Annotated in this window: 57 protein-coding genes (1 of these 57 only partly in view); 14 read left to right on the top strand and 43 right to left on the bottom strand. The window is 71.8% G+C overall.

The window, feature by feature from the left end; all coding sequences use genetic code 11:
• On the bottom strand, positions 1-744 hold the 5' portion of the coding sequence (locus ACFHWU_RS19745) for a helix-turn-helix transcriptional regulator (RefSeq protein ID WP_416591232.1). It extends 540 nt beyond the left edge of the window; only the first 744 of its 1,284 coding nucleotides appear in the window; its start codon is at positions 742-744; its stop codon lies beyond the left edge, outside the window.
• A 508-nt stretch (positions 745-1,252) separates the two neighbouring features.
• Between ACFHWU_RS19745 and ACFHWU_RS19740 the strand changes: the two genes are divergently transcribed.
• Together ACFHWU_RS19740 and ACFHWU_RS19735 are read left to right on the top strand one after the other, a co-directional pair.
• Entirely contained in the window at positions 1,253-1,453 is a 201-nt protein-coding gene (locus ACFHWU_RS19740) for a hypothetical protein (protein ID WP_416552702.1), read from the top strand.
• The gene (locus tag ACFHWU_RS19735; protein WP_416591231.1) at positions 1,450-1,848 is read left to right on the top strand and encodes a rhodanese-like domain-containing protein; all 399 of its coding nucleotides are present in this window, start codon (positions 1,450-1,452) and stop codon (positions 1,846-1,848) included. Before ACFHWU_RS19740 ends, ACFHWU_RS19735 begins: the two co-directional genes overlap by 4 nt.
• A gap of 23 nt (positions 1,849-1,871) precedes the next feature.
• Here the strand turns inward: ACFHWU_RS19735 and egtD are convergent, their stop codons facing one another.
• From egtD to ACFHWU_RS19715, 4 genes are read right to left on the bottom strand one after another with little or no spacing between them, the layout of a single operon-like run.
• Complete coding sequence (gene egtD / locus ACFHWU_RS19730) at positions 1,872-2,834, bottom strand: L-histidine N(alpha)-methyltransferase (RefSeq protein WP_416591230.1); 963 nt, start codon at positions 2,832-2,834, stop codon at positions 1,872-1,874.
• Positions 2,813-3,565, bottom strand: a complete 753-nt coding sequence (gene egtC, locus ACFHWU_RS19725; protein ID WP_416591229.1) for an ergothioneine biosynthesis protein EgtC — start codon at positions 3,563-3,565, stop codon at positions 2,813-2,815. The genes egtD and egtC overlap by 22 nt, the downstream gene beginning before the upstream one ends.
• Positions 3,565-4,890 (bottom strand): ergothioneine biosynthesis protein EgtB, encoded by a 1,326-nt coding sequence (egtB, locus tag ACFHWU_RS19720; protein WP_416591228.1) that lies wholly within the window; start codon positions 4,888-4,890, stop codon positions 3,565-3,567. Before egtB ends, egtC begins: the two co-directional genes overlap by 1 nt.
• Positions 4,887-6,230: a glutamate-cysteine ligase family protein gene (locus tag ACFHWU_RS19715; protein ID WP_416591227.1), complete on the bottom strand. Its 1,344-nt coding sequence runs from the start codon at positions 6,228-6,230 to the stop codon at positions 4,887-4,889. Before ACFHWU_RS19715 ends, egtB begins: the two co-directional genes overlap by 4 nt.
• Positions 6,231-6,456: 226 nt before the next feature.
• On the opposite strand from ACFHWU_RS19715, the gene ACFHWU_RS19710 reads away from it, so the two are divergent.
• The gene (locus ACFHWU_RS19710; RefSeq protein ID WP_416591226.1) at positions 6,457-6,705 is read left to right on the top strand and encodes a hypothetical protein; all 249 of its coding nucleotides are present in this window, start codon (positions 6,457-6,459) and stop codon (positions 6,703-6,705) included.
• Between the two features lie 81 nt (positions 6,706-6,786).
• On the opposite strand, the gene ACFHWU_RS19705 is transcribed toward ACFHWU_RS19710, so the two are convergent.
• On the bottom strand, positions 6,787-7,479 hold the full coding sequence (locus tag ACFHWU_RS19705) for an SDR family NAD(P)-dependent oxidoreductase (protein WP_416591225.1): 693 nt from the start codon (positions 7,477-7,479) through the stop codon (positions 6,787-6,789).
• Positions 7,480-7,556: 77 nt separating this feature from the next.
• Between ACFHWU_RS19705 and ACFHWU_RS19700 the strand changes: the two genes are divergently transcribed.
• The 3 genes from ACFHWU_RS19700 to ACFHWU_RS19690 all read left to right on the top strand — a co-directional run bounded on the left by ACFHWU_RS19700 (position 7,557) and on the right by ACFHWU_RS19690 (position 9,108).
• Positions 7,557-8,006: a MarR family winged helix-turn-helix transcriptional regulator gene (locus ACFHWU_RS19700; protein ID WP_416591224.1), complete on the top strand. Its 450-nt coding sequence runs from the start codon at positions 7,557-7,559 to the stop codon at positions 8,004-8,006.
• 26 nt (positions 8,007-8,032) lie between these two features.
• Positions 8,033-8,812, top strand: coding sequence for an aminoglycoside N(3)-acetyltransferase (locus ACFHWU_RS19695; RefSeq protein WP_416591223.1), 780 nt, complete (start codon positions 8,033-8,035; stop codon positions 8,810-8,812).
• Between the two features lie 134 nt (positions 8,813-8,946).
• Positions 8,947-9,108 carry an aspartyl/asparaginyl beta-hydroxylase domain-containing protein gene (locus tag ACFHWU_RS19690; protein ID WP_416591222.1) on the top strand — a complete coding sequence of 54 codons (162 nt, stop codon included), beginning with the start codon at positions 8,947-8,949 and terminating at the stop codon, positions 9,106-9,108.
• A 157-nt stretch (positions 9,109-9,265) separates the two neighbouring features.
• Here ACFHWU_RS19690 and ACFHWU_RS19685 read toward each other — a convergent pair whose 3' ends face one another.
• The 6 genes from ACFHWU_RS19685 to ACFHWU_RS19660 form a co-directional block, all read right to left on the bottom strand.
• A complete protein-coding gene (locus tag ACFHWU_RS19685; protein ID WP_416591221.1) occupies positions 9,266-9,466 on the bottom strand; it encodes a DUF397 domain-containing protein in 201 nt (66 codons plus the stop codon).
• Positions 9,453-10,226: a helix-turn-helix domain-containing protein gene (locus ACFHWU_RS19680; RefSeq protein ID WP_416591220.1), complete on the bottom strand. Its 774-nt coding sequence runs from the start codon at positions 10,224-10,226 to the stop codon at positions 9,453-9,455. The genes ACFHWU_RS19685 and ACFHWU_RS19680 overlap by 14 nt, the downstream gene beginning before the upstream one ends.
• Positions 10,227-10,450: 224 nt before the next feature.
• Positions 10,451-11,344: a VOC family protein gene (locus ACFHWU_RS19675; RefSeq protein ID WP_281551083.1), complete on the bottom strand. Its 894-nt coding sequence runs from the start codon at positions 11,342-11,344 to the stop codon at positions 10,451-10,453.
• A gap of 21 nt (positions 11,345-11,365) precedes the next feature.
• On the bottom strand, positions 11,366-11,671 hold the full coding sequence (locus ACFHWU_RS19670) for a Dabb family protein (protein WP_416591219.1): 306 nt from the start codon (positions 11,669-11,671) through the stop codon (positions 11,366-11,368).
• 14 nt (positions 11,672-11,685) lie between these two features.
• Positions 11,686-12,207, bottom strand: coding sequence for an aromatic-ring-hydroxylating dioxygenase subunit beta (locus ACFHWU_RS19665; protein WP_416552607.1), 522 nt, complete (start codon positions 12,205-12,207; stop codon positions 11,686-11,688).
• Positions 12,208-12,211: 4 nt separating this feature from the next.
• On the bottom strand, positions 12,212-13,639 hold the full coding sequence (locus ACFHWU_RS19660; protein WP_416591218.1) for an aromatic ring-hydroxylating oxygenase subunit alpha: 1,428 nt from the start codon (positions 13,637-13,639) through the stop codon (positions 12,212-12,214).
• Between the two features lie 277 nt (positions 13,640-13,916).
• Here ACFHWU_RS19660 and ACFHWU_RS19655 point away from each other — a divergent pair, with 277 nt between their 5' ends.
• Entirely contained in the window at positions 13,917-15,023 is a 1,107-nt protein-coding gene (locus tag ACFHWU_RS19655; protein WP_416552603.1) for an acetamidase/formamidase family protein, read from the top strand.
• A 125-nt stretch (positions 15,024-15,148) separates the two neighbouring features.
• Here the strand turns inward: ACFHWU_RS19655 and ACFHWU_RS19650 are convergent, their stop codons facing one another.
• From ACFHWU_RS19650 to fdxA, 7 genes are read right to left on the bottom strand one after another with little or no spacing between them, the layout of a single operon-like run.
• Positions 15,149-16,063, bottom strand: coding sequence for a ribokinase (locus ACFHWU_RS19650; protein WP_416552601.1), 915 nt, complete (start codon positions 16,061-16,063; stop codon positions 15,149-15,151).
• A gap of 4 nt (positions 16,064-16,067) precedes the next feature.
• Positions 16,068-16,448 carry a cupin domain-containing protein gene (locus tag ACFHWU_RS19645; RefSeq protein WP_416591217.1) on the bottom strand — a complete coding sequence of 127 codons (381 nt, stop codon included), beginning with the start codon at positions 16,446-16,448 and terminating at the stop codon, positions 16,068-16,070.
• A gap of 25 nt (positions 16,449-16,473) precedes the next feature.
• Positions 16,474-17,271 (bottom strand): aldolase/citrate lyase family protein, encoded by a 798-nt coding sequence (locus ACFHWU_RS19640; protein ID WP_416552597.1) that lies wholly within the window; start codon positions 17,269-17,271, stop codon positions 16,474-16,476.
• A 12-nt stretch (positions 17,272-17,283) separates the two neighbouring features.
• Complete coding sequence (locus ACFHWU_RS19635) at positions 17,284-18,471, bottom strand: hypothetical protein (protein ID WP_416591216.1); 1,188 nt, start codon at positions 18,469-18,471, stop codon at positions 17,284-17,286.
• On the bottom strand, positions 18,471-19,403 hold the full coding sequence (locus tag ACFHWU_RS19630; RefSeq protein ID WP_416591215.1) for a fumarylacetoacetate hydrolase family protein: 933 nt from the start codon (positions 19,401-19,403) through the stop codon (positions 18,471-18,473). Before ACFHWU_RS19630 ends, ACFHWU_RS19635 begins: the two co-directional genes overlap by 1 nt.
• Positions 19,400-20,380 carry an NAD(P)/FAD-dependent oxidoreductase gene (locus ACFHWU_RS19625; protein ID WP_416552591.1) on the bottom strand — a complete coding sequence of 327 codons (981 nt, stop codon included), beginning with the start codon at positions 20,378-20,380 and terminating at the stop codon, positions 19,400-19,402. Before ACFHWU_RS19625 ends, ACFHWU_RS19630 begins: the two co-directional genes overlap by 4 nt.
• Positions 20,377-20,691, bottom strand: a complete 315-nt coding sequence (gene fdxA, locus ACFHWU_RS19620) for a ferredoxin (protein ID WP_416552589.1) — start codon at positions 20,689-20,691, stop codon at positions 20,377-20,379. Before fdxA ends, ACFHWU_RS19625 begins: the two co-directional genes overlap by 4 nt.
• 183 nt (positions 20,692-20,874) lie before the next feature.
• Between fdxA and ACFHWU_RS19615 the strand changes: the two genes are divergently transcribed.
• Both ACFHWU_RS19615 and ACFHWU_RS19610 read left to right on the top strand, forming a co-directional pair.
• A complete protein-coding gene (locus ACFHWU_RS19615) occupies positions 20,875-22,188 on the top strand; it encodes a hypothetical protein (protein ID WP_416552587.1) in 1,314 nt (437 codons plus the stop codon).
• A gap of 101 nt (positions 22,189-22,289) precedes the next feature.
• Positions 22,290-23,150, top strand: a complete 861-nt coding sequence (locus tag ACFHWU_RS19610) for an IclR family transcriptional regulator (RefSeq protein ID WP_416552585.1) — start codon at positions 22,290-22,292, stop codon at positions 23,148-23,150.
• Here ACFHWU_RS19610 and ACFHWU_RS19605 read toward each other — a convergent pair.
• Genes ACFHWU_RS19605 through ACFHWU_RS19595 form a run of 3 tightly spaced genes read right to left on the bottom strand, consistent with a single transcriptional unit; the run spans position 23,147 to position 24,810 of the window.
• The gene (locus ACFHWU_RS19605; protein WP_416552583.1) at positions 23,147-23,926 is read right to left on the bottom strand and encodes an IclR family transcriptional regulator; all 780 of its coding nucleotides are present in this window, start codon (positions 23,924-23,926) and stop codon (positions 23,147-23,149) included. The two genes, ACFHWU_RS19610 and ACFHWU_RS19605, sit on opposite strands and share 4 nt — an antisense overlap.
• Before the next feature lie 36 nt (positions 23,927-23,962).
• Positions 23,963-24,373: an ester cyclase gene (locus ACFHWU_RS19600; protein ID WP_416591214.1), complete on the bottom strand. Its 411-nt coding sequence runs from the start codon at positions 24,371-24,373 to the stop codon at positions 23,963-23,965.
• A complete protein-coding gene (locus ACFHWU_RS19595; protein WP_278170800.1) occupies positions 24,361-24,810 on the bottom strand; it encodes a VOC family protein in 450 nt (149 codons plus the stop codon). The genes ACFHWU_RS19600 and ACFHWU_RS19595 overlap by 13 nt, the downstream gene beginning before the upstream one ends.
• 167 nt (positions 24,811-24,977) lie before the next feature.
• Here ACFHWU_RS19595 and ACFHWU_RS19590 point away from each other — a divergent pair, with 167 nt between their 5' ends.
• Positions 24,978-26,006, top strand: a complete 1,029-nt coding sequence (locus tag ACFHWU_RS19590) for an aldo/keto reductase (RefSeq protein ID WP_416552579.1) — start codon at positions 24,978-24,980, stop codon at positions 26,004-26,006.
• A gap of 19 nt (positions 26,007-26,025) precedes the next feature.
• On the opposite strand, the gene ACFHWU_RS19585 is transcribed toward ACFHWU_RS19590, so the two are convergent.
• A complete protein-coding gene (locus ACFHWU_RS19585) occupies positions 26,026-27,063 on the bottom strand; it encodes a sodium:calcium antiporter (RefSeq protein ID WP_416552577.1) in 1,038 nt (345 codons plus the stop codon).
• Between the two features lie 174 nt (positions 27,064-27,237).
• Here ACFHWU_RS19585 and ACFHWU_RS19580 point away from each other — a divergent pair, with 174 nt between their 5' ends.
• The gene (locus ACFHWU_RS19580) at positions 27,238-27,756 is read left to right on the top strand and encodes a DUF421 domain-containing protein (protein ID WP_416552762.1); all 519 of its coding nucleotides are present in this window, start codon (positions 27,238-27,240) and stop codon (positions 27,754-27,756) included.
• Positions 27,757-27,799: 43 nt separating this feature from the next.
• Here ACFHWU_RS19580 and ACFHWU_RS19575 read toward each other — a convergent pair whose 3' ends face one another.
• From ACFHWU_RS19575 to ACFHWU_RS19540, 8 genes are all read right to left on the bottom strand, one after another.
• Positions 27,800-28,714: an ABC transporter permease gene (locus ACFHWU_RS19575; RefSeq protein WP_416552575.1), complete on the bottom strand. Its 915-nt coding sequence runs from the start codon at positions 28,712-28,714 to the stop codon at positions 27,800-27,802.
• Complete coding sequence (locus ACFHWU_RS19570; RefSeq protein ID WP_416591213.1) at positions 28,711-30,009, bottom strand: ABC transporter permease; 1,299 nt, start codon at positions 30,007-30,009, stop codon at positions 28,711-28,713. Before ACFHWU_RS19570 ends, ACFHWU_RS19575 begins: the two co-directional genes overlap by 4 nt.
• Positions 30,009-31,607 carry an ABC transporter ATP-binding protein gene (locus tag ACFHWU_RS19565; RefSeq protein WP_416552571.1) on the bottom strand — a complete coding sequence of 533 codons (1,599 nt, stop codon included), beginning with the start codon at positions 31,605-31,607 and terminating at the stop codon, positions 30,009-30,011. The genes ACFHWU_RS19570 and ACFHWU_RS19565 overlap by 1 nt, the downstream gene beginning before the upstream one ends.
• A gap of 49 nt (positions 31,608-31,656) precedes the next feature.
• Positions 31,657-32,736: a BMP family ABC transporter substrate-binding protein gene (locus ACFHWU_RS19560; protein ID WP_416552569.1), complete on the bottom strand. Its 1,080-nt coding sequence runs from the start codon at positions 32,734-32,736 to the stop codon at positions 31,657-31,659.
• Positions 32,737-32,747: 11 nt separating this feature from the next.
• Positions 32,748-34,226 (bottom strand): amidohydrolase family protein, encoded by a 1,479-nt coding sequence (locus ACFHWU_RS19555; protein WP_416552567.1) that lies wholly within the window; start codon positions 34,224-34,226, stop codon positions 32,748-32,750.
• Positions 34,223-35,242, bottom strand: coding sequence for a zinc-binding dehydrogenase (locus tag ACFHWU_RS19550; protein ID WP_416567887.1), 1,020 nt, complete (start codon positions 35,240-35,242; stop codon positions 34,223-34,225). Before ACFHWU_RS19550 ends, ACFHWU_RS19555 begins: the two co-directional genes overlap by 4 nt.
• Positions 35,243-35,432: 190 nt before the next feature.
• Positions 35,433-36,611, bottom strand: coding sequence for a PucR family transcriptional regulator (locus ACFHWU_RS19545; protein ID WP_416552563.1), 1,179 nt, complete (start codon positions 36,609-36,611; stop codon positions 35,433-35,435).
• A complete protein-coding gene (locus ACFHWU_RS19540) occupies positions 36,608-38,077 on the bottom strand; it encodes an aldehyde dehydrogenase family protein (protein WP_416591212.1) in 1,470 nt (489 codons plus the stop codon). The genes ACFHWU_RS19545 and ACFHWU_RS19540 overlap by 4 nt, the downstream gene beginning before the upstream one ends.
• Positions 38,078-38,152: 75 nt before the next feature.
• Between ACFHWU_RS19540 and ACFHWU_RS19535 the strand changes: the two genes are divergently transcribed.
• Both ACFHWU_RS19535 and ACFHWU_RS19530 read left to right on the top strand, forming a co-directional pair.
• Positions 38,153-39,235 carry an NAD(P)-dependent alcohol dehydrogenase gene (locus ACFHWU_RS19535; protein ID WP_416591211.1) on the top strand — a complete coding sequence of 361 codons (1,083 nt, stop codon included), beginning with the start codon at positions 38,153-38,155 and terminating at the stop codon, positions 39,233-39,235.
• A 125-nt stretch (positions 39,236-39,360) separates the two neighbouring features.
• Complete coding sequence (locus tag ACFHWU_RS19530) at positions 39,361-41,607, top strand: cytochrome P450 (protein WP_416591210.1); 2,247 nt, start codon at positions 39,361-39,363, stop codon at positions 41,605-41,607.
• A gap of 60 nt (positions 41,608-41,667) precedes the next feature.
• Here ACFHWU_RS19530 and ACFHWU_RS19525 read toward each other — a convergent pair whose 3' ends face one another.
• The 3 genes from ACFHWU_RS19525 to ACFHWU_RS19515 all read right to left on the bottom strand — a co-directional run bounded on the left by ACFHWU_RS19525 (position 41,668) and on the right by ACFHWU_RS19515 (position 43,545).
• Positions 41,668-42,081 carry a hypothetical protein gene (locus ACFHWU_RS19525; RefSeq protein ID WP_416552555.1) on the bottom strand — a complete coding sequence of 138 codons (414 nt, stop codon included), beginning with the start codon at positions 42,079-42,081 and terminating at the stop codon, positions 41,668-41,670.
• 98 nt (positions 42,082-42,179) lie between these two features.
• Complete coding sequence (locus ACFHWU_RS19520) at positions 42,180-43,250, bottom strand: TauD/TfdA family dioxygenase (RefSeq protein WP_416552553.1); 1,071 nt, start codon at positions 43,248-43,250, stop codon at positions 42,180-42,182.
• 169 nt (positions 43,251-43,419) lie between these two features.
• On the bottom strand, positions 43,420-43,545 hold the full coding sequence (locus ACFHWU_RS19515; RefSeq protein ID WP_255500449.1) for a hypothetical protein: 126 nt from the start codon (positions 43,543-43,545) through the stop codon (positions 43,420-43,422).
• Positions 43,546-43,940: 395 nt separating this feature from the next.
• Here ACFHWU_RS19515 and ACFHWU_RS19510 point away from each other — a divergent pair, with 395 nt between their 5' ends.
• The gene (locus ACFHWU_RS19510) at positions 43,941-45,974 is read left to right on the top strand and encodes a cellulose binding domain-containing protein (RefSeq protein ID WP_416591209.1); all 2,034 of its coding nucleotides are present in this window, start codon (positions 43,941-43,943) and stop codon (positions 45,972-45,974) included.
• A 76-nt stretch (positions 45,975-46,050) separates the two neighbouring features.
• Here the strand turns inward: ACFHWU_RS19510 and ACFHWU_RS19505 are convergent, their stop codons facing one another.
• The 9 genes from ACFHWU_RS19505 to ACFHWU_RS19465 form a co-directional block, all read right to left on the bottom strand.
• The gene (locus ACFHWU_RS19505; protein WP_416567883.1) at positions 46,051-47,676 is read right to left on the bottom strand and encodes an amidohydrolase; all 1,626 of its coding nucleotides are present in this window, start codon (positions 47,674-47,676) and stop codon (positions 46,051-46,053) included.
• The gene (locus tag ACFHWU_RS19500) at positions 47,673-49,634 is read right to left on the bottom strand and encodes an FAD-dependent oxidoreductase (RefSeq protein ID WP_416591208.1); all 1,962 of its coding nucleotides are present in this window, start codon (positions 49,632-49,634) and stop codon (positions 47,673-47,675) included. Before ACFHWU_RS19500 ends, ACFHWU_RS19505 begins: the two co-directional genes overlap by 4 nt.
• Complete coding sequence (locus ACFHWU_RS19495; RefSeq protein WP_416591207.1) at positions 49,634-51,199, bottom strand: gamma-glutamyltransferase; 1,566 nt, start codon at positions 51,197-51,199, stop codon at positions 49,634-49,636. The genes ACFHWU_RS19500 and ACFHWU_RS19495 overlap by 1 nt, the downstream gene beginning before the upstream one ends.
• Positions 51,200-51,204: 5 nt before the next feature.
• Positions 51,205-51,837 carry a cyclase family protein gene (locus ACFHWU_RS19490; RefSeq protein WP_416552543.1) on the bottom strand — a complete coding sequence of 211 codons (633 nt, stop codon included), beginning with the start codon at positions 51,835-51,837 and terminating at the stop codon, positions 51,205-51,207.
• Between the two features lie 44 nt (positions 51,838-51,881).
• The gene (locus ACFHWU_RS19485) at positions 51,882-52,694 is read right to left on the bottom strand and encodes a creatininase family protein (protein ID WP_416552541.1); all 813 of its coding nucleotides are present in this window, start codon (positions 52,692-52,694) and stop codon (positions 51,882-51,884) included.
• A 56-nt stretch (positions 52,695-52,750) separates the two neighbouring features.
• Positions 52,751-53,206 (bottom strand): hypothetical protein, encoded by a 456-nt coding sequence (locus ACFHWU_RS19480; protein WP_416552539.1) that lies wholly within the window; start codon positions 53,204-53,206, stop codon positions 52,751-52,753.
• On the bottom strand, positions 53,203-53,967 hold the full coding sequence (locus tag ACFHWU_RS19475; protein WP_416552537.1) for an amidohydrolase family protein: 765 nt from the start codon (positions 53,965-53,967) through the stop codon (positions 53,203-53,205). Before ACFHWU_RS19475 ends, ACFHWU_RS19480 begins: the two co-directional genes overlap by 4 nt.
• Complete coding sequence (locus tag ACFHWU_RS19470) at positions 53,964-54,971, bottom strand: ABC transporter ATP-binding protein (protein WP_416552535.1); 1,008 nt, start codon at positions 54,969-54,971, stop codon at positions 53,964-53,966. Before ACFHWU_RS19470 ends, ACFHWU_RS19475 begins: the two co-directional genes overlap by 4 nt.
• The coding region (locus ACFHWU_RS19465) for an ABC transporter ATP-binding protein (RefSeq protein WP_416591206.1) at positions 54,968-56,061 on the bottom strand (1,094 nt) is incomplete at its 5' end. The genes ACFHWU_RS19470 and ACFHWU_RS19465, both read right to left, overlap by 4 nt.

Genomic DNA, 56,061 nt, shown 5'->3' with positions numbered 1-56,061 from the left:
CTGCAGAGACTCGACCGGCCGCACCTCCCTGACCAGCATCGCCATGACCACCATGGCGTGGACCTCAAGGTGCGGATCGTCGCGCAGTCGGGCGCGGACGATCGCTTCCTGCAGGTAGCGGCGCGACTCGGCACGCCGCTCCGCGTCCAGCGCCAGCCAGCCGATCCAGGCTTCCAGGTCGCCGAGGTTGCTCTGCAGCGCGTCGCCGACCTGCCGTGGATAGGTGGCCTGCCGCTCCCAGCGGGTCAGCCGGCGGTGCATGGCGATGGCAACGTCGCAGAGGCTGCCGCCGCCGGCCGCCGCGTCGGCCCGCTCAAGGCTCGCGATGGTGGCCGACACCTGCTGCAGGTGCTCCATGCTCAGGTGCTGCGGCACATCGGGAGCGGTGACCCAGTCTCGCAGCGGGGTGGCGATGCCCAGGCCCGCCAGAGCGGCATTGATCGTGAAAGCACGCCGGTCCGTAAGATCACCTCCATTGTCGTCCCCCGATGTAACGGTACCGCCCCAATCGCCAATGTCCAGAGATCGATTTTCCGGCTCCCCGGCGAGCAGGGCGTCAAGCTCGTCGAACGAAGTGCCGAGCGCTTCCGCGAGTTGTGCTCGGGTATACGGTTGTGGCTCGGCCTTACCCCGCTCCCACCGGGCAACGGTGGTGCGGTCGACCTGCAGACGCTCGGCCAGCCCTTCCTGGCTGAAGCCGGCCGCCCTGCGCCTCCTGATGAAACCGTCTCGCCGTCCGGTCAACTGGACGCCCTCCCGTCGCGGCCCGTGTCCACGGTGAACACCAGTAACGCAGATCAGAGAGATCAATTCAACGGGCTGTGGACAACTCGCACTTGTCATCTTTCGTGGAGGTTCCACCCTTCCTCTTGACCTCAACGGTCTTGCTTTCTCGTTGGTCCGGTCGCGTGAAAGGCTGCAGGAGTACCGGTAGCAGCCACGGCGACCGGAGCGGGAAGCGGGTGGCAGGCGTACCCGGGGGCCGTCGGCGAGTTCGTCATGCTGGACGACGGTCGGCGGGCGACGCCCGTCCCGGTGCCGCCCCCGCCACCGAGGCCATGGAAGAGGCCCGGCTGCGGCTGTCCGGTCGGCTGGACCGACGCCGCTCCTAGCAGGCGGTCGACGTCGTCGTGGCCCGGCATCCGATGCTGCGTACGGTGTTCCCGGCCGGGGCACCCCGGCTGTTGAAGGAGCTGGTCACCCCGTTCGGCCACTCCGGGTTCGTCTGCCGGACACGGTGGCGTCCTGCCAGGTGGAGTCGTTGCTGCAGGCGGACCGGCCGGACCTGCCGCTGGTGCACGGCCCGGTGGAGCCGGAGCTGGCCGCCGCATACTGGTCGGCGGGGCTGGCGGCGGCCCCGCTGCATCTGGACGGCACCACCGTCGCCGACCTGGTCGACGGCCGGATGCGGCAAGTCAAAAGGACAGACGTGACGACGGAGGAGCCACAGTGACCCCGGAACCCGGCATCGACATACTGCTCGACCAGGTCCGCGGTCGCCTCGACCGGGTCGACGCCCGGACCGCCTACCAGGCCCAGCAGGACGGCAGGGCCGTGCTGGTCGACATCCGTCCGGCCGCTCAACGCGCAGAGTACGGCGGAATTCCCGGGGCGTACGTGATCGAACGCAACGTGCTTGAGTGGCGCCTCGACCCGCACAGCGCGGCGCGGCTCGACGTGGCCGACACCCCGCAGCTGTGGCCGATCGTCGTCTGCCAGGAGGGGTACGCGTCGTCGCTGGCCGCCGCGTCGCTGCAGGACACCGGCCTGCCGTTGGCCACCGACCTGGCCGGTGGCTTCGCGGCCTGGCGGGCCGCCGGGCTTCCGGTGCTCGCCCAGCCGGGCTGAGCGACCACCGGTCAGCAGCTGCGTCAGTGGCTGCGGGACAGGCTGATCGCGAAGCGGCCGGCCGGGTCGGTCCACCAGTGGGTCAGCTCGAAACCGGCGGCGGCCAGCTCGGCGGTAACCCCGGCCCGGCGGAACTTCGCCGACACCTCGGTCCGGATCTCCTCGCCGGCGGTGAAGCTCACCGGCAGGTCGAGATCGGCCACGTACACCTGCGTGTCCCGGTCGGCACGCAGCCGCATTTCGATCCACTCCCGGTCGGTGTCCCAGAGCGCGACGTGCCGGAACGCCGCCGGGTCGAAGCCGGCGCCGAGCTGCTGGTTCAGTACGCGCAGCACGTTACGGTTGAACTCGCCGGTCACCCCCTGGCTGTCGTCGTAGGCGGCGACCAGGGTGGCCGGGTCCTTGACCAGGTCGGTGCCGAGCAGCAGCCAGCCGCCGGCGCCGAGCGCCCCGCGCAGCGCGGCCAGGAACTCGGCACGTTCGTCCGGCACCAGGTTGCCGATGGTGCCGCCGAGGAACGCGACGAGCCGGTCGTCGCCGGCCGGGATCCGCCCGAGGTGGCGGGTGAAGTCGCCGACGATCGCGTGCACCGGCAGACCCGGGTAGTCCCGGTCGATGGCGGTGGCGGCGTCGCGCAGTGCCGCCTCGGAGACGTCCAGCGGCACGAACAGGTCGAGGCTGCCCTGCCGGCGCAGCGCGTCGAGCAGCAGCCGGGTCTTCTCCGACGAACCGGAGCCGAGCTCGACCAGGGTCCGGGCCCGGGTGACGGCGGCGATGTCGTCGGCGTGGGCAGCCAACGCGGCCCGCTCGGCCCGGGTCGGGTAGTACTCCGGCAGGGTGGTGATGCGTTCGAACAGTTCGCTGCCGTACTTGTCGTAGAACCACTTCGGGGGCAGCCATTTCGGGTCGGCGGTGAGTCCGGCGCGGGCGTCGGTCCGCAGCGCGTGCCGCTGGTCGGCGTCGGTCAGCTCGATGTCGATCCGCACAGATCCTCCACGGTGTAGGTGTGCCGGTCGGCGACGACGAGCCGGCGGTCGGCGACCGGGCGCCAGGCCGGGTCGTCGTCGGACGGTTCGGAGGCGATGATCAGCCGCTCCGGCCCGGCGAGGACGGACAGGGAATGGCCGACGGCGCTGGCCCAGGCCCGTTCGCCGTCGGTGAGCAGCAGGTTGAGCCGGGACGCCGGGGCGGCGGCCAGGACGCCGGTGACGGTGTCGGTGATCGCCGTACCCGGGTCGGCGCCGGACCGCAGCCGGTGCCGCAGCAGCGCCCACAGCAGCGCCGAGTCGGTCGGCGCGTCGAGGGTGAGCAAATCGGTCACCGGCAGGGCGGCGGCCAGGACGGCGACGCTGTCCGGCCAGCCGGCCACCACCCCGTTGTGGCTGAACAGCCAGCTTCCGTCGGTGAACGGCGCGCAGGCCGTCTCGGCGAACGGCATCCCGGGGGTAGCCGAGCGGACCGCGGCCAGCACCGCGCCGGCGGCGGTGGCCCGACCCAGCTCGACCAGGCCGGGATCGGCCCAGATCGGCCCGGCCCGCCGGTAGCGGACCGGACCGGTCGGGGTGTACCAGCCGACGCCGAAACCGTCGACGTTGACCGTGCCGCCGCCGCGCATGTCCCGGGGCGCCCAGGACTGGCGGTACAGGCCGTACGGCGGCTCGACCAGCAGCTGCGTCAGGCTGACCGGCGGGCCAAGGTAGAGCTGGTGGCGGCACACTAGGCGGTCTCGCCGGGGTGCGGGTCACGAGCGGTGCGGAAACCGCTGAAGATCTGCCGCCGGATCGGGTAGTCCCAGTTGCGGAAGGTGCCCCGGCAGGCGGCACGGTCGGTGCCGAACGAACCGCCGCGCAGCACCCGGTAGTCGCGGCCGAAGAAGACCTCCGAGTATTCACGGTACGGGAACGCCGCGAAGCCGGGATAGCCGGTGAACCAGGTGCCGGTCCATTCCCACACGTCGCCGATCAGCTGGTGCACGCCGGCCGGTGACGCGCCGGCCGGGTAGGCGCCGACCGGTGCCGGGTGCAGGTGCCGCTGGCCCAGGTTGGCGTGCTCGGGGCCGGGGTCGTCGTCGCCCCACGGGTAGCGGCGGGACCGGCCGGTCACCGGGTCGAACCGGGCCGCCTTTTCCCATTCGGCTTCGGTGGGCAGCCGGCGGCCGGCCCAACTGGCGTACGCCTGCGCCTCGTACCAGCCGACGTGCACCACCGGCTCGTCGGGCACGATCGCCGACCGCCGGCCGAACCGGGTGTAGCTGCCGTCACCGTGCCAGTGCGCCGGCCCGCTGAGCCGGGCCTGCAGCCGGTGGGCCCAGCCCTCGGTGCTCCACCACCGCTCGTCGTGGTAGCCGCCGTCGTCGATGAACTGCTGGTACCGGGCGTTGCTGACCGGCGCGCGGTCGATGAAGAAGGCGGGTACGTCGACGGTGTGCGCCGGGCGTTCGTTGTCCAGCGCCCACGGCTCGGTGGAGGTGCCCATGGTGAACGGTCCGGCCGGGATCAGCGCCTCACCCTCGACGGGTCCGGCCGTGGCTGGCGGCGTCGGCGCGCCGGTGAGCACCGGCGGGCCGGCCCGCAGCTGGTGGGTGGCGAGCATCGTCTCGTCGTGCTGCTGCTCGTGCTGCACGATCATGCCGAAGGCGAAGCCCTGCTCGACCAGCCGGCGGCCGTCGAACGTCACCGTGTCGAGCAGGTCGAGGACCTTGTCCCGGACGGTACGGGTGTACGCGCGCGCCTCGGTCGGGTCCAGCAGCGGCAACGCCGGACGGTCGGCGCGGGCGTGTCTGAACGCGTCGTACAGGTGGTCGATGTCGGCACGGACCGGTTCCCGGCCGCCGACGTCGCGGACCAGCCACAGCTCCTCCTGGTTGCCGATGTGCGCCAGGTCCCAGATCAGGGGCGACATCAGCCGGGAGTGCTGCCGGACGAGGTCGTCGTCGTCGACCGGGTCGGTCAGGGCGCTGCTGCGCCGCCGGGCCCGGTCGAGGTCGGCGGCGAGCGCGGTACGCAGGTCGGACACGGTGGGGTCGTAGGCTGTCTCGGTCACCTGGTTCCTCCCCAGGGGTAGGTTCGCTGGTGCAGCCGTCGGCGCAGGGCGCGCACCACGGTGCTGGTCGTCTCGTCGGGCAGGCCGGTGTCGGTCAGGCGTTCGCAGGCCAGCTCGGCCAGCGAGTGGGCGGCCGCCGCGACGACCGGATCGGCGAGCCCGTCGCGGGCGGCGGGCAGCCAGCGGTCGGCCGCGTCCATCACCGTCGACGTCGCGGTCCGCAGGGTCTCGTCGCGGGCGAACAGCGCGGCCAGCACCGCCGCCGGGACGATCCACTCGCCGTCCGGCTGCGCGTCGAGGTAGCGCAGCTCCAGGTAGCCACGCGGGCGGACCGGCGGAAACATGGTGCTCAGATGCAGGTCGAGGTCGGCGTAGGTCGGCGGTCGGGGCGTGCCTGTGCGGATCCACTCGCCGAAGGTCGCCGGCCCCGGCAGCCGCCAGCCGGTGGGCTCGTCGACGAACAGCGGTGGCGTGTCCAGCACCCGCCGGGTCCAGTCGGCGACCGGGTCGGCCGGCCGCACGCCGGCGGTCGGGTCGGCCGGTGCGGCGGTGCGGACCGGGTCGAGGGTCAGCCAGGTCGCCATCCGGCTCGACGCCCAGCCGGTGCGCCGGCCGGCCCGCGTCGGCGAGTTGGCGAACAGGGCGATCAGCGGCGGACCGAGCAGGTGCGCCGCCGACCAGCGCAGCGAGAGCTGTCGATCGCTCCCGGTGTCCAGGCAGACCTGCAGGCCGGCGGTGCCGCACATCATGTCGGCACCGGCCCGGCCCTGCCGGGCGAACGCCGCCGCCATCGCCGTGTAGCGGCGGTTGCGCAGAATCTGCCGGGGCGGCCGGAACGGATCGCATCCGGTGCGACCGAGTCGCAGGCCGGCCCGGTCGAGTCGGCGGGTCAGCGCGACGACGTCGGCCGACGCGACCTGGTGCAACGTGGTGAGGGATTCCGTCGGCGGGGTGGAGATCTCCACCTGCCCGCCGGGTTCGACCGTTACCAGTCCGCCGTGTGGGAGCGGGTCGTGCGGGCTGGTGGGGCGTAGTGTCCGCGGGGCGTGGCCACCGAGGGCAGTCGCGAGGTCGGCGGGGTCGAGAGGTCTGGCGGGTTGGTCTCGGTAGTGAACGGTCCATTCGAGTTCGACGCCGATCCGCCGGGGTGGGCCGGTCTTGAAGCAGATCCGGGTGATGTAGCCGGCGGCGGCGGTCGGATCGACGATGGCGGTACTGGCCGGGACGTCGGCCACGACGCTCGGACCGGCCGACTCCGCAGACTCGGCGGTCACCGGTAGCACGTCGGGCGGATGGGCGGATGGCGGATGGGCGGATGGCGGATGGGGAGCCTTGGTCATCTCGTCTCCTCCAGTGAATGATCGATCGCGGGTAGCGATCGATCTTCGCTACCGTATCGTCACCGTCCGACATTTGCCGAGACACCGGCGGTCTGCGGGGCAGGCGGCGGGAGACGTTTCCTCTTCCGCAATCCGGCGGTCACCTGCGGATTCGCCTCACCCAGGGGGCATGATCGCCGCCGGACAGGGTACCGGCACGGTCGGCGCCGACCGGAGGGGAGCCAACGTGACCGACGGGGCAAGGACCGATGATGACCAGGTGGTGATGCGGGCGGCCCGGGCCGCCCACGCCCACGCCGACGCGACCACCCAGACCGCCCGGTTCCTGGACCGGGTCGGCGCGGTCCCCGACCCGGCGGTGATCGCCGAGTACGCGGCGCTGCTGGCCCGGGAGGAGTCGACCCGCGACGAGCGGGCCGACGCGCTCCGCGACGCCGGGCTGGACGTGCCGAGCCTGGACACCGACGCGGCGTGACGCCATCCTGATCAGCGCTGCCGCACGGTGGTCGAGCACGCCGCTGTGAAGTTCAGCGACGGTACGCGTCCCGGCGGTGATCTACGTCGAGGACATGTACCTCGCGGTGCTTGTCGTCGGGGCCGTCTCGGGGGTGCAGATGCGGCCGGTTGAGGTCTTCTCCGACTCGGCCGCGACCGCCTTCGGACCGAGGAATGGGGCGTTCAAGGCCTTGTCGGTGAGGGTGAACCCGGGACGGACGATGTTCGTCAGGATGCCGTGCCGGGCTTCCCGCACGGCGAGCACTCGCGCGGCGGTCTCGAGCGCCCCCTTCGCCGTGGCGTAGGCGAGCGGGCCAGCCATGGGTTGCTCGACGATGTCTGTCGACACGGCGACGATGCGTCCCCAGCCGGCGGCGCGCATGGCCGGTAGGGCCGCGTCGATCAGCGCCACGGGGCCGACCGTGTTGACGGCCAGCGACGTGGTGAGGCCGCCGATTTCATCGGCGTCGAAGGCGGGCCACTGTACGGCGTTGGCGACCAGGACGGAGATCGGCCCGAGCCGCGTGGTGACCTGCTCGACGACGCCCTGCGCGGCGGCGAGGTCGCCGTGGTCCAGGTGGACGGGGCAGGCGTCGCCGCCGGCCTGCGCGATGGCGTTGACGACCTCTGCGGCGGCGGCGCGGTTGGTGTGCCAGGACACCGCCACGGAGGCTCCTTCGGCGGCCAGATGCCGGGCGGCGGCGCCGGAAGCGCCGGTGACCAGGGCGACCTTGTTCAACAGACCGGTTTCCATCACAACTCCATAGCCGGCTATAAGTTAGCCGACCATGAAGCATGATCGGGCCGTTCGTCAACTCGTACACTCTCCAGGTGGAACTCTCGGACGTCCTGGCGACCAACAAAGCCCTGGTCAAGGTGGCCAAGCTGTACCGGAGCGCGCAGGCCGACGTACTGGCCGGGCTCGCCCTGCACCCGGGGCAGGACGTCCTACTGTGGATCCTCGGGCAGGAGCCCGACGGCCTGACGGTCTCCGAGGTCGCCGCCCGGCTCGGCGTGGAGCAGCCGACGGTGACGCGCAGCCTCAGCCGTCTCGAACACGGCGGCTGGTTCGTCCGGGAATCCGTCCCGGGCGACCGGCGCCTCACCCGAATCGTGCTGACCGACAAGGGCCGGACCGGCATTTCGCAGATCGAAGCGGCTTGGCGCACCCTCGCCGAGACCGCGACCGCCGGAATGGCCGACGATCAACGAACGACCTTGGTCGAACTGCTCGACAAGGTACGCGGGAACCTGCGCACCCTCGCCGCCGAAACCGACTGAGGTACGGTCAGCCGATCGACACCACCATGCCGCACACGCGCGCCGCGCTCGCCGACGACCTGACCTCACTCGGGATACGACGCGGGTCGGTACTGCTCGTGCACTCGTCACTCAAGGCGCTCGGCTGGGTCTGCGGCGGCCCGGTCACGGTGGTCCAGGCGCTGCTCGACGCGCTGGGTCCGAACGGCACGCTGGTGGTGCCGACCCACACGCCGGACAACACCGACCCCGCCAGCTGGCGCAACCCGCCCGTACCGGAGTCGTGGTGGCCGGTGATCCGCACCCACACGCCCGGATTCGATCCTGCGGTGACGCCGAGCCGCCGGATGGGTGCCATCGTGGAGACCACTCGTACCTGGCCGGGCGTGCGACGCAGCGACCACCCGCAGGTGTCGTTCGCGGCGCTCGGCCCGCTCGCCGACGCTGTGGTGGGCGGGCACCGACTCGACGAGATGCTGGGCGAACACTCCCCCGTCGGCGCCGTCTACCGACTCGACGGCGACGTGCTGCTGCTGGGCGTCGGGCATCACAGCAACACCTCGTTGCACCTGGCCGAATACCGGCTGCCGGATCCGCCGCGCAAGCAGGAAGGCGCGGCCGTACGCACTCCGGCCGGCCGCGCCTGGACACACTGGCAGGACGTCGCCACCGACGAAAGCGACTTCGACCAGGTGGGTGCCGCTTTCGAGACCACCGGCGGCGTGTCGATCGGGCAGGTCGGCGCGGCCGAATGCCGGCTGATGCGCCAACGCCCGCTGGTCGACTTCGCCGTGGATTGGCTCGCCGCCCATCGGACGACCCGCTAGCCACAGCGTCGGCCGCTGACCGATCGTCGCGTTGGCGACGCGTCAGCCGTGGGTCCAACGCGAGGGTACGGGGAGGACTGGAGCGTCTACGCACTTGTCGCCTTCGGGGAACGGATCGCGGACGCGCTCGAAGCGTGACCTTTGTCTTCGACGACACCGTCACCCATAAGGCGTGGAACCACGGCACCAGCGACCGCGTCGTGCTTCTGTTTGACTTCGCCCGTCCCGGCTACGATGACATGCCGCAGGACGTCAGCGTCACCTCGACGTCGAACCGGCCGGCTGGTCGCCCATAAGTTCATGGCGGTCGCGTCGCAAGCCGGAGTTGTATTCCGCGAACGACAATATGGTTTCCGGCGAGCATCCATCGGAGATCCATGAGGGCGCAGCTAAGGAACCCCGGTCACCTAGCGCGGGTGGCCGGGGTTCCCGGGGGACGTTGCTGGAAGCGGGTCAGGGGGTGGCGCTGGTGTCCTTGGTCGACGCGACGAACGACGACCAGGCGGCCGGGCCGAAGGTCAACGTACCGCCGGCACGGTCCTTGGTGTCGCGCACCAGGACCCGACCGGGAAGGTTGTCGGCCACCTCGACACAGCTGTTTCCGCCGTTGGCCGATCGGCTGGACTTCCGCCAGCGCGGTTCACTTGCGCTCATCGATCATCCTCAGCATCAGATCCCGGGACTGCACCACCGGCAGCGCGAGTCCGTCCACGGATTCCCAGGCTAGTTCCAGCTCGGTCACATCGCCATGGCTGGACACCACGGTGCCCTTCAACTGATTGTCCAGGTAGCCGCAGCGCCGGCCGTCCGGCAGGTTGGCGATCACGAACGCGCCGCCGAGACCGAGGTGTAGCCCGGCGTCGTCCGGCAGCACCCGGATTTTGACCGACGGACGGTGGCCGAGGTCCACCAGGTGGCCCAGTTGCTTCGTCATCACCTCGCGGGGGCCACGGCTGAGGGCGAACTCGTTGACGATCGCCGAGATCACCACCGGGTTGTCCCGGCCCAGCGTCGCGGCCTGTCGCTCCAGCCGGGTGCGCACCAGGTCGTCGACGCGCCCGTCGTTCATCGTGGAGGTCGCCAACACCGCCCGCATGTAGCCCTCGGTCTGGAGCAGTCCGGGGACGAGCAGCGGCTCGTAGCTGCGCAGCAGCAGCGCCCGTCGCTCGTGCTCGACCCACGGACGCATCCACGGGTAGCGGTCCTCCCGTGCCTCGGCCGACAACTTGGCGAACTTGTCATCGGTGCCGAACACCCGGTCCAGGTTGGTGGCGGTGTCGGCCTGCGGGATGTGCCGCCCCGACTCGAATCCCGCGATGAGCGACTTGGACACCCGCAGCGCGGCACCAAGCTGGCTCTGATTCATCCCCCCGGCGATGCGAAGTCGCCGGATCTCGACGCTAAGTTCACTCACGTTGGATCACCCCGGTGTCGTGATGTGGTGGTTGTCCGCCGGGGGCCATCTTCCACTGATCGGGACAGATAGTCCAGGATGGAACAGAAACTCGTGCAGATTCCTTAGCTGTGCAGAAATTCCAACGGTCGAATTGATCAACAAAGCAGATGCCGTCGAACCACGAGAAAACGACCCCCGGGGGGATGATCCCCGAGGGTCGTTCACCTTTCGTACGATGATGATCAGAAACGGCCCCAGTCGTCGGCGGCCGGGCGCCACACGTCGATGTTGCGCGGGTCGACGGCCATCCGCCGGGCCCGGTGCGTGGCGTGCTCCTCCGGGGTGAACACCCGGTGCCGGTCACACAGCTCGTAGCGCGGCCCGTGCTTCGGGTCGTGCATGTAGAACGCGATCGACGTCGACGCCGAGTGGTTGACCAGGTCGGAGGCGATCGGCACCTTCTTGTACTGGGCCCGCGCGCGGCCGCGCATCACATGGTCGAAGCTCTTCATCTTGAAGCACAGGTGCGCGACGTAGAACTCCTTGTTGCGCTGCAGCGCCAGGCTGTGGTGGTAGCGGTCCTCGCAGCGCAGGAAGACGGTGACGTCGCCGACGTAGTCGCTGGGCAGGAAGCCCAGCACCTTGGTGTAGAAGTCGAGCGACTCCTCGTACTTGTCGGTGGCCAGGAACGGGTGCACCAGGTCGACCGGGCGCAGCTCGATCAACGGCGGTTCGGCGTACTCGACGAACTCGGTGAACAGTTCGACGATCAGCCCGTTGGGATCGCGTACGGCGAATCCGCGCTGACACAGGCCCTTCATCCGCTCGTGCAGTTCAAGCACCTCGTGGCCGGCGGCGACGACCCGCTCCCGCAGGTCGTCGAGGACCTCGTCGGACTCGACGCTGAACCCGACCGCGGTGGTCCACGACTCGGTGCGGTGCGGCGCGGCGATCAGCTCGATGCTGTGGTGCTCGATGTCGGCGCGCAGGAACGCGTACTCGTCGTCGTGCTGCTCCAACTGCAGCCCGACGTGGTACTGCAGGAACTCGATGGAGGCGGCCAGATCCGGCACCTCGATCCGGGCGTACTCCATGCCGTAGGGCCCGCGACGGCGGGTGGCGGCCTCGGTGGACATCTGCGACCCCTTCATGGTGAATTACGCGTCCCCGGCGGTGGGGAGGCTGACGATGACCTGGCGTTGCACGACCGGGCGCCAGCGTTCCCGGACGAACCGCTCGTGCGACTCGCTGTGCAGGTAGTCGAGCAGGTCCTGCTCGGTGGCGAACTCCACGACGAAGCCGTGCGTCATGGTGGTGTCCCGGGTGCTGACGTTGACCCCGCTGCGCCAGTTGCGCATCGCCGGGTACTTGCTCGGGAAGGTGTCCAGCTCGGCGAGGACCGACTCGGCGACACCGGGCGGCAGGTCGTCGCGGAACTTGAACGCCAGCATGTGGGTGATCACGACGGCGGACCCTTCTACAGGATGAAGCTGAGTCGGGCGCCGGGGTCCATCGACTCCATCACCGGGATGGAGCGGCGAACCCGGAAACGCAGGCCGTCGTCGTCGACCTTGAGCACGTGCTCGTAGCGGCCCACGTAGGTGTAGGCGCCGCCGTCGCGGTAGCGGTGGATGAGAAAGTTGGCGCTGATCCACACCGTCTCCGCGCCGGCCTCCAGCAGGATCACGTTGGAGACCATCCGGTGGGTACGTGAGTGCGGGTTCTCGGCGTGCGCCTTGCGGCTCTTGAGCCGCTTCACCCGGGCCCGGATCAGGTCGTAGTCGTCGCAGACGAAGAACCCGGCGGTGGTGGCGTCCCAGCCGGCCCAGTCGGTGGTCGGCACCTCCATCCGGCCGTCCGGCTCGAACATGGTGAACCACTCGTCGAGGCGCCACTCGTCGAGCAGCTGCGCCTCCCGGTAGAGGAAGTCCTCCACATCGGCCCGGGTCACCTCACGGGCCCCCACGTTGAGCACTGCTCCGCTGGTCGTCGCGGACATCGGGTCACTCCTTCCCGCTGGTGGTGGGCGCGGCGGAGCCGGCGGTGGCTGCGGATCCGGCGGCGAGGACGGTGGACGGGCCGGGGGCGCCGGGGTCGGCCGGCGGGTCACCGGCGACGGCGGTGGTCGCCCCGACCCGGTCGGCCCAGTGCCGCCAGAAGCTGCGCATCGCACCCTCGTCGATGGATCGGCCCTGGTTGCCCTGCTTCTCGTTGGCCATGCCGCGGGACATGTCGGACCAGTCGTGGGCCGGGTCGGCCGAGTCGGCGGTGGCGACGATGCCGCGCTGCACCGCCTCGTACGCCTCGATGTCGTCCGGGGTGGCCAGGCCGCCGGGGCCGACGAAGCTGACCATGGTCTTGATCCGCAGCGCCCGGACCGACTCCGGCTCACCGGTCTCGACGAACTGCCAGGCCCGCACGTCGGTACGGTCCGGGGCGACCGGTTCAAGCTGGCGGATGGTCAGCGCTTCCAGGTCGAACAGCAGCAGGTTCGGGAAGACGAAGAGGATCCGGCTGGCGTCGGCGATCTCGGCGGCGAGCTCCGGCCCGAGCCGGGCGATCATCTCGTTGCGCTTGGCGACGGTACGGGCCTTCTCCTCGTCGCCGAAGCGCGGCTCCCAGACCATGCCGATCCGGCCGTTGTGGCCGGTGAGCACCAGCAGCCCGTGTCCGCCGCCGAGGTCGTAGGCGTACTGGTCGTCGTCGGTGACCGCGAAGCCGGTCTCCCGCAGGTAGCCGACGAAGGTGTTGTGGGTCGGCGCGAAGTGGTAGCCGTCCATGGCGTTCTCGACGGCGAGCTTCCAGTTGCCCTTGACGCTGTAGAGCTGCACGCCGGGCAGGGTCTGCATGCCGTGCGCGCCGATCTTGGCGGTCAGCGACATGTAGTGCGCGGCCGGGCCGAGGTGGGTGAGCAGATCGGGCACGTCGGGGTCGAACGCGACGAAGACGAAGCCCTCGTGGATCTGCAGCCGGGGCACCTGGCGCAGCCGCATCGACTCGCGGAAGCCGGGGTCGTCGGGGTAGCTCTCGTCGCCGGGCAGCGCGGCCAGGTCACCGGAGTTGCTGAACGCCCAGGCGTGGTAGAAGCACTGGAAGAACTTGGTGTTGCCCTCGTTGTGCCGGCACAGGATGGTGCCGCGGTGGGTGCAGGCGTTGAGGAAGACCTTGACCTCGCCGGCGGAGTCGCGGCAGAAGATCAGCGGCCGGCCGCCGAGGGTGCGGGTCTTGAAGTCGCCGGCGTTGGGGATCTCGGTCTCGTGGCCGAGATAGAGCCAGGTGTGGCCCCAGATCTTGGCGATCTCGTCGCGGAACACACCCGGGTCGCGGTACGCCGAGCGGTGCACCCGGAAGCGCATCGCCTCCCAGTCCTCGTCGATCAGCGCGCCACCGTCGGCTCCGCCGAGCGGTCGCACCGGCGTCTGCTGCGTCATCACCCCACCGCCCTCTTTCGTCCCGTCCGCCCGCCTCGGCGGCGCTACGTCATGCGAGACAGTGTCTCGCACTCCGATGCTGCTATCAGAGCCCTCCACCTGTCAAGAGCAGGGCATCTTCCGTGATCGGGTTACTCACTGTTAACAGGGGAGCAACACGTTCCTGCGGGTTCGCCGGAAAAGATCCGGTCATCCACCCGTCACCCCCGGCCCACCAGCGGCACGCACCGCCGCGCGCCCTGCGCCCGCCGGCCGGGTACCCCTTCCGGAGGAACCGATGCTCCAGCCGCACCAGGGACCGATCGCCGGCGCCCACTACCTGCCGACCACCCCCGAGACCTGCCTGTGGGGCCGGCTGCCCAACCGCGGCCACGCCCCGGTGCTACGGGTGCGCTCCGGCGAGACCGTGACCATCGACACCCTCAGCCACGAAGGCATCCTCGAAGACCAGGGCCGCGACCCGGTGGGCTACCTCAAGCAGTACGACGTACCCGCCGATCAGGTCCTCACCGACTCCCGCGACCTGGCCGCCTCCGACATCGCCCACGACTACGACGACGACGGCCCGCACGTGGTCACCGGCCCGATCACCGTCGACGGCGCACAGCCCGGCGACCTGCTCCGGGTCGACGTGCTCGACCTCACGATCCGGGCCCCGTACGGCTTTGTCAGCAGCCGGCACGGCTACGGCGCGCTGCCCGGCGAGTTCCCGCTCACCCCGGTCGACACCGGGCCCGACAGCGACCCCCGCGCCTACGGCAGCGTCTGCCACTTCACCGAGGTCGTCTCCAGCGGCGGCCGGCTCTACGGCGTACTGCCGTTCGGTGCCGGCCGGGCCGCCCGGTTTCCGCTCGCGCCGTTCCTCGGCCTGATGGGGGTCGCCGTCGACACCGACGAGATGGTGCACTCGGTGCCGCCCGGCGGGCACGGCGGCAACCTGGACATCAACGAACTGCAGGTCGGCTCCAGCCTCTACCTGCCGGTGCAACTGCCCGGTGCCGGCTTCTACGCCGGTGACCCGCACTACGCCCAGGGCGACGGCGAGGTGGCGCTCACCGCGCTGGAGGCACCGCTGCGGGCCACTTTGCGGCTAAGCGTCATCCCGGCGGCGCAGGCCGCCCTGCTGGTCGGCGCCGGGGAGGCCCCGCTGGCCGAGACCGACACCCACTGGATCCCGGTCGGCCTGGACGCCGACCTGAACGAGGCGATGCGCCGGGCGGTCCGGGCCGCGGTCAACTTCCTCGCCCGCACCCGGGGCATGCCCCGCGACACCGCCCTGGCCTACCTGAGCGCCGCCGCAGACTTCGAGGTCAGCCAGGTCGTCGACGCGGTCAAGGGCGTGCACTGCCTGATCCGCAAGGCCGACTTCCCGCCCCAGAACTGACCATACCTGCGCGTCGCGGCACCTCGGCACTCCCGTCCGTGACGTATGGTCGGCGCGCTCTGTTCCGACGCCGACCGGGGTCACCGGCGCCGACCGGCTACCAAAGACCGACCAGGGCTGGCCACCTAGCCGACGGCGAGCACCTCGGCCCGGCGTGGGGCACTGGCCATCGCACCTGGCCGGGTGACCGTCACCGCCGCCGCCCGGCTCGCCCAGCGGGCCGCGTCGTCGATCGCCGCACCGTCGAGCAGCGCGTCGGCCAGCGCCGCGCAGAACGTGTCCCCGGCACCGGTGGCGTCCACCGCGTCGACCTGCTCGGCCGGCACGACATGCTCCCGGTCGGCGGTCACCACCAGGGCACCGTCGACGCCGAGGGTCACCACCACCGGCCCCCGGGTGCGCAGCGACCGGGCCATCGCGGCCAGCGCGGCGACATCGCCGGTCCCGCCACCGGACACCGACGAGTCGGCACCGGCCAGCGCCGTGAGTTCACCCCGGTTGGGCACCAGCACGTCGACCCGGGCCAGCGTCGCCGCGTCGATCGGCCGGGCCGGTGCCGGGTTCACCACGACCAGGCCGCGGGCGGCGGCCACCGCTGCGGCCACCACCGCCGCGTCGACCTCCTGCTGCAGCAGTACGGCCGCGGCGTCGCCGACCAGGTCGGCGTACGGCCGCAGGTGCTCCGGGGCGAGCCACATGTTGGCCCCGGAACTGACCGCGATGGTGCTGTCGCCGTCGGCGGTGACCAGCACGATCGCCTGCCCGGTGGGGCGGGGTGCGCGCAGCACCGCCGAGGTGTCGACGCCTTCGGCGGACAGCAGCCCGGTCAGCCACTCCCCCTCGGGGTCTTCGCCGACCGCGCCGACCATGGCCACCGACCGGCCCAGTCGGGCGGCGGCCACCGCCTGGTTGGCGCCCTTGCCGCCGCCGGCCCGGGAATGGTCGGCGGCGCTGAGCACCGTCTGCCCGGCGGCGGGCAGTTCGTCGAGGGGCACCACCACGTCGACGTTGAGGCTGCCCACCACCACGATGTCGGTCATCGGCTCACCCCTGAGCGGTGGCGGGACGCCAGGCGTGCGCCAGGAAGTCGGCGCGCGGCGGGGCGAACACGTCCAGGTTGATACACGGCCCTTCGGTCGGCTCGACGTAGTGCTCGGCGCCACGCGGCACCAGCAGCATCGACCCCGCGCTCATGTCGTGCGGCACCCCGTCTACGTAGTAGTTGCATCGGCCGCCGAGGATCATCACCAGCTGGTCGAAGTCGTCGTGCGTGTGCGGGTTGAGGTCCATCCCGACGGCGAGTTCGTGCCAGGCGAGCACCACCTCGTCGGTGGCGTACACCTTGCGTCGCACGCCGGGGCGTACGTCGGTGGCAGGGATGTCGTCCCAGTTGACCGAGGTGCGGTAGAGCTGCGGGTTCAGCACGTCCGAACTCCCTTCGAGGGCTGGCTCAATTGTCGGTGGCGAGATGGCGCAGGCCGGCACCGAGCAACTGCAGGTCGGAGCCGGCGACCAGGTAGCCGGCCCCGGCCAGTCCGTACCGGCGCAGTGTCTGGTCGGTCGCGGCCGGTGCCCACCCACCCAGGGTGGCCCCGGCGGCGCGGGCGGCGTCGGCGATCTCACCGACCCGGCGCAGCAGCGGTGCCTGGTCGTCGGTGGTGGCCAGGCCGAGGCTGACCGCCAGGTCGGTGGTGCCGGCGAACGCCACGTCGACGCTGGAGCTGCCGTCCGGGCCGGTCAGCAGGTCGGGCAGCGGGTTGTCGGTGTCGGCGGTCTCGATCTGGGCGACCAGCAGCGGCGGGTCGGCTGCCTCGGCGGCCAGGTAGGCGTCCAGCCCGCCGGACCCGTAGCCGGCGGCCGGGTGGGCGAGGCTGATGCTGCGCCGGCCGACCGGCGCGTACCGCACGGCGGCGTGCAGCGCGGCGACCTGCGCGCGGGCGCGTACGGTGGACAGCTGAACCCCGGCGGCTCCGGCCTCCAGCAGCCGGTTGACCTGCGCCGGGTCGACCGCTGCCAGCCGGACCAGGGCCGGCAGGCCGAGCAGTGCGGCGTGCCGCAGCTGCCCGGCGGCGGTCCGCTCGTCCAACCCGGAGTGCTCCAGGTCGACCACGACGAAGTCGAAGCCGGCCTGGGCGGCCAGCTCGACCGCGTCGGTGCCGGGCAGTTTCAGGAAGGTGCCGACCACCCGCCGGCCGCGCCGCAGCCGCTCGCGCAGCGCGGCCCGGCCGGTGTGCACCCCGGTGCGCATCAGTGTCCGCCCTCAGCTGGCCCGGCCGGCGGCACCGGCCTGGTCGGCGGGCAGGCCACGCCACGGTACGGTCGGCACCCGCTCGCCGGCCAGCAGCACCACTTCCGGCTCCAGCCGGGGGGCGGTGATCTGGTTGCCGGCCGCGTCGGGCAGCACCGCCTCGTCGGCGTCGGCGAGCACGGTGACGTGCGCCGGGCCGCCTTCGACGAGGCTGCCGTAGCCTTCGGCGTACAGGCCGGTGAGCCGGGCCGGGGCGCTGGTCACCCGGGGCACGATCTGCTCCATGGTCATGCCCAGCGCGCGCAGCTTGGCCATGCTGGTGACCAGGTCGAACACCGGGCCGCGCCAGTTGCGGGCCGAGGTGTCCGAGGTGATCACGTCCGGGTAGAAGCCCTGCGCGATCGCCGGTTCGGCCACCTTGAAGCTGAGGTTGCTCTTGCCGTGCGCCGACTCGAACAGCACACCGCGCTCACGGGCGGCGTACACCTCGGGCAGCACGGTGCCGTCGGCCAGGATGCCGTACGGCTTGCCGGTGTAGCAGTGCGCGACGACGTCGCCGGGGCGCAGCATCTCCAGCACGGCCGGCAACGGCTCCGGGGTCTCCCCGATGTGGATCATCAACGGCAGGCCGGCCTCGGCGGACAGCTCCAGCGAACGCTTGAGCAGCGGCCGCCAGTTGTGCCCGACGACGTCCTCGGAGAGCCGGATCTTGAAGCCGCGGACCCGGTGCGGGTTGGCGGCGGCGACCGCGAGCGCGTCCTCGGGGACCAGGGTGTCCGGGTTCATCAGCTCGCCGAACCGGAAGTCGATCAGCCCGAGCACGCTGACGTTGAGGAAGTTGACCAGCCGCAGCTTCGCCGGGGCGGCGACGTACCGCTCGAAGGCGGCGAAGGTGGACGCGCCGACGGTGCCGGCGTCGCAGGCGGCGACGACGCCCCGGTGCAGGTGCGCCTCGTCCGGCGGGGCACCCACCTTGGACACCTCGGCGAAGATGTGGGTGTGTCCCTCGACCAGGCCGGGCAGCACGTACCGGCCGGCGCAGTCGACCACCTCGCGGGCGTCGGCGGCCAGGCCGGGGGCGATGCGGGCGATCCGGTCGCCGGTCACCGCGACGTCGGCGACCTGGCTGGCGCCGGTGGCGGAGTCGAAGACCTCACCGCCGGCCAGCACCAGGTCGTACCGGGAAGGATTCTCAGTCATCAGTCAGCGGACTTTCTGTGCGAAGGAGGGGACGGCGCCACCGCGTCGAGGGTTTCATCGGAGGTCTCAGCGGGATCACCGTCGGGGGTTTCAGCGCAGAACCGGGTACGCAGCGGCAGCACCCCGCCGACCGAGACCTCGACCAGGTCGCCGGGGCGCAGGAAGCAGCCCCGGTCCTGGCCGGTGCCGGCCGGGGTACCGGTGAGCACCACGTCGCCCGGTTCCAGGACCACGTACCGGGTGATCCAGGCGAGCAGCTGCGGCACCGGGAAGATCAGGTCGGCGATGGTGGCCTGCTGGCGCACCTCACCGTTGACGGTGGTCCGCACCTCGATGGCGTCGCGGTCGGCGACGGCGGCGATGTCCAGCACCGACGTGCCCAGCGCGCCGAATCCGGGGAAGCTCTTGGCCAGCGTCGGGTTGGCCGAGGCGGTCATCACGTCCCGGGCGGTCAGGTCGTTTGCGGCGGTGATCGCGGCGACGTGCGACCAGGCCTGGTCGGCCGGCGTACGGTGCATCCGGGCCCCGATGACCAGCGCGATCTCGCCTTCGTAGTCGGGTTGGGCGCTGATCGAGCTGGGCAGCGCCACGGTGGCGTCCGGGCCGGAGCCGGCGCTGGCCGACTTGAGGTAGAGCACCGGTTCGGTGGGGACGGCCCGGCCGGCTGCCCGCGCCTTGCAGTGGTAGTTGAGGCCGACTCCCCACACCGCCCTGGTACTGCCCAGCGGGGCGACCAGCTCGGCGGTGACGCTGGCCAGCGGCAGCCGGTCGCGGGCCGGGGCGTCGGCGGCCGGGGTCAGGCCGGCACCGGCCCGCAGCAGCTCGGCGACGTCGCGGTACGGCAGGTCGAGCAGCTCGGCGGTGCCGTCGCCGCAGATCCGGGCCAGACCGCGCCGGGTGGCGAGCAGTTGCAGTCCGGTCGGGGCGCTCACGCGGCGTCCGAGGAGTGGCCGGGCACGGTGCTCAGCGCCGGGTTGACCAGCGGTGCCAGGTTGTTGACGGCGGCGGCGGCCTCGCCGAAGCCGACCGAGATCAGCCGCACCTTGCCCGGGTAGTCGGTGACGTCCCCGGCGGCGTAGACCCGGGGCAGGTTGGTCCGCATCGACCGGTCCACGGTGATGTGCCGTTTGGTCATCTCCAGCCCCCACTGCTGCATCGGGCCGAGGTCGGCGATGAAGCCGAGGGCGGCCACCACCGCCTGGGCGGGCAGCTCCTCGCGCCCGTCGCCGCGTACCTCGCTGATCGTGACGGAGGTGAGCTGCGGGTCGCCGGCGATGCCGCTGACCTCGTACGGGGTGACCACCCGAACGGTGGAGGCGTGCAACTGCTCGACGCTGCGTTCGTGGGCGCGGAACTGCGGCCGGCGGTGCACCAGGGTGACGTTGGCGGCGTACGGCTCCAGGGCCAGCGCCCAGTCGACGGCGGAGTCGCCGCCGCCGACCACGACGACCTGCTGTCCGGCGAGTTCTTCCAGCCGGGGCACGAAGTAGCGCAGTCCACGGCCGAGGTAGTCGCTGCCGACCGGCAGCTCGCGCGGGGTGAAGGTGCCGATCCCGGCGGTCAGCAGGACCGCCCTGGCGCGTACCCGGCTGCCGGTGTCGGTGCCGATCTGCACGTGGTCGGTGGCGTTGGTCAGCTCCACGGCGCTCTCGCCCAGCAGGAAGGTGGGTTTGGCGGTGGCGGCCTGGGTGAGCAGGTCGTCGACGAGCTGCTGGCCTTTGATCGCTGGCAGGCCGGCGATGTCGTAGATGTCCTTCTCAGGATAGAGAGCGGCGATCTGTCCGCCCGGTTCGGGCAGCGAGTCGATGATCGCAACGCTCATCCCACGGAAGCCGGCGTAGTAGGCGGCGTACAGGCCGGCCGGGCCGGCGCCGATGATGGCCAGGTCGACGTCGTGTTCGGCGGTCATGAGTCGGTGCTCCCGGCGACGGCCGGGTGGTCGCGACCGACCCGGCCGATCTTGCGTGCGCCGCCGGGGGCGCCGAGATCGCTGAAGAACTCGGCGTTGATCGGGCCGAAATGTGCCTGGTCGGCCGGCAGGTCGTCCAGGTGGAAGATCGAGGTGACCGGGCAGACCGGTTCGCACCGGCCGCACTCGACGCACTCGTCGGGGTTGATGTACATCATCCGGTCGCCCTCGTAGATGCAGTCCACGGGGCATTCCTCGACGCAGGAGCGGTCCTGTACGTCCACGCATTCGTCGGTGACCACGTAGGTCATCGGTCCTCCCGCATCAGTGGGCCTCTCGCCGTTCTGCTCGCGCCTCGCGCCTCTGCGACCTGCGGTTATCTGGTTGGACAGCGGCGTCGTTGATGTGACGTCACGCTAGAGACCCCACCCTGGCTATGTCAACATGCGAGACGTCATCTTGGATAACTGTCACGGGAGTGATGGGATGAGGCGATGAGCGAGGACCGGATCGTTGACGCCCTGACGGTGCTGACCGCCGGGCCGACCCCGTACGGGCAGGAGCTGGCCACCGCCGAGCGGCTGGCCGGCTGGGGCGCTGCCCGCCGACCGGAGCTGACCTGGCAGGTCGACCGGCTGCCGGCGACCACCGAGCTGCCGTGCAGCGCCAATCTCGTGGTCACCGCCGGCCACGGCGACGCGCCCGAGCTGCTGATCTGCTCCCACCTGGACACCTCGCTCACCGGCGACCCGGACTTCGACGAACCGGTGACCGGCTCGTCCGGTCCAGCTGGCGGACTACACCGTTCACTCGGGCCGGGCGGCGACACCCTGGTCGACGGTTTCGGCCTCGGGGTCGCCCGCGCCGCCGCAGCGACCGCGCTGGTCGGTTTCATCGCGGCCGCCGAGGCGCTACGGGCGGCCGACCGGCCGCACCGGCTGACCCTGCTGCTGGCCGCCGCCGGGACCCACCGGTACCACCTGTCGCACCAGCGCGGGGATGCCGGCGCCGTGACCCGGCAGCAGCCCGGCGGTGTCGCCCGGCACCTGGACCGGCATCCGCTGCCGGCTGCGGCGGTACTGGCCAAGACCAGCCCGCCGGGCGTGCTTACCGCCGAACCGGGCGCCCTCTACCTGCGGGTACGGCTGACCAGCCGGTTCCATCCGGTGCTGGCCCGCGAGCACGCGGTGCCGCCCGGCGGTCTGATCACTCATCTCGGCGTGGTGATCGAGGCACTGGAGGCCTTCCGGCGACGACACCTGGCTGCCCGGGCCGATCCGGCCGCTGCGGTCGGCGCCGAGGTCGGCATCGGTGCGGTACGCGCCGGCCAGCCGGCCAAGCCGGATCTGCTGCCGGGCCGGCTCGACGTGCACCTGTACCTGGTGACGGTGCCCGGTGACGATCCGGCACTGATCCGCGACGAGGTGCAGGCCGCCGTCACCGCCGCGACCGTCGGCACCCCGCTGGCCGAGTGCCTGGTCTCGGTGGACGGGCAGCTGGTTCACCCGGCTGCGGCGACGGCACCGGACGCGTCGATCGCCCGGCACGCGTACGACGCCTGGACGGCGGCGTACGGTGAACAGCCGCGTCCGGTCCTCGGCTGGACCGGTTCGACCGACGGGGTGGTGCTGCGCGGTCGGGGCGTGCCGACGGTACGGCTGGGACCGCCCGGCCGGGGTGCCGATCCCGCCGATCCCCGACGGGACCGGTACGCGCTGGCCGATCTGCGGACGTTCGCCGGCATTTATGCGGACATCGCGATACGGCACACCGGCACCATCGACAGCACAGGGTACCGTATGGCATGATGCTGTCTCACCTTCCGTACGCGTCCCGGCCGCCCGCACCTACCCCCGTCCGGTGCGCACGCCCCGCCGCTTCCGACCAGGAAGCCAGATAAGGAAGCCAGATGGCGGACGACAGCTCTCCCGCCGAGGTGAGCCCCCCGGTGCTCGCCGAGCCGAGCACCCCGGCGATCCAGACCGTGCAGCGCGCCGCGGTGATCCTCAACGCGTTCACCGCCGCCCGCCCCCGGTTGAGCCTCAACGAGCTCACCGCCAGCCTCGGCACCAGTAAAGCCACCGCGCACCGCTACACCAAGGCGCTGCGGGAGAGCAACCTGCTGCGCTACGACGAACGCGAGGGCCTCTACTCCCTCGGCCCGCAGATCCTCACCCTGTCCGCCGCCGCCCGCGCCGCCATGCCGGTCATCAGCATCGCCGGCCCGCACATGCAGCAGCTGGTCCGCGAGGTCGACGAGACCGTGGTGCTCAGCGTCTGGGACGGCGACACGGCGGTGGTGGTACGCGCCGACGACAACACCGACCGGGTGATCCGGGTCAGCGTCCGCACCGGATCCCGACTGTCGCGCACCGAGTCCGCCCAGGGTCGGGTGTTCTGCGCGTTCCTGCCGGCGGAGGACGTCCCCGGGCTGGCCGCCGACCTGGCGGCCTCGGCCGAGCTGCGCCATGAGGTCGACAAGATCCGCCGCACCGGCATCTCCGCCAACACGCCGTCGGTCAATGGGGTACGCAGCATCGCCGCGCCGATCTTCCGGGGCCATACACTGATCGCCGCGATGGCGATCGTCGGCACCACCACGTCGGTGCCGGAGGGCACCGACAGTCCGCTGGCCGCCGCCCTGCAACGCGCCGCCGCCGTGGTCACCGCCGAACTGGGCAGCGTCGCCGGCAACGGCCACCAGCAGCCGGGTGGCACCGGACGCAACGGCCACCACCCGGGCGGCAACGGACGGACCGGCCGGAGTTAACCGGCGATTGCCCCCAACGTCTCGGACAACTCCCCCGCGACCTGCCGCAGCTGGTCCACGGCTGCGGTCTGGGCCGCACCGGCCAGCGCCACGCTGGTGCCGAGCACCGCGAGCGCGGCGACGACCTGGGTGCGTTCGAACACCGGTGCGGCGATCACCCGTACCCCGAAATCCTCCGGTGAGTTGACCGCGACGCCGTCGCGGCGGACCTGCGCGACCACCTCCCGCAGCGCGGCGGACAGCCTCAGCTGCCGCGCCACCACCGGGTTCTCGGCGGGCGGCAGGTACGCGCAGAACACCCGACCCTGGGCCGAACGGGTCAGCTCCAACGGCGAGCCGGTACGCACGCTGAGCCGCACGTCGCCGCTGGTGTTGTCCAGGCACCGGACCACCGTCGGCGCCTCCCCGTTCCAGATGCTCAGCACCGAGGTCTGGTTGGTGTCGCGGGTCAGCCGATCGAGGTAGGGCTCGGCGACGGTGACGATCGGCAGCGCGGCGCGGGCCGCCGCCTCCATGGCCAGGATCTGCGGCCCCAACGTGTACGTGGCGGTGGCGACGTCGAACCGCAGCAGGTTCGCGGCGCGCAGCGCCCGTGCGTACCGGTGCGCGGTGGCCCGGCTGACCGCCAGGTCGGCGGTCAACTCGGCCAGGGTGAGCCGGGGCCGCTCCACGGTGAATGCCCGCAGGATCGTCGCGGCGCGCTGCACCGTCTGGATGGCCGGCCCATCGCCGGTCACCTCGCTCGCTGCACCCGCCGCCCGACCCGTGACCACCACGGCACCACTCTACCGAGCTCGACGTCACCGGCGGGATCAGCCGGCGGCGGTGATCTGTCGGCGCACCTCGGCGCTGTCCCAATAGTCGACCCGGCGGGCGATCAACCCGTCGGCGTCCACCCGGAAGCGGAACATGCCCCGGATGCTCACCGGCGCGCGGCCGGCCGATACCAGCCGGAACGACATCCGGTACGCCACCGCTGCCCGGTCGCCGTCAATCAGCAGATCCTCTACCTCGTAGTGCAGGTCGGCGAACTCGGCCAGGAATCCGTCCAGCCGGGCGCGGTAAGCGGCCCGGCCGGTGACGGTGCGGCCCAGCGCGGCGGTGTGCTCGTTGACGAACCCGGAACTGACGCAGCCGGCGACCGCGTCGGCGTCCCCGGCATTGAGCGCGGCCAGGTACCGCCGTACCGCGTCGTGGATGCGTCCGCCGGTCAGCTCCCCCACAGCCGCCGTACGGTGTCGAACACCTGCTGGTCGTGGGAGATCTCGATGACGTTGCCGTCCGGGTCCTTCAACGCGCAGATGTAGCCGACCGGCGGCGGCATCTGCCGCGGCTCCCAGTGCAGGCAGCCCATTTCACGGGCCCGTTCGGCGATCTCGTCGACGTCGGACCGGTTCGGCACCTCGATACCGATGTGCGCGAACGGGTGCAGCAGCCCCAACTGGCCGCCCTTGTCCTTGTTGAACGAGACCAGCACCAGCACGAACGGCGTCTCAACCTGCTTGTCGTTGGAGAGCCAGACGCTTTCGCCGTCGGCGTCGGCAAAGCGCTCCACCACCACCAGCGGGGTGAGCGAGGTATAGAACGAGATGGCCTTGTCGAGGTCGCCGGTGGGCAGTGCCACGTGCGTCCATCGGGCGTGGGTCAGGCCGGTCGCCACAGGAACCTCCAGTTGCCGAAATGTCTGTTGCAGCGCGTCTACCAGGCTATTCGGCACCGTAGCCGGGATCCATGTGCCGGGGACACAAACCCGGCGATCGGCCTTCGAGCCGCGTCAACGGTGCCAGCGTCGGTGGTCGGGTGCCAGGCTGGCGGCGGGAGGTTCTGATGCAGTACCGCAGACTTGGCGGCACCGGCGTCGAGGTGAGCACGCTCTGCCTCGGCGCGATGATGTTCGGTGCCTGGGGCAACACCGACGAGCAGGAGTGCCGGCGGATCGTCGGGGAGGCACTCGACGCCGGAATCAACGTCGTGGACACCGCCGACGTGTACGCGCACGGCGAATCCGAGCGGATCCTCGGCCGGGCGCTGCGTGGACGGCGCGATGACGTCGTGCTGGCCACCAAGTTCCACGAACCGATGGGGGACGACCGCAACCGGTGCGGCAACTCGCGGCGCTGGATCCGGCAGGCGGTCGAAGCCAGCCTGCGCCGGCTCGGCACCGACCGGATCGACCTCTACCAGGTGCACCGGCCCGACCCGGGCACCGACATCGACGAGACCCTCGGTGCGCTGTCCGACCTGGTCCGCGAGGGCAAGGTGCTGATGATCGGCTCCTCGGCGTTCCCCGCCGAGGAGATCGTCGAGGCGCAGTGGGTCGCCCAGCGACGGCAGCGGGAACGGTTCACCACCGAACAGCTGCCGTACTCGATCATGGCGCGGGGGGTGGAGGCCGGCGTGCTGCCGACCTGCCAGCGGCACCGACTCGGGGTGCTCGCCTTCAGCCCGCTCAACGGCGGCTGGCTGACCGGCAAGTACCGCTCCGCCGAGGTCCCCGCCGACTCACGGGCCGGACGCAACGCCGACCACTTCGACTTCCGTGACGCCGCAGCCCGGCAGCGCAAACTTGACGTGGTCGGCGAGTTGGAGAAGCTGGCCGCGCAGGCCGGGCTGACCCTGATCGAGCTGGCTCTCGGCTTCGTGCTGAGCCACCCGGCGGTGACCGGCGCCATCGTCGGCCCGCGCACCCTCCCGCAGCTACGCAGCCAGCTCGGCGCCGGGGAGCTGACCGGGCTGCCCGCCGCGGTGCTGGACCGCATCGACGAGCTGGTGCCGCCGGGGCACAACGTCAACCCCGCCGACGCCGGCTACCGGCCGCCGGCGCTCACCGACCCGGGGTTGCGCCGCCGGGACTGACCGACCGCCCGGCGGCGGGTCAGTCGGCGCGGATGAGCAGCAGCACCACCGTGACCAGGTAGACCACCGGGATGGCGATGCCCTCGAAGCCGACACCCCGGCGTTCGCGCATGATCAGGCCGGCGGCGAGGGTCACGGTGAGCAGCGTGGTCGATCCGGCGAGAAGCAGACCGGCAGAGGCCGCGTCGGCGTAGACCGACCCCGGCCGGTACGCCGTGTCGGCGAGGAAGATCATCAGTGAGTCGAAGGCGTTGCCGCCGAGGATGTTGCCGATCCCCAGGGTCAACGCCCCGATCCGGACCGCCGCGATCAGGGTGACCAGTTCCGGCAACGACGTGATCGCCGTGGTGACGGTGAACCCGACGAAACCGCTGGGCAGCCCGGTCGCCGCGATCACCCCCAGGCCACCCTGCCCGATCAGGTAGCCGGTGCCACCGACCACTGCGGCCAGCGCGGCCAGCCGCCACCACAGCCGGCGAGTGCTGGGCGCACCCTCGGCGTCGCCGTCGGGGTCGTCCGGTACGTCCTGCCGGGTGTCCGACGTCTGCTCGGCCCGCCACATCGGGTTCTGTCGCAGCCGGCGGATCAGGTGCAGCCCGTACAGGTAGAGGACCGGGATCAGCAAACTCGCCGGATGCACCCAACCGAGGGTCAGGCCGGGCGTGGCGTAGGCGACGACCGGCAGGCAGAGCAGCGCCACCAGCACCAGCGCCTGCATGATGTTCTCCAGCGAGGCGGCCGCGTGTTCGATGTTCGACCGCCGGTAGAGCAGGTCGGCGATGGCCAGCCAGACCGTCTGTACGGCGATGCCACCGATCGGGTTGGCGATGGCGAACTGGGCGTCGCCCTGCCATGCGCCGATCGCGGTGGTGGCGATGCCGGGTAGCGAGGTGACCGCGCCGAGCAGCAGCGCTCCGGCGACGGCCTCGCCCATCCCGGTCCGGTCGGCGAGGGTGTCGGCGGTCGCCGCCAGCGACTTGCCGGCGAAGACGATCACGAGCAGGGCGACCGCGAGCGCCGCGATGCTCGGCGCCAGCGGCCAGGCCGAGCCGGTCACCGTCGCTCGCCGTCGCCTCGTGACGGATGGCCCGGTGACGGTGGGCACGACCGAGCCGTCTTCGTCCGTTCACGTCCCATGACCGCCCCCGTTACCCGATCACCGCCGCGGCGAATCATTCGCCCGTGATCCGGTCGACGGGGTAGCCCGGGGCGTCGCGGGTATTTGAGCAGGATGTTACTCGACAATCCAGATGACCTGTGGCGAGTCACCGCTGTCGGTGTCCTGACCTACGTCCTTCTCGTCGGCGTACTCAGAGCGTCCGGCAAACGGACCCTGGCGAAGCTGAACGCCTTCGACCTGGTCGTCACGGTCGCGCTCGGCTCCACTCTGGCGACCATCCTGCTCTCCGGCGACGTCTCGTTCGCCGAAGGCGCGGCGGCGTTGATCCTGTTGGTGGCTCTCCAGTTCGCCGCGAGCTGGCTGTCCGTACGGTGGGCTCCGCTCCGGTCCGCGCTGAAGTCCACCCCGACGCTGCTGCTCCACGATGGAGAACTGCTCACCGCGTCGATGCGCCGCCAACGGGTCACCGACAACGAGATCTGGCAGGCGGTCCGGGCACAGGGCGTCGGCGACATCGCCCAGGTGGCCGCCGTGGTGCTGGAGACCGACGGTTCGTTCAGCGTGATCACCCGTCGGCAGATGGGCGACGGTACCGCGTTGGAAGATGTCACGTGCGGAGCGACGCGCTGAGCCGGGCCAGCGACACCGGGACGCCGGTAGTCAGGTCGCCCGACTAGGTGGTGCCGCGCTGGAATGGTTTGGCCAGCGCTCTCGGTTCCCGGTGCTGGGTGGCGAACACCAGCATGGCCAGCAGCGCCAACAGGTACGGCGCGGCGATGAGGAGCTGCGAGTTGATGGTCACCCCGAGTGCCGGCAGCGCCAGCCGCATCGCGTCGGCGAGGCCGAACACCGCGCAGCCGACCATGGTCCGGCCGAGCCGCCAGGCGCCGAAGATCACTGCGGCGATCACCAGATAACCACGGCCGGCGGTCATGTTCTGGTTGAACGAGCCGACCTCGCCGACCGCCAGGTATGCACCGCCGAGCCCGGCGAGCAGGCCGCAGAACAGCAGCGCCTGCCGGCGCCGGTGGTTGACCCGGATTCCGCTGACGTCGGCGGCCTGTGGGTTCTCCCCGACCGCCCGCAGCTCCAGGCCCCACCGGCTGCGTTCCACCAGCCACCAGGTGAGTGGGACCGCGATCAGCAGCAGGTACGCCGGCCAACGCTGTACGAACAGCATCGGTCCGATGATCGGGATGTCGCGCAGCACCGGGATGTCCACCCGCCACACCTGATGCCCGGTGAAGCTACTGATGGTGATCAGGTAGCTGGTCAGGCCGAGCACCAGCGCGTTGAGCACCAGACCGACGACGAACGTGTTGATCTGGGCCCGGTGCGACAGGTTGGCGTGCAGCACGGCGACCAGCACGCCGACCAGTGCGCCGGCGGCCAGCCCGACGGTGGCGCTGCCGGTGGCGCTGGCGACCGCGACCGAGCCGAACGCCGCGCCGAGCATCATGCCCTCGACCGAGATGTTCAGCGTGCCGGCGCGCTGCGCCACGTACTCGCCGCAGGCGGCGAAGGCCAACGGGATGGTCAGCCGCGCCCCACTGGACAGAATGGTGGCAATGTTGTCGGCGGCGCTCATGCCGGCCTGCCTTCCATGGTGGTCTTCTCGTTTCCAGCCGATCCGCTACCGGTTGACCCACTACCGGCCGCCTCCGGCACGTCGATCGCCGGCACCTCGGCACCCGGTGGTGCCGGCTCCCCTGTCGACGGGGTTGGGGTCGGCAGGCCACCGGTCGGCGGCGGGGTGCCGGCCGGCTCACCGCCGGCCCGCCGCCGGCGCAGCAGGGCGATCACCGCCGGTGGCGCCACGAACGCCAGCACCAGCAGCGCTTTGACCACGTCGACCAGAAACGACGGCACGCCGGTGGCGGCCAGAAAACTGGAACCGGCGCGTAACACGCCGAACAGCACCGCCACCGGGATGGCCAGCAGCGGATTGTTCCGGCCGACCAGGGCGACCAGCAGGCCATCCCAGCCGAGGTTCAACGACATCCCCGGCTGCAGCCGGTGGCTGCCGATCGGGCTGGTCAGCAGCAGCGCGCCGGCCAGGCCAGCGAAGGCTCCCGAGATGGCCAGCGCCATCCCACCGAGGGCGCCGACCCGGACCCCGGCGTGCTGGGCGGTGACCGGGTTGAGCCCGAGCATCTTGAGCCGGAACCCCCACCGGGTCCGGGTCATCGCCAGGCTGATCGCCACCGCGATCAGGACGGCCAGGATCAGCCCTCCGTTGACCTGCAGGTTCGGGTACTCACCGAGGGAGACGAGCCGGGCGTTCTCCGGCAGCGGGTTGGACTGCGGCGAGACCACCCCGGTGCCCAGCCGGGACTCCTGCAGCAGCCACGGGGTGTTGACCGCGAACGCCACCAGCTGCTGGGCCAGGAAGGTCATCAGCAGCGTGCTGACCACCACGTTGACCCCTCGGAAGCGGTACATCAGCGCGCTCAGTCCGGCCCAGCCGCCAGCGGCGAGCAGGGCCGCGAGCAGCACGACGACCAGTAGCAGCGGCCCGGGCAGGGCGAGTCGCAGGCCGACCCAGGCACCGGCCAGCGCCCCGATCAGCACCTGGCCCTCCTGGCCGATGTTGAAGAAGCCGGACCGGGCGCTCACGCACGCGCCGACCGCGACCAGCAGCAGCGGCGCGACGTAGAGCAGCGAGTTGCTCCAGGCTCGCGGGCTGGCCATGCTGCCCTGGTACAGCGCTTGCACCGAGGCGCTCGGCGAGCCGCCGGTGACCGCGATCAGCAACGCGGACAGGCCGAGGGCGACGGCGACCGTGACCACCGTCGCCGCGGTGACCTGCCAGCCGCCGGGGCCGGGGGTGAGCCGGGCCAGCAGCCGCCGGCCGGCCGGGTCCGCACCGGTCAAGGTGGCCATCAGTGGCTCACCCCGCCGACCAGCATCCCGAGGCGTTCCGCGGTGGCCTCGGCGGGATCGAGCACGCCGACGATCCGGCCCGAGGAGATCACCGCCACCCGGTCGGACAGGGCCATCACCTCTTCGAGCTCGGTGGAGATCAGCAAAACCGCCACCCCTTCCGCGGCGGCCTGCCGCAGCCGCAGGTACATGTCTTCGATCGCGCCGACATCCAGCCCGTGGGTGGGCTGGGCGGCGATCAGCACCCTGGGTCCGGCGGACAGCTCCCGGGCCAGCACCACCCGCTGCTGGTTGCCGCCGGAGAGGCTGCGTACCGGGGTGTCCGGGGACGGGGCGATGATGTTGAACTCGGTCATCCGTTGCCGGGCGATCTGCTGGATCCGCCGCCGGCTGAGCACCCCGCCGGTGCCGGAGACCCCGGCCAGCGACTTCATCACCAGGTTCTCGGCGATGGTCATGTCCAGCACCACGCCGGAGCGGTGCCGGTCCTCGGGCACGATGCCGAGTCCGGCGGTGTGCAGCGCGCCAGCCCGGTCGAGGTCGACCGGCTCGCCGCCGATCTCGACCGTTCCGGAGTCGGGCACCAGCAGCCCGGAGAGCAAATCACCGAGGGTGGCCTGGCCGTTGCCTTCGACGCCGTACAGGCCGACGATCTCCCCCGGTGCAACATCGAGATCAAGTTTGTCGAGGATCCGCAGCTCACCGAGGAGCACGGTGAGCTCGCGCAGCCGCAGCGCCGGCGGGGTGCCGGCAGCCGGCTGATCGGGCGGTACCGCAGCCGGCGGCTCCACCGGCTGGTCGCCGGAGCGTTCGACCGGCAACATGCCCAGCGCGGCGCTCTCTGCCCGCAGCGACACCTCCCGGCCGACCATCTGCCGGGCCAGCAGTTGCGGGGTGGTCTGTGCGGTCGGCCCGTGGAAGACCACCGCGCCCCGGCGCAGCACGGTGACCTGGTCGGTGGCCGCGATGATCTCGGCCAGCTTGTGGCTGATCAGGATGACCGCCCGGTTCTCCGCCTGCACCACCCGGCGCAGCACGGTGAACAGTTCGGCCGACTCGGCCTGGGTGAGCACTGAGGTCGGTTCGTCGAGGATCAGCACCGACGGGTCGCGGCGCAGGCACTTGATCAGCTCTACCCGTTGCCGCTCTCCGGCGGACAGCCGGTCCACCCGCGCCATCGGGTCGATAGGCAGACCGTACCGCTCGGCGACCTGCCCGACCTGGGCGCAGGCCGCGCCCTTGTCGACCCGGCCGCTGTCGCCCATGATGACGTTCTCCCAGACGGTGAGCGGGTCGATCAGGCTGAAGTGCTGGTGCACCATGCCCAGCCCCAGATCGGCCGCCCGCTGCGGGGTGTCGATCTCCACCGGCTCGCCGTCGCGCAGGATGCTGCCGGCGTCCCGGTGCACCAGCCCGAGCAGAATCTTCATCAGGGTCGACTTGCCGGCCCCGTTCTCGCCGAGGAGGCCGTGGATCTCGCCGGGTCGTACGGCAAGATCCACGGCGTCGCAGGCGACGACCGGACCGTAGCGCTTGCTCACTCCGCGCAGGGTGAGCGCCGGCGCCGTATGGCCGTCGGTGTGCACAGTCCGTTCCACCTCGCTAGTCGGGTCAGGCAGGGGATTCCGAGTGCGGGGCGGTGGCGGGTCAGCCGCCGAGCCGCTCCACCTCGGCGGCGGTGTCGATGTTGCCCTCAGCCACGTCGGTGACGAAGGCTTCCATCCGCTCGGTCTGCTCTGCCGTCGGGTCGCAGATCTTGATCGCCGGGTACGGGTCGACGCCGATCTGCCACACCTTGGTGGTGCCCATCTCCAGCTCGCCCTCGGCGAACAGGGTCAGCGCGGCGGCGAAGTAGGCACCTGGGTCGAAGATTACCGAGATGTCGAACTCCGGCTCGGTCGAGTCGCACCGGTCGGTACCCGGGGTGAGGGTGAGCGCGCCGCCCTCGTTGGCCAACTCGGCTGCGGCGTCGGTGGCCCCGCCGAGGTACGGGTAGACCACACTGACGCCCTGGTCGATCTGCGCCTGCACAGCTTCCCGGGCCTTGGCGGAGTCGTTGAAGTCACCGGTGTAGGTGATGACGAGGTCGGCGTCGGGAACGACCATCCGGATGCCGGCCTTGAAGGCCCGGGCGGCGTTGATCGCGAAGTCGACCTCCAAGCCGGTGACGAAGCCGGCCTTGGTGTCGCCGTTCTCCTCCATCAGCAGACCGGTGGCGTACCCCGCAGCGAGCATGCTCTGGTTCGGGTCGTCGCTGGAGATGACGATCTCCGGGGTCTGCGGAATGTTCTCCGACGACGGCACGTACCAGGCAACGTTCTCGCAGGCCGGCTCCTCGGAGGCAGGGATGGCGTCCTTGAGCTCGGAGGCGCCCAGCGCCACCATGTCGACGCCCTGCTGGCACAGCGCCCGGGCCGAACTGAGCGCCTCGGTCGGCGGCACCGAACCCCGCTTGATGACCTCCCAGCCCTGCTCGTTGGCGAACCGCTCGGCTTCGGCGACAAAGCTCTCGTAGTAGCCGTTGTCATTGATGTCACCGGGGCTGAGCACCCCGATCAGCACCTTGCCGTCGCCGTTGACGTCCGGCTGGCCGGCGATGACGGTGCCGCCGCCCTCGGAGCCGGCGGGATCCGGCGCGGTGGCGTCGTTGTCGGCGCAGCCGACCAGGGCGAGACTGACGGCGCCGGCGAGCAGCGCCGCCGCACCCTTTCCGATCCTTATTGTCACAGCTGTTCCTTTCACCTTGAAGGCGTCGCGCCGGCCGGTCCGGTCCGGTGCGCGCGGTACTCGGTCGCCGGCACGGCAGGCCAGCGATGCGGGATGTCGATGCCGGCCCGGCGGAGCAGGTCCGCGCCGCGCGACGCGACCTCGGCCCGCAGGGCGTCGACGTCGACGGTGGTGATCCGTCGGTCCCGGACCACCGACCGGCCGTCGACCAGTACGTCCCGCACGGTGTGGCTGGCCGCGCCCCAGACGAGCTGGGTGGCCAGGTCCCCGCGCGGGGTCCACGCGATGGTGCGGGTGTCCAGTACGACCAGGTCGGCGGCCTTGCCGACCTCGATCGAACCGGTCAACCGCCCCAGCCCGACGGCGTCGGCGCCGTCAACGGTGGCCAGGGCGAAGATCTCGTCGGCGGGCAGCGGCTCGGCCGCGCCGCGGTCACGGTCCAGCCCGGCGAACAGCCGGGCGGCCCGCCACACGTCCGGGGTGTCGCCAGCGTTGTGCGAGTCGCAGCCCAACGCCAGCCGACCGCCGGCCCGCCGCAGCTCGGTGTGCCGGCCCGCCCGGGTGAAGCCCTGGCCGAGTCGCAGGTAGGCACCGGGGCACGAGGCGACGGCGGCACCGCTGCCGGCGAGAACGTCGAGTTCGTCGTCGTCGAGCCAGACGGCGTGCCCGAGCAGCAGACGGGGGCCGAGCACGCCGAGGTCGCGCAGGTGCAGCACCGGGCGGGGGCGGCCAGCGACGGCGTACCCGGCCGGGTCCTCGGCGCTGGGCGACAGATGCCAGGTCATCGGCACGTCGAGCCGCTCGGCCAGCTCTGCGGCACCGGTGAACAGTTCGTCGCTGACCAGGTCGTGGCCGACCAGGGTGACCCAGCCGGTGACCAGCCGGTCGCCGGCCAGCGCGGTGACCGTCTCGGCCTGCGCGGCGAGGGTGTCGGCGGCCGGCATCGAGTACGGGGCGTCGGCGGTGTCCCAGCCCCAGCGGCCGACCCGGCCCCGGATGCCGGCGGCGCGCAGCCCGGCGGCGACCCGCAGCGGATGCGCCACGGTGCCCGGTTCGAGCAGGGTGGTGACGCCGTAGCTGAGCGCCTCGACGGCAGTGAGGGTGGCCGAGAGTTCGTCGTCGTCGCCGGTGACGGCGGCGTGCAGCGGCACGATCCAGTCGAAGATCGCCTGCTGGGCGGGGACGTCGTCGGGGATGCCGCTGCGGATCAGCGGGTCGGCGGTGGTGTGCTGGTGGGCGTTGACCAGGCCGGGGACGACCAGGCAGCCGGCCGCGTCGAGCTCCGGGGTCTGCGGGTACGCGACCCGCAGCGCGCCGGTCGGGCCGATGTCGGCGATCCGGCCGTCGACCACCGCGATCGCGCCGCCGGTGACCACCTCCCGGCCGGGGGCCATGGTGACGATGTCAGCGTCGACGACAAGTAGGTCTGCGGGGGCGGCGGTGCCGGTTTCAAAGGCGGCGGTCGGGGCCGCAGGCGTGGGCGCGGTCATGGCCGAATCAGGATCTTGCCGACGAGGTCACCGGACTCCAACCGGGCGTACGCCGCAGGTAGATCTGCGAGCGGGTACTCGGTGCCCCGGACCACCCGCAGCCCGCCCGTGAAGTAGGCGTCGAGCATCGCGGCGAAGTCGGCTGGTGCGTACGCGCCGGCGCCGAGCAGGCGCAGGCCCTGGTGGTAGACCTGGGCCAGCGACAGGCTGACCTGGTCGCCACTGGTGTTGCCGAGCAGCACCAGCCGGCCGCCGGTACGCAGGCTGGCCAGGGAACTCTCCCAGGTGGCCGCCCCGACGTGGTCCAGCACCAGGTCGGCGCCGTGCCCGCCGGTGTGTTCCCGAACCCCGGCGGCAGTCAGGTCGTTCAGGTCGAGCACCACATCGGCGCCGAACGATACGGCGGCTGCCCGTTTGGCCTCACTGCGGGCCACCGCGATCACCCAGGCACCGCTGGCACGGGCGAGTTGGATGGCGGCGATGCTGACCGCGCTGGTGGCCGCCTGGATCACGACGGATTCGCCGCGGCGCAGGGCGCCGACCCGGTGCAGGGCGTGCCAGGCGACGCTCCAGGCGGTGGGCAGTGCGGCGGCGTCGGCCAGGTCGACGTGGTCGGGCACCCGGTGGGCGACGGCGGCCGGTACGGCGACGTACTCGGCGAAGCCGCCGGGGCGGTTGCCGCCGACGACGCGCAGCGTACGGCAGTAGCCGGGGTTGCCGCCGACGCAGGCGGGGCAGTGCCCGCAGCCGATGGTGGGGTCGAGCACGACCCGGTCGCCGGTACGCAGCGTGCCGACCTCGGTGCCGACGGCGACCACCTGTCCGGCGACGTCCATGCCGGCGACGTGCGGCAGCGTGAAGCCGGGCAGCAGACCGGGCCCGCGCAGCTGGAGCAGGTCGAGACGGTTCAGCGCGGCGGCGCGGACGGCGACGACGACGTCGGCCGGGCCGGGCTCGGGGTCCGGCAGGGCGCGCGGCCGCACGACTTCGGGGCCACCGAAGTCGGTCTGAACCATCGCTCGCACACTGACCTCCACCGGTCTACCAAACAATATGCCGTCTTGCATTGTGATTCGTGCTGCTTAGCGACGTACTCTGCCTGCGCTCCGGCGGCCTGTCAACGCCTCGACCGAAACTGGCTCAGCTACGTAACGTGCCTGTGATCCAGGCCGGCGCAACCGGGCGGAAGTCGCCATCGACCTGCGGTTACCCGCCATCAGCGATGGCGATCAGCAGCTCCCGCGCGACCAGCGCGGTACGCAGCACCGCAGCGGTCGACGGATGCAACGGGTCCACCCCCAGCAGCCGCTTGATCAGACCCACCCGGTAGCCGACGGAGTTACGGTGCAAATGTAGTTGTTCACTCACAGCTTGCCTGCTTCCCCCGGTTGCCAACCAGTGGTCCAGGGTGCGGAGCAGGTCGTCCCGCTGCGCGATCGGCCCCAGGTGCAGGTCCACGTACCAGCGCAGCCGGTCCTGCGGCACGGCCAGCAGCAGTTGCGCCAGACCGGCCCGCTCGAACGGCAGCTCAGTCAGCTCTGCCGCCGGGCTGCGGTGCAGCAGCAGCCGCAGCAACAGCCGGGCGTCCCGGAACGAGTCCGGGGTCGCGGCGGGGCCGGTCACCGACCGGCCGCCGGCCACCCGGACCTGACCGGCACCGACAATCTGTTCCAACCGGCTGCGCAGCCGAGCCACCTCCCGCTCGGCGTCGCCCTGCAGCAGGGTCCAGCCCAGCCGCCCGTCGGCCAGCACCGGCCGGTCCAGCCAGGTCAACGCCGACGCCCACCGGCGGCGCTGAGCGCCGGTGTAGCCGAGCGCCACCGCCGCGTGTGGCTGGTCCAGCCGCCACCGGTACGCCGCTGCGGCCCGCACCAGGTTCGCCTGGCCGGCCGGGGACCGGTCACCCGTACCGTCCCGCAGCGCCCGCAGCAGCCCGTCGGCCCCCACCGGCGCCGGCGACTGCGGCGGCTCCCGGCGTACCGCCTCGATGAGCAACGCGGTGACCGCGGCCCGGGCGTAGTCGAGCTGGCCGGTCCCGACCGGCTCGGCCAGCAGCAGGGCGCCCAGCCGGCGGCCGCCGGATCCGACCGGCACCGACCGGCCGAGCCAGCCGTCGGCACACCGCACCCGGTCGCCACGCAGCGCCTCCGGGTCGACGACGGCGCTGCCGCTGGCGCTGCCGCTGGCGGCCAGCAGTTCGCCGGTCTCGGCAACCAACCGGCAGTCACGGCCGGTGGCCTCGGCCAGCCGGGCCAGCAGCACCGGCCAGCCGGCACCGCCGAACGCGAGGTCGGTCAGCCACTGGGCGAACTGGGCCGGCGTCGGTTCGGCGGCGACGGCCAGCCGGGGCCGGGCCGGCACCGGAAGGTCGGCCGCCCCGGTCACGTCGACGTTCGATCGAGCAGCCGGACCGCGACGGCCTTCTCCTGGGTGTATTCGCGCAGCGCCGCATACCCGCCGCCGCGGCTGAACCCGCTCTCCTTCTGCATGTTGAACGGGAACCCGATCACCCCGACATCGTGGAACTGGTTGACCGCCACCTGGCCGCTGCGGGCCTGGCCGGCCACCCGCAACGCCCGGGACACGTCGGAGGTCCAGACGCAGGTGAGCAGGCCGAAGTCGGTGCCGTTCATGATCGACACCGCTTCCTCGGTGGTCCGGAACCCCTGCACGGCCAGGACCGGGCCGAAGATCTCCTCGCGGGCCAACCGCATCGTCTCGTTGACGCCGTCGAACACGGTCGGGGCCACGTACCAGCCGTCGCCGAACGCGGCCGTGGCCGACTCCCCGCCGGTGACCAGCCGCGCCCCGGCGCCCGGCGCCTCGGCCAGGAACCCCCGGACCCGTTCGTACTGGGCCTGGCTGACCAGCGGACCCATGTCCAGGTCCTGCTCCCACGACCCGACCCGGATCTCGGCCATCGCGGCGGCCACCCGCTCGACCACCTCCGCCCGGACCGACTCCTCGACCACCAGCCGGGAGCCGGCATAGCAGTTCTGGCCGGCGTTCTCGGTGATCGAGGCGACGATCGCCGGGACGGCGGTGTCCAGGTCCGCATCGGCGAAGACCACGTTCGGCGATTTGCCGCCGAGTTCGAGCTTCACCGGGACCAGGTGCTCGGCGGCGGCCCGCATCACCGCCCGGCCGGTGCCGGTCGAACCGACGAAACTGATGTGGTCGACGTCCGGATGGCCGGTCAGCGCCACGCCGGCCTCCGGGCCGAGCCCGGTCACCACGTTGAGCACCCCGGGCGGCAGCCCGGCCCGCCGGGCCAGCTCGGCCAGGGCGAACGGGGCGAGCGGGGCGATCTCGGACGGCTTGAGCACCACGGTGTTGCCGGCGGCCAGCGCCGGGGCGACGTTCGCGGCGGTGAGCACGGCCGGCACGTTCCACGGGATCACCACCGCGCAGACGCCGTACGGCTCCGGGCGGGTGTAACCGAAGTAGTCAGGGGTACGGGTGGGCAGGGTGACCCCGGTCAGCTTGTCGGCCGCGCCGGCGAAGTAGTCGACGATGCCCTGCGCGATGTAGATGTTGAGCCGCCCGCCAGAACGGGGTTTGCCCACGTCACGGGCCTCATGGGCGGCGAGCTCCTCGACGTGGGCGGCGATCAGGTCGGCCCACCGGCGCAGCGCGGCGCCGCGTTCGCTCGGCGAGGTCGCGGCCCAGCCGGGGGCGGCCCGACGGGCGGCGGCGACGGCGCGGTCCACGTCGCCGGCGCGGGCCCGGGCGACCGGCTGGATGCTCTGCCGGGTCGCCGGGTCGAGCACCGGAAGTTCGCCACCGTCGGCGGCCGCCTCCCAGGCACCGTCGATCAGCTGGCGGGCAGCGGGAATGTCCAGGTCAGCCATGGTGGAATCCTTGACCCTCCATGTTCCGCATGTCAAGATGCAGTCTCGCTTTGTGAGTACACCGGGAGGATTTGCGTGCGGGTCACGGCGGCGGTACTGGACAGCGCGGGTGCACCGTTCACCCTGCAGGAGCTCGACCTGGCCGAACCCGGCCCGGACGAGGTGCTGGTACGCGTACACAGCGTCGGTATCTGCGGCACCGACCTGGAGTTCGCCAACTTCTTCCCCACCCCGGCGGTGCTCGGCCACGAGGGCGCCGGCGTGGTCGAGCAGGTCGGCGAGCGGGTCACCGGGGTCTCGGCCGGCGACCACGTGGCGATGAGCTTCACCTCGTGCGGCAGTTGCCCGCTCTGTCTGACCGGCAGCCCGGCGTACTGCCGCAGCTTCGACGCGGTCAACTTCGCCGGCCGCCGCCCGGACGGCAGCAGCGCGCTGTCGCGCGACGGCGAACCGGTCAACGGACACTTTCTCGGCCAGTCGTCGTTCGCCAGCCATGTGGTCGCCCCGGCCCGCGCCGTGGTGCCGATCAGCAAGGAGATCGACTTGCGGCTGGTCGGGCCGTTCGGCTGCGGCTTCGGCACCGGGGCCGGCGCGGTGCTCAACGTGCTCCGCCCGCCGGTCGGGTCGTCGATCGTCGTCTTCGGTGCCGGCTCGGTCGGCGTCGCGGCGATCCTGGCCGCTCGGATCGCCGGCTGCACCACGATCGCCGCGGTCGACGTCAACGCCGACAAGCTGGACACCGCCCGGCTCCTCGGCGCCACCCACGGCGTCGACTCGCGCGCCGGGGACGCCAAGGAACTGCTCGCCGCGATCGCCCCGTACGGCTTCGACTTCGCCATCGACGCCACCGGGCGCGAGGAGGTGCTGCGGACCGCGGTCGAATCCCTCGGCCCGCTGGGTCGGTGCGGCGTCGTCGGGGTCGGCCCCAGCGAACGGATGAGCTTCGACTGGCGCAGCATCCTCAACGGGCGCAGCGTCACCGGGATCATCGGCGGCGACAGCCTGCCCCAGGTGTTCCTGCCGAGGCTGCTGGACCTGCACACCGCCGGCCGGTTCCCGGTGGACCGGCTGCTCAGCTACTACCCGTTCGAGCAGATCAACGATGCGGTGACGGCGGTACGCTCCGGCACCGTCGGCAAGGCCGTCCTGACGCTCTGACCCGACCGCGTCCCACTGCGAAACGTTGTCTCGCCATGTGAGTGGGATTACCCTCGGCTCCAGACACCCAGTGGCGCGGCTGGGAAACACCGCGCGGCAGTCAGCACATGTGGAGCTCGCCCGCCATGACTGAATCTCGTATCGCGGGTCCGTCCGACCCGCAGTCCGCGGCACCGTTCGACCACCACTCCGCCGAGTGCAACGCCGACCCGGTCGGCTACTACCGGGCGTACCGGGAAAAGTGCCCGGTCGGCCGGACCGACGCGCACGGTGGCTTCGTCTACACCACCCGGTACGCCGACGTGGTCCGCGTCGCCCGCGACGACGACACCTTCTCCTCGGCCCGCGCCACCGCCGGTGGCGACGGCACCGCCATCGTCATCCCGCGCGGGCCGGGCCTGGAGCAGTACCCGATCGAGCTGGACCCGCCGGCCGCCGGCGACTACCGCGACCTGATCAACCCGCTGCTCACCCAGGACGCAGTCGCGAAACTCGCCCCGTTGATCGCCCGGCACACCACCCGGATCATCGACGACTTCGTCACCGAAGGCTCAGTCGACTTCGTCCGCGACCTGACCAACCCGCTGCCGGCCGCCGTCACCCTGGACTGGCTCGGCTTCCCCGAAGCGGAATGGCCCAAGCTGGCCAAGCCGATCCACGACATTTTCGCCGCCCTGCCCGGCAGCGAACGGGCCATCCGGGGCGGCCAGGGCCTGGCATACATGGACGAACGGATCCGGGAACTGATCCACGCCCGGCGCGCCGAGCCGGCCGACGACGCGGTCAGCTACCTGGTCGCCCAGCGCCGACCCGACGGCGAACTGTTCGGCGTCGACGAACTGGTCTCCGTCATCGGCCTGCTGATCGCCGGCGGGGTGGACACCACCACCTCGTTGACCGGCTCCACCCTGGTGCACCTGAGCCGCCACCCGGAGCAGCGGCAACGGCTGATCGATTCACCCGACCTGCTCGACGGCGCCACCGAGGAGTTCCTGCGGGTCTTCGCGCCGTCCCAGTCGATGGCCCGCACCGCACGCGCCGACGCCGAGGTCGGCGGCTGCCCGGTCAGCGCCGGCGAACGGATCCTGATCCCCTGGGTCGCCGCCAACCACGATCCGGCGGTCTTCCCCGAGCCGGAGCAGGTCCGGCTGGACCGCGACGCCACCCGGCACCTCAGTTTCGGCATCGGCAGCCACCGGTGCGCCGGCGCCCACCTGGCCCGGCTGATGTTCCGCGAAATGATCACCCAGGTGCTGACCCGGCTGCCGGACTACCAGGTCGTCGAGGACGGTCTCGTCGGCTACCCCACCAAGGGCAACCAGACCGGCTGGGACGCCATCCCGGCCGTGTTCACCGCCGGCCGCCGCGCCGCCGACGCGGCGGCCGGCGGCGCCCCGGCGCTCACCCGCCCCGGCGGCGACCGGGAACTGGTCGTCGCGGCGGTCACCCGGGCCGCCGACGAGGTGCTGGAGGTACGGCTGGCCGCCGCCGACGGCGCACCGCTGCCGGCCTGGGCACCCGGCGCCCACCTGGAGGTGCGGCTGCCGTCCGGCCGGGTCCGGCAGTACTCGCTCTGCGGCGATCCCGCCGACACCGGCGGCTACCGGATCGGCGTGCTGCGGGAGACCGCCGGGCGCGGCGGCTCCGTCGAGCTGCACGCCGTCGCCGCCGCCGGCACGACGCTGACAGTACGCGGCCCGCGTAACCACTTCCCGCTGGTCGACGCCGACCAGTACCTCTTCCTGGCCGGCGGGATCGGGATCACCCCGATCCTCGCCATGGTCCGCGAAGCTGTCCGACGCGGCACGCCGTACCGGGTCGTCTACGGCGGCCGCAGCCGGGTCTCGATGGCCTTCGCCGACGAACTGGCCGCCCTCGCCGGCGACCGGGCCGTGCTGCTGCCGCAGGACGAGGCCGGGCTGCCCGACCTCGCCGGGCTGATCGGTGGCGTCGGCGACGGCACCGCCGTCTACTGCTGCGGACCCGGCGCGATGATCAACGCGGTGGAGCAGGTGTGTGCCGACGCCGGACGCACCGGGCAGTTGCACGTGGAGCGCTTTGCCGCTGGCGACGACCTGGAGGTGGCGTTCGACCCGGCGGCCAACACCGAGTTCGACGTCCAGTTGGCCCGCACCGGGGTGACCCTGCGGGTGCCGAAGGACAAGCGAATGATCGAGGTACTGCGCGAGGCCGTGCCCGGGTTGACCTACGACTGTGAGAAGGGCTACTGCGGGGCGTGTGAGACCCGGGTACTGGCGGGTACGCCGGAACACCGCGACTCGCTGCTCACCGAGGGCGAACGGGCCGCCGGCCGCAGCATGATGATCTGCGTCGGCCGGTGCAGCTCCGACCGCCTGGTGCTCGACCTCTGACCCCTGGGAAATACCGGACTTACACGACGGAGAAGCCCGGCGGCAACGTGCCTCGGCCGGTCAGCGCTCGCAGCACCAGCGGTCCGTCACCCACGACGGCGGCGAGCCGGGCTGCCTGCGCGGCCGTCTCGGCGAGGGCCGGTGCCGCGAACTCGCCGACGACGCGGCCACCGCCGCCGCCAGCGCCTCGGCCGGGACGCCGAACCGGGCCGCCCAGTAGGCCTCCGGCGAGGCGACTCCGACCGTCGGCGCAGTGGCCGGCGCGGGCACCGGCCCGGTGGTGGGCAGTACGGCCTGCCCGGCCGTGGCCAGCACCTCGGGCACCTGACGTAGCGCCGCACTGACCGTGTGGCCGACGAGATCAGCAAGGGACCATTCACCGAGTCCTGGACCGGTCCAGCGGTCGGCCGGCACCCGATGGACCAGCTCGGCGTAGGTCGACGCAGCCGACTCGTACGTCTGGCGAAAATTCATACCCGCCAGTGTGCTGGTCAGCGGGAGTGGGAATGCGGGCGGCCCGCTGCGCTACGACTTTGGAGCGCGGCGGGCCGCCCACGTATCGGCGGGTGAGGTCAGCTGCCCCACTCAAAGTTCGGCTCAGCGGCCTCGGCGATCTTGAACCGGCCACCTGGCACCACGGCCGCCGCGCTGCGGTCGGTGACCACGTTCTTACCGAATCCGTCAACTAGCGGGCGGCCGACGTCGCGCTTGAGCCACAGCCGCAGCAGGTGCCGTCGACGCTCCGGCTCCGGGTAGTCGACGTAGCCGGTCCGCGAGTGCAGAGCGGCATAGTTCAGCAGCCACTGCACGTCGCCGGGCTGGAAGTCCATGTCCAGCGCGAGGCCCGGCTCCTGGGCGATCTCGTCGTAGAGGTGCAGCAGCTCGATCTGGGCCTCGGTGAGCCGGGGTACCTCCGGGTAGTCCTGCGCCGAGAAGATCATCGAGCTGCCGGCGTAGGTGCTGAAGACGCCGTCGACGTAGCTGCAGATCGGTGACAGGTAGGTCTTGGCCGGGGCGTCGTGGTCCTGCTTGTACCAGTCCCAGTGCCACGGCTCGAACAGCAGCGGGGCCAGGTCGGGCCGACGGCGCAGAATCTCGTTGTAGATGGTGGTGCCGCTGACCAGGCTGCTCGACCCGCCGTCCTTGGCGGCGCGCAGGCACATCAGCGCGACGACGTCGGAGCTGTCGGAGTGAAACGGCAGCCGGTCACGCACCCGAGACGGCAGCGCCGACGGGTCGTCGAGGGTCTTGTTGGAGGTGGCGATGACGTGGTCGAGCACGTCACCCATCTGGTTCTGCCCCATCGGTACGCCGAGGTGCAGCCCCATCAGGAAGAAGATCGCGCCGGCGAGGGTGTCGCCGTACTCCTCGGTGCGCAGCCCGCGCACCAGGATGAAGCCGCGGCCCGAGTCCATCTGCTGGGCGCATTCGGCGTTGAGGCCGGCGCAGACCGGCAGCGGGTAGTCGGCGGCGGTCACCGTACGCAGGTCGGGGTCGTCGGCGACGAACTTGCGCCCGACGGTCTCCAACTCGGTCCGCTCGGCGTCGCTGAGGTGGTAGATCCATTCGGTGGACTCGCTCAGCTCGTCGCCGCGCCAGGCGGACGGGCCGGAGATCGGGGCCAGGTCGATTGCGGTCGTCATGATGATGCGCTCCGAGGGTCGTCGGTTCTGATGGAAGAGTCGGCCGGTGTCCCGGGTACTACGCGTGGTGGCGTGCGCGGACCGGTTCGGTCAGGACAGGGGTGGCGTGCCCGCCGTGTCCACGGCGTGTGTCAGGTGCCGGGGTGCGACGGTCGGGCGTACTCGACAATCAGAACGGGGTCTGCGGGTCCCCGGCAGCGGTCCCGGGGCGCATGCCCTCACGCGGCGGGTGGACCCGCAGCGGCTCCTCGTAACCGCGCACCAGCAATCCAGCACCTTGCGGAACTCGGATCATGGCGGTCTCCTGCGGCTGTTTGGTCGTGGTCTCCAGCCTAGGCCAGCACCCATCAACCGTCAACAGAGACGCCATCTCGCAAGACGACAGCGCATGAGGATCCATCCAGACGCAGGCCGCGCAGGGAACCCACACCAAGCGGAGATCTTGACGGACCGCCTCTACCTTGACATCCACCCCAACAAAGGCTACCCTTAGCCGCGCACATCGATATTCATGCATATCTGAATATTCATGGCGACGATGCCGGTCAGCCGAGGCCGCGACCGGACAGCCACTCATGACGGGACGGTGGACGATCATGGCTCGTCCACCGGGGCGCTCCACTGGAGCCCGCCTCAGGATGCCTCGATGCATCCCGATCTCCTGTTTGCACACCCCAAGAGGAGGCAAGGATGAAAGCAGGTGAAATCCTGTCGGTCCGCCGGCGCAGCCGGCGGTGGGCAGTCTTCACAGTGGCAGCGATGGTGGTCACTGTCGGTCCGGCGCTGGGCGCTGAGTCCACCCTCGCGTCACGCGCTGTGGCAGCGGCGGACTCGGAACCCGCAGCGGCGGCAGTCCCACCCGCTTTTCCCGGGGCAGAGGGAGCGGGAGCCAACGCCAAAGGCGGCCGTGGCGGTGACGTCTACTACGTGACCACACTCGCTGACAGCGGCGCCGGGTCGCTACGGGCCGGCATCGACAGCGCGCCGGCCGGCGGTAGGACGATTCTGTTCAAGGTCTCTGGCACGATCGCACTGAACTCAAACCTCGGGATCAACAAGTCGAACATAACGATCGCCGGCCAGAGCGCGCCCGGCGATGGGATCGCGATCCGCAACTACACCATCGGCATCCGCAACGGCGCACATGATGTGGTGATCCGTCACATCCGGCTGCGCACCGGGGCGAACGACTCGCGCGACAGCATGTGGATCTCGTCTGGCCGCAACATCATCATCGACCACGTATCCGCGTCATGGGGATCGGACGAGGTGATTTCGGCAAGTCGCGATGTTCAAGATCTGACGGTACAAAACACGATCATCTCTGAGGCGCTGAACCGCGCCAACCACGGCTTCGGCAGCATCATCGCCTCCGCACACGACACCACGTACTCCTGGCACCACAACCTGTGGGCGAACAACGTCAGCCGCAACCCGCGTCCGGGTACCGACGCCCCAGACCCCGGTTTCCGGCTGGACCTGCGCAACAACGTTTTCTCCAACTGGGGCTACGCCGCCGGCTACAGCGGCAGCGACGACGGCCGGATCGAGCTGAACTACGTCAACAACTACCTCGTGGCCGGGCCGAACTCGACTGAGACATGTGCCATGGACAGCGGCGGCAGTCTCCAGAACTACCAATCAGGCAACATGATCGACCTGAACAGGAACGGCCGGGTCGACGGTAGCGACACCGGGTGGGGAATGTTCTGCGGCAGTTACACCAAACACGGCAACGAGTGGCCCGTCCCGCCGGTAACGACCGATTCCGCGGGCGCGGCATACGCGCGAGTGCTTGCTCAGGGCGGCGCAATGCCGTGGCGTCGCGACTCGGTCGACAGACGAATCATCGACTCCGTCCGCCAGCAAAACGGGAGAATCATCAACAACGTCTCTGATGTCGGCGGTTGGCCCACTCTCGTCTCGGAGCCGGCGCCCACCGACACCGACAGTGACGGCATGCCGGACTACTGGGAGCAGGCCCTCGGGCTCAACCCGAGCAACGCCGCGGACCGGAACAACACCGACGCGGCCGGCTACACGATGCTCGAGAACTACCTGAACTGGTTGGCTGAGGGCCACGCTGTGGTCGACCGGAACGGTTCCGTGGACGTGGACCTGCGCGCCCTCAACGGCGGATCGAACCTGAACTTCACCGCGGCCTCCGGTCGCAACGGCACGGTCACCCTGCTGGGTGACGGCCGCACCGCCCGCTTCACCCCGGCGACGAACTACAGCGGGCTGGCAAACTTCACCTACACCGCGACCGACCCGGCCACCGGGCTGAGCTTCGGCCCGGTTGGGGTGGGCGTCCTGGTACGAGGCAACGGCGGCCCGCCGCCCACCACCGCACCACCCACCACCGCACCACCCACCACCGCACCACCCACCACCGCACCACCCACGACAGGATGTCGGGTCACGTACACGGTCAACGCCTGGAACTCCGGGCTCACCACGGCCATCAGCGTGACCAACACCAGCACTACGACGGTCAACGGATGGACGCTGGCGTTCACGCTGCCCAGCGGGCAGACCATCACGAATGGCTGGAACGCCACCTACTCCCCGCTGAGCGGACCGGTCAAAGCCAGCAACGTCTCCTACAACGGCACGATCGCACCGAACTCCTCAGTCGACTTCGGCTTCCAGGCCACCCATACCGGAAACACCGGGCGACCGTCCTCGTTCACACTCAACGGCACCGCCTGCGCATTCGCCTGATCAACCGGCCGGCACCGGTGGCCCTCGGGCCAGCGGTGCCGGCCGAACCCCGGCCGGGTGAAGGCGCAACAGCCGGTCAGTCTGCGGCGGTGTGCCGGACCTCGCCGGCAACGATGGTGGCCAGCACGGTGCCAGCGGTCAGCACGTCGGCGTCCGGGGTGAGCGGATCGACGTCGAGCACGGTCAGATCCGCCGGTTCGCCGACCCGGAGCATCCCGCCGCCCCAGCCGGCCTGCGGGTTGCCGGCGACCTGCGCCGCGCCGGTGGTGAACAGCGCCAAGGCCTCGGCGGCGGAGAGGGCCTGGTCCGGACCGAGCGGCTCGTCACGGCCCCGGACCCGACGGGTACGGGCCTGCCAGATGCCGTGCAGCACCGACATCGGCGGCCCTGGGCCGTCCGAGCCGCCCCCGACCGTCACGCCCGCGTCCAACCATGAGCGAAGCGGGTTGGCGGCGGCCGCCGCCGGCTCGCCGAGCCGGTCGATCAGGTTGAGCCCGAACGCCCACTGCAGCGCCGGATGCGCCGACACCGACACGCCGAGCCGCCGGGCGGTCGCCATCGCCTCCGGCCCTGGACCGAGATAGGCGTGGATCAGATGAAAACCCAGGCCGGCGATTGGCGTACCGGCCGCGACCTCGGCGAAGACCGACAGCGTCAGGTCGATCGCGGCGTCGCCGACCGCGTGCACACCGACGCCGCGCCCATGGGCCGCAGCCGCCGCGCAGTGCGCCCGCACCGTCTCGGTACGCAGACTCTGGTTACCGTGGTAGCCGTTGGTGCCCGGCCAGGGTGCCGACAGCAGCGCGGTGCCGAGTGAGCCGCCGCCGTCGAGGAACAGCTTCGTCGGCCCGGCGCGCAGCAGACCCGGCGTGGCCCGGTCAAAGTCACAATCATCGAGGGTACGGCGAAGCTGCGCGTCGTTGACGTCGTCGCCGCCCAACGGCATCGCAACGGTACGCAACCGCAGCGCACCGGCCCGTCCGGCCACCGCGTAGGCGGCCAGCTCTGCGGCCGGCACCGCCGGGTCGACGGCCGTGGTGATCCCGTGGGCGAGCAGTTCCGCCTGCCCGGCGGTGATCCAGTCGATCCTCGTCCGCTGGTCCGGCTCCGGGACCACCGCCCGGACCAGGGCGACCGCCGGATGTTCGACGAGCAGCCCGGTCGGGGTGCCGTCGGGGTACCGGTCGATCCGCCCGCCGGGCGGGTCCGGGGTGTCGGCGGTGATCCCGGCCAGCCGCAGCGCAGTCAGGTTGGCGATGCCGTCGTGGCCCTTGCGATCCAGCAGCACCGGCCGACCGGGGGCGGCGGCCTCCAACTCGGCTGCGCTGGGTAGCCGACGTTCGGCCAGATCACCTGGGTCGAAGCCGGCGTCGGCCTCGATCCATCGGCGGGTGGGATGCCGGCGGGCGTACCCGCTGATCCGGTCGCAGACGGCGCGGACGCTGACCGCGTCGTCCAGCCCGACCCGGGCAGCGGCCCGGCCGGCCCAGATCAGATGGACGTGACTGTCGACGAAGCCGGGCAGCACCACCGCGCCGGGCGGGGCGAGCTCCGGCGTACCGGTGGGGACGGCGGCGCGGGCGGCGCGCAGGTCACCGACGGCCGCGATCCGCCCGGCACGCACGGCCACCGACTCGGCCCGCGGGCCGGCCGGATCCATCGTCCGCACGTCGCCGACAACGAGCAGGTCACCGCCGGTCACCGGGTCACCTGCCGGAAGGCGAGGGCCTCGTGCACGGTCCGGGCGGCCCGCGCCCCGGCGTGCACCGCGTCGTGCAGCCGCCCCGGGCGCAGCGCGTCGCCGCAGCGCAGCACTGGCCGGCCGGCGGCCACCTCGACGACAGCCTCGTACAGGTCGTGGTGGGGTTCGCGACCGACCGCCGCGACGATCAGCCCGGCCCGCAGTACCGTTCCGTCCACCTGCACCTCCTGGTCGTTGGTAACCCTGGCCCGGTGGCCGAGCATGGTCCGCACACCGACCGAGGCGAGCAGGTCGGCCCAGGTCGGTGGGTCGTCGGGGGGTTCGTCGTCGAGCACCCGGGTGGTGTCGCCGAGCAGCGTGACGTCGGCACCGCGCCGGGCCAGCGACGCCGCCGTGCTGGTGCCGGTCCGGCCGGCGCCGATCACCAGCACCGAACCGTCGGCGGGCAGCGGCACCAGGCCGCGCAACACGTCGAGCGCGGGCACCGCGCCGGGCAGCGGCCGCGCCACGCCGCCGGTGGCGACCAGCAGCCCGGCCCACTGTCTACCGAGGTCAGTCGGGTGCAACGGGGCGTCGATCACCTCGACGGTGCTCGCCGTAAGCCGGTCGGTCAACCAGCGCAGGTACGGGGTGAAGCTGTCGTGCACCCCGCTGTCCACCGCGTCCCGCAGGGCCCCGCCGAGCCGGCCGCCGGTGTAGAGCCGGACCCGGTGTCCGGACCCGGCGAGCCGGTGCGCGGCTTCCAGGCCGGCCGGACCGGCCCCGGCGACGAGCACTGGCGCGTCCGGTTGCACCGGGTCGGACGACTCTGGCGCGGGCGGCGCGGTGGCTGGCGGCAGGCTCAGCGATGGGTTGACGGTGCAGGCGACCGGCCGACCGACCAGGGCGGCACGGGCGTGGCAGCCGTCGTTGCCGCGTACGCAGGGGCGGATCCGTCCGGCGGCACCGGCCAGCGCCTTGGCCGCCCAGTCCGGGTCGGCGAGGAAAGCCCGGCCGAGCGCGACCAGGTCGGCGGTGCCGTCGCGGAGCAGCGTGGCGGCTTGTGCCGGTTCGGTGATCCCACCACAGGCGATGGTGGGCAGCCCGGCGGCCCGCAGGGTCCGGGCCGAGCGCCAGGCGGCTCCGAGGGGTACGGCGGCCGGCGGCACCTGGCGTACCCGCGTGGCGTGGTTGCCCGACGACACGTGCACCGCGTCGACCTGGCCGGTGACGGCCAGGGCGGCGACCAACTCGGCGGTCTCGGCCAGATCCTGCCCGCCGGGTTCGTGGTCGCGGTCAGACAGCCGTACGGTGAGCGCCACCTCGGCCGGCAGCGCGGCCCGGCAGCGGGCGACCACCTCCAGCAGGATGCGACGTCGCCGGGCCGGACCGCCGCCGTAGTCGTCGTCGCGCCGGTTGGTGTGCGGGGAGAGGAATCCGGCGAGCAGGTAGCCGTTGGCCGCCTGGATCTCCACCACCTGGAAGCCGGCCTGGGCAGCACGGGCGGCGGCGTGGCCGAATCCGTCGACGACGGCGGCGATCTCGTCGACGGTGATCGCGCGGGGGCGCAGGCCGAGCCGGTGTTCGATGGCGGGCCAGGGCACCGCCGACGCGGCAAGTGCCTCCCCCGGCAGGGTGCGCTGCCGTCCGGCGTGGGCGATTTGCAGCCCGGCGACGCGACCGCCGGCCCGGATCCGCTCGGCGACCGGGGCCAACGCGGCGGCGTGGTCATCACTTGCGATGCTGAGATGGCCGGGGAAGCCAAGGGCGGTCCCGTCGTCGATCGCGGTGAACTCGACGATGGTCAACGCGCTCCCCCGGCCGACCCGCGCATAGTGGTCCCGGTGCCACGGCTGGGCGTACCCGCCGGCGTCGGCCGCACCGGTCGAGGTGGGTGCCTTGACGATCCGGGACCGCAGCGTGACCGGCCCGAGCCGGTACGGGTCGGCGAGCAGAGTGGCCGCTTCGGCGGAGTCCATCAGTGGCCCCGCAGCACCCGGGCGGCGCCGTCTGCGCGGGGGTCGCTGGCCGCGTCGAGGCCGGCGGGGGTGAGCCGGGCCAGTTGGACGTGCCCGGCGTCGTCGTGGCGCTGTGGCAACTGCACCACCCGCAGGTTGAGATCGGCGGCGGCGGCCCGCAGCGCGTCGGTGGCCGGCGTGTCGGGTTCGAGCAGCAGGCTGGGCCGGTCCTGGCCGACGTCGCGGGCACCGATCACCCAGCGGGGGCGGGCCAGCAGGCCGGCCGGGTCGGCGGTGGTCAGCGCGTCGGCGGCGACCTGGGCCAGGATCCACGGCTGGGCCCGGCCGCCCTGGCAGCCGAGCGCGACGACCCGGTCCGGCCCGGTGGCGATCGCCGGGCAGAGAGTGTGCGGTGGCCGGGCACCGGGGCGCAGCCGGCCGGGGTGGGCCGGGTCGAGGCTGAACACCGACCCCCGGTTGTGCAGCACCAGGCCGGTGCCGGGTTCGCAGATGCCGGCGCCGAAGGTCTGGAAGACGCTCTGGATCAGGGTGACGGTGGTGCCGTCGTTGCCGACGGCGGTGACCGCGACGGTGTCGCCGGCCGGTTTCGGGCCGGGCGGCGGCACCGGTCCGGTCGGCGGGTCGGTGCGCAGCAGCAGCCCGTCGAGGTCGACCGGGCCGACTCGGGGATCCCCGAGCAGGGTGTCGCGGCGCTGCTCGGCGGTCCGCGCGGTGGTCAGCGCGGCGGCGTCAGCGGGCCGGGCGCTGGTGGCACCGCCGGCCGCCGGGCCGCCGTCGGCGGTGCGGCCGGCGGCGGCGAGCATGGCCAGCAGGGTGGCGCCCTGGCTGGGCGGCGGCGCGACCGACCAGGTCACCTGGGAACCGGCGGCGGAGTACCGCAGTGGATCAGTCAGCTCGGCGGCGTGCCCGGCGAGGTCGGCGGTGGTCAGCGGGCTGCCGAGTGCGGCCAGCCCGGCGGTCAGCGTATCGGCGAGTTCGCCCTGGTAGTAGTCGCGCCAGTCGGCGCCGATGGTGCCGAGGGTGCGGGCCAGCGCCGGCTGGCGCAGCACCGCCCCGGCCGGCAGCGGCGTACCGTCGCCGTCGAGCAGCAGTGCGGCCAGGCCGGGATCGGCGCGGACCACATCGAGCCTGCGCAGGATCGCCGCAGCCAGGCCGAGGCTGACCGGGACGCCGCCGGCGGCCAACTCGACGGCGGGTGCCAGCACCCGGGCCAGCGGCAGCCGGCCGCCGAGATCGGCGAGCGCGGCCCAGCCGGCGACGACACCGGGCACGGTGACGGTCAGCGGACCGCCGGCAGGCATCCGGTCCCCGGCTGCGCGCAGCGCCGCGACGTCGACGCCGGCGGCAGCCGCGCCGACCGACAGCACCGCCCGGACTCGGTCGTCGGGGGTGCGGACCAGAGCGATCAGGTCACCGCCGGCCGAGCACTGGTGCGGGTAGGCGACGGTGAGCGCCGCGGCGGCGGCGAGGGCGGCGTCGACGACGCCGCCGCCGGCCGCCACCACGTCGGCGGCGGCGTCCAGCGCGGACGGATGTGGTGCGGCGAGCGCGATCTCGATCGACATGTAGGTCAGTCTCGCTGGATCAGGATGGTACGGGCGAACGCCCCGTCGGCGCCGACCAGTTTCGTCGGCAGGCAGACCAGTTCGTACTCCCCTGGCGGCACGGCGTCCAGATCGGCGTTCTCCAGGATGATCACGCCGGAGCCGAGCAGCGCGTGGTGGGCGTCCCAGGTGTCGGTGCGCCGGTGGCTCTCGATGGTCAGGTAGTCGATGCCGATCAGCGCGACCTGCTGGTCGATCAGCCAGCGGGCGGCCTCCGGGGAGAGCCCGACCCAGGATTCGGCGCGTTCGGTCTCGCGCAACGGGCCGGCCGAGTTGCTGGTCTTGAGCAGCACCCGGGTGGTACCGGCAACTCCGGCGGCGACCAGGTCGGCGACGGACACGTCCCCGTCGACGGCGGTCAGGTCGGCGACCACGGCCGGGCCGACCAGGGTCTCCAGCGCCACCTCGTCGATCGGGGTGGCACCGTCGACGAAGTGCGCCGGTGCGTCGACGTGGGTTCCGGTGTGCGCGCCGAGTCGCCATCGGGTGACGTTGGAGGCGTCGCCGTTGGCCAGCGACTCGACGATCTCCACCTCAGGTTTGCGGCCCCAGTGCAGCATCTTCGGGTGGATCGGCAGGGTGATGTCGTAGATTTTCACGCGGAGTGCTCCTTCGCGGCGCTGGTCGGCCGATGAACGGACAGTCAGGGCCGGTGAGTGGGGTCGGGCCAGGGTTCGCGCACGGCGGCGGCGACAGCCCGCGCGGTGGTCGCCACGCAGCGGTCGAACTCGGCCCGGCCGTGCTCGGCGGTGGCGTCGGCGACGTCGCGGCCCCACACACCGGTGTCACTGACCTGGTCCATCCGGTAGTCCCAGAACGAGTCGACGTCGCGGTGCGAGGTGGCCTTGTCCATCCGGACCAGGTCCGGATACAGGTGCAGCATCACCGAGGTCTCGAAGTAGTTGGCGTGCATCAGCCCGCGCCCGTGGTAGACGTGGCCGTCGACCTCCGGTCCGGGGTACATGGTCACGTAGGCCAACGCCCGTACCCGTGAGTCGCGGTGGCGTACCCGTAGCTTCTCGGCGGATACGTCGAGCGAGCCGTTGTTCCAGATGTGCCCGTTGAGCAGGATGAACTGCCGGACGCCGCTGGCGTGCAGTGAGTCGATGACGTCCTCGACGACGGCGATCAGGGTCTCCGGGCGCAGCGCGATGGTGCCGGCGAAGTCGCCGTGTGAGGCGGAGACGCCGTACCCGATAGGGGGCACCACCGGCACGCCGGTGAGCGCGGAGACGTCGCGGGCGACCGCGTCGCAGATCAGCGTGTCGACGGCGAGCGGCAGGTGCGGGCCGTGCTGTTCGGTGGCGCCGACCGGGATGATCACCGAGTCGACGGTGGTCGCCGTCTGGCCGGCCTCGGGCCAGGTCAGGTCGGCCCAGGCGACCGGCGTGCCGGGGCCGCCGAGCTCGGCGGCGAGCGCCGCCCGGTCAAGGTCGGTGCGGGACGGTTCAGACACGGTGTTCCTCTCTCGGTACATGGACGGAGTCGGGCGCGGTGCGATACGTGGACGGGTCACCAGGCCCGGCGAGTCTTCTCCGGCAGCAGGTCGATGGCCTCCATCGCGGTGACGGCGCCGTCGACGGTGGTGATCCAGACCCGGGCCTGCGGGCTGTAGTCGCTGATCAGCTCGCGGCACACCCCACACGGGGCGATGACCCGAAACCGGCCGGCCGGCTTGATCTGCACCGAGACCACGCTGTCGACGGTGAGCGGCGTCCCGGCGGGCAACGCGGCGCGGGCCGCGCCGAGGGCGACACCTTCAGCACAGATCGAGCTGCGCCGGCAGGACCCTTCCAGGTGTACGCCGGTGTGGATGGTGCCGTCCGGGGCGCGCAGCGCGGTGGCGACCTCGTGCCGGCCGGCGACCCAGACCTTCGACAGCAGCCGCTGGGCGACGTCGAGCAACTCGACCTCGCCCGGGGTCATCCCGGCCGGTGCCGGCACCGGAGCGACATCCTCGGTGATCATGCGGTGATCCCGAGCAGCCTGGCCATGTTGCCGCCCTCGACGAGTGCCCGGTCCGCGGCGTCCGGGATCGCCTTGGCAATCTTCATCCGTTCCAGGTCGAAGTCGGAGCCGGGCCACTCGCTGCCCAGCAGGATCTGCTCCGGGCCGAGCCGAGCGTACGCCCGCTTGACGTCGCTGATCAGCGTGGCTGAGGTCTCCAGGTAGACGTGCGGGTTCCGTTCGGCGACGATGATCGCCTCGGGAACGTTCCAGACCGCTCCCATGTGGGCGATGATCGTCGGCACCTGCGGGTGCCCCTTGGCGATCTCCTCAATCGCGAGCGGCGCGCAGAACGCGTCATCGAGGGCGTTGATCAGCACCATCAGGCCGTGTTCGGCGCAGGCGGCGAAGACCGGGTCGAGCAGTCCGTGGTCGGCGACGTGGTAGCCGTGCAGGCTGGGGTGCAGTTTGAGCCCTTTGAGGCCGGCGTCGGCGATCCGGGCGATCTCGTCGAGCGCGTCGTCGTCGGCCGGGCGGACCTGCCCGAAGCCGAACAGCCGGTCCGGGTGGGCCTTGGTCAGGCCGATAATGAAGTCGTTCTCGATCCGCTGGGCCAGGGAGCAGACCATTGCCATGTCGACCCCGGCGGCGTCCATCCGGTCCAGGATTCGTCGCGGGTCGAACGGCGTGTACGGTGGCGGCGCCTGCCCCGGCCGGGCACCGGTCAGGTAGTCGGACCTGCCCCGGACGTCCTGGGTGGTGTTGTATGCGTCGATGATCACTGTGCTGTGCCTCCGGTGGTGACGGTCGACGGTGCCGGAATGTCAGCCGGCACCAAGGGCAAATGGCAGCGGACCGTACGGCCCGGGTGGATCGGTCGCAGCGCCGGCGCTTCGATGCGGCAGCGGTCGACGGCGTACCGGCAGCGCGTGTGGAACAGGCAGCCGGCCGGTGGGTGAGCGGGATCAGGCAGCTCGCCGGCGAGCACAATCCGTTCCCGGTCGGACTTCCGGTCGAGGGTGGGCACGGCCGACAGCAGTGCCTCGCTGTACGGATGTGCCGGCCTGCCGAAGAAGGTGTCCCGGTCGGCGACCTCGATGATCTGGCCGAGGTACATGACGGCGATCCGGTCGGCGATGTGCCGCACCACGCCAAGGTCGTGCGAGATGAACAGCATGGTCAGCCCGCGCTCCCGGGTCAGGTCGGCGAGCAGGTTCACCACCTGGGCCTGGATGGAGACGTCGAGTGCGGACACCGGCTCGTCGGCGACGATGAACCGGGGTGACGGGGCGAGCGCCCGGGCGATGCCGATGCGCTGCCGCTGGCCGCCGGAGAACTCGTGCGGCCGGCGTCGGCCGGCGTCGCGACCCAGCCCGACGAGGTCGAGCAGTTCGTCGACGGCCCGGCTGGCGTCGGCCCGGCTGGCCCCCCGGCCGCGCAGCAGCGGCTCGGCGACGCTGTCGGCGATCCGCCGCCGCGGGTTGAGCGAGCTGAACGGATCCTGGAAGACCATCTGCAGATCCGCGCGGATCTGCCGGAACACGGCTCCGCGCAGGCCGGTGATCTCCCGGCCGAGCAGTCGGATGCTGCCGGCGGTGGGTTCGGTGATCCGCAGGACGGCCCGGCCGAGGGTGGACTTGCCGCAACCGGACTCGCCGACCAGGCCGAGGGTCTCACCCTCGCGGATCTCCAGGTCGACGTCGCGCACGGCGCGGACCGGATCACCGCCGCGCCCCGGGTACTCCACCCGCAGGCCGGTCAGCTGGATCAGTGGCACGCTGGTCACGGTCGACCTCCGACCGCTGTCGGGGTGCGGGCGGTGTGCCGGGCCGACGCGTCGAGCAGGCACGCGTCGACATGGCCCGGTTCGCCGTACCGGTTGACAAGCTCGGGCGGCGACGTGTCGCAGTCGGCGTGGGCGAACGCGCAGCGTGGGGCGAAGCCGCAGCTGGGTGGTCGGTCGACGCCGGTAAGCGGGCTGCCGGGGATGGCCGGCAGCAGGTCGGCGACCGGCCCGTCGACCCGGGGCACCGAGTCGAGCAGCCCCATCGTGTACGGGTGCTGCGGTGAGTACAGCACCTGGTCGCGGGTGCCCTGCTCGACGATGCGGCCGCCGTACATGACGGCGACCCGGTCGGCGACCTCGGCGACCACTCCGAGGTCGTGGGTGATCAGGACGATCGAGGTGCCGTGCTCGGCCTGCAGCCGTTTGAGGGTGGCCAGCACCTGGGCCTGGATGGTGACGTCGAGGGCGGTGGTCGGCTCGTCGGCGATCAGCACGGTCGGGTCGTTCGCCAGCCCGATCGCGATCATGACGCGTTGCCGCATGCCGCCGGAGAGCTGGTGCGGGTAGGCGCGCGCGTTACGGGCCGGGTTGGCGATGCCGACGTCGGCGAGCAGCTCCTCGGCCCGCTGCCAGGCCCGCGCCCGGCTGATCCGTTGATGGGTACGGATCATCTCGGCGACCTGGGCCCCGGCTCGCTGCAACGGGTTGAGCGCGGCGAGGGCGTCCTGGAAGACCACCGAGATGTCCCGGCCCCGGACCCGGCGCAGGTCGGCCTCGCTGGCGGTGGTCAGGTCCCGCCCGTCGAACTCCACCCGGCCGGTGATGTGCGTGCCGGGTGCCCGGTTGAGCCCGACCAGGCTCATCGCCAGGGCGGACTTGCCGGAGCCGGACTCGCCGACCAGAGCGAGAATCTCACCGGCGTGCAGGTCGAGGTCGACGCCGGCGACGGCCGGCAGCCGACCGGCCGGTACGTCGAACTCGACCCGCAGTCCGCGCACGGACAGTACCGGCGCCGCCGGGCCGGTCGGGGCCGGGCCGGTCGGGGCCGGGCCGGTCGGGGCCGGGCCGGTCGGGGCCGGGCCGGTCGGGG

Source organism: Micromonospora sp. LOL_015, assembly GCF_048060275.1.
Taxonomy (GTDB): domain Bacteria; phylum Actinomycetota; class Actinomycetes; order Mycobacteriales; family Micromonosporaceae; genus Micromonospora_E.
Note: the sequence above shows the minus strand (reverse complement) of the source record. Positions and strands in the feature narration are given on the sequence as shown.

Bases quoted from the DNA above. Each gene is read 5' to 3' on its own strand.
- ACFHWU_RS19515 (WP_255500449.1), bottom strand. From the start codon at position 43,545: ATGATCCGAGTTCCGCAAGGTGCTGGATTGCTGGTGCGCGGTTACGAG.
- ACFHWU_RS19520 (WP_416552553.1), bottom strand. From the start codon at position 43,250: ATGACGACCGCAATCGACCTGGCCCCGATCTCCGGCCCGTCCGCCTGG.
- ACFHWU_RS19590 (WP_416552579.1), top strand. From the start codon at position 24,978: ATGCAGTACCGCAGACTTGGCGGCACCGGCGTCGAGGTGAGCACGCTC.
- ACFHWU_RS19665 (WP_416552607.1), bottom strand. From the start codon at position 12,207: ATGTCCGCGACGACCAGCGGAGCAGTGCTCAACGTGGGGGCCCGTGAG.
- ACFHWU_RS19510 (WP_416591209.1), top strand. From the start codon at position 43,941: ATGAAAGCAGGTGAAATCCTGTCGGTCCGCCGGCGCAGCCGGCGGTGG.
- ACFHWU_RS19715 (WP_416591227.1), bottom strand. From the start codon at position 6,230: ATGACCAAGGCTCCCCATCCGCCATCCGCCCATCCGCCATCCGCCCAT.
- ACFHWU_RS19635 (WP_416591216.1), bottom strand. From the start codon at position 18,471: ATGACTGAGAATCCTTCCCGGTACGACCTGGTGCTGGCCGGCGGTGAG.
- ACFHWU_RS19555 (WP_416552567.1), bottom strand. From the start codon at position 34,226: ATGACCGCGCCCACGCCTGCGGCCCCGACCGCCGCCTTTGAAACCGGC.
- ACFHWU_RS19550 (WP_416567887.1), bottom strand. From the start codon at position 35,242: ATGGTTCAGACCGACTTCGGTGGCCCCGAAGTCGTGCGGCCGCGCGCC.
- ACFHWU_RS19575 (WP_416552575.1), bottom strand. From the start codon at position 28,714: ATGAGCGCCGCCGACAACATTGCCACCATTCTGTCCAGTGGGGCGCGG.
- ACFHWU_RS19640 (WP_416552597.1), bottom strand. From the start codon at position 17,271: ATGCGCACCGGGGTGCACACCGGCCGGGCCGCGCTGCGCGAGCGGCTG.
- ACFHWU_RS19610 (WP_416552585.1), top strand. From the start codon at position 22,290: ATGGCGGACGACAGCTCTCCCGCCGAGGTGAGCCCCCCGGTGCTCGCC.
- ACFHWU_RS19675 (WP_281551083.1), bottom strand. From the start codon at position 11,344: ATGTCCACCGAGGCCGCCACCCGCCGTCGCGGGCCCTACGGCATGGAG.
- ACFHWU_RS19650 (WP_416552601.1), bottom strand. From the start codon at position 16,063: ATGACCGACATCGTGGTGGTGGGCAGCCTCAACGTCGACGTGGTGGTG.
- fdxA (WP_416552589.1), bottom strand. From the start codon at position 20,691: ATGACCTACGTGGTCACCGACGAATGCGTGGACGTACAGGACCGCTCC.
- ACFHWU_RS19570 (WP_416591213.1), bottom strand. From the start codon at position 30,009: ATGGCCACCTTGACCGGTGCGGACCCGGCCGGCCGGCGGCTGCTGGCC.
- ACFHWU_RS19525 (WP_416552555.1), bottom strand. From the start codon at position 42,081: ATGAATTTTCGCCAGACGTACGAGTCGGCTGCGTCGACCTACGCCGAG.
- ACFHWU_RS19705 (WP_416591225.1), bottom strand. From the start codon at position 7,479: ATGGAAACCGGTCTGTTGAACAAGGTCGCCCTGGTCACCGGCGCTTCC.
- ACFHWU_RS19580 (WP_416552762.1), top strand. From the start codon at position 27,238: ATGTTACTCGACAATCCAGATGACCTGTGGCGAGTCACCGCTGTCGGT.
- ACFHWU_RS19530 (WP_416591210.1), top strand. From the start codon at position 39,361: ATGACTGAATCTCGTATCGCGGGTCCGTCCGACCCGCAGTCCGCGGCA.
- ACFHWU_RS19480 (WP_416552539.1), bottom strand. From the start codon at position 53,206: ATGATCACCGAGGATGTCGCTCCGGTGCCGGCACCGGCCGGGATGACC.
- ACFHWU_RS19615 (WP_416552587.1), top strand. From the start codon at position 20,875: ATGAGCGAGGACCGGATCGTTGACGCCCTGACGGTGCTGACCGCCGGG.
- ACFHWU_RS19495 (WP_416591207.1), bottom strand. From the start codon at position 51,199: ATGTCGATCGAGATCGCGCTCGCCGCACCACATCCGTCCGCGCTGGAC.
- ACFHWU_RS19500 (WP_416591208.1), bottom strand. From the start codon at position 49,634: ATGGACTCCGCCGAAGCGGCCACTCTGCTCGCCGACCCGTACCGGCTC.
- ACFHWU_RS19685 (WP_416591221.1), bottom strand. From the start codon at position 9,466: ATGAGCGCAAGTGAACCGCGCTGGCGGAAGTCCAGCCGATCGGCCAAC.
- ACFHWU_RS19660 (WP_416591218.1), bottom strand. From the start codon at position 13,639: ATGACGCAGCAGACGCCGGTGCGACCGCTCGGCGGAGCCGACGGTGGC.
- ACFHWU_RS19625 (WP_416552591.1), bottom strand. From the start codon at position 20,380: ATGACCGCCGAACACGACGTCGACCTGGCCATCATCGGCGCCGGCCCG.
- ACFHWU_RS19540 (WP_416591212.1), bottom strand. From the start codon at position 38,077: ATGGCTGACCTGGACATTCCCGCTGCCCGCCAGCTGATCGACGGTGCC.
- ACFHWU_RS19655 (WP_416552603.1), top strand. From the start codon at position 13,917: ATGCTCCAGCCGCACCAGGGACCGATCGCCGGCGCCCACTACCTGCCG.
- ACFHWU_RS19695 (WP_416591223.1), top strand. From the start codon at position 8,033: ATGCCGCACACGCGCGCCGCGCTCGCCGACGACCTGACCTCACTCGGG.